Origin of the sequence: Pseudomonas kurunegalensis (assembly GCF_030291635.1) — a bacterium.
Classification (GTDB): domain Bacteria; phylum Pseudomonadota; class Gammaproteobacteria; order Pseudomonadales; family Pseudomonadaceae; genus Aquipseudomonas; species Aquipseudomonas monteilii.
On record NZ_CP127871.1, the window covers coordinates 2,584,382 to 2,639,818 of the forward strand.

General features: G+C 63.4%; 53 protein-coding genes and 1 riboswitch (2 of these 54 only partly in view). Of the genes, 28 read left to right on the forward strand and 25 right to left on the reverse strand.

All coding sequences use genetic code 11. The features are described from left to right. A protein-coding gene (locus tag QQ992_RS11560) for a helix-turn-helix domain-containing protein (RefSeq protein ID WP_286113444.1) crosses the window boundary here: on the reverse strand, window positions 1–558 show its 5' portion. It extends 321 nt beyond the left edge of the window; the window shows 558 of its 879 coding nt (coding positions 1–558); its start codon is at window positions 556–558; its stop codon lies off the left edge, out of view. 172 nt (window positions 559–730) lie between these two features. Here QQ992_RS11560 and pobA point away from each other — a divergent pair, with 172 nt between their 5' ends. From pobA to QQ992_RS11575, 3 genes are all read left to right on the forward strand, one after another. Further along, window positions 731–1,918 carry a 4-hydroxybenzoate 3-monooxygenase gene (gene pobA, locus QQ992_RS11565; protein WP_027614940.1) on the forward strand — a complete coding sequence of 396 codons (1,188 nt, stop codon included), beginning with the start codon at window positions 731–733 and terminating at the stop codon, window positions 1,916–1,918. A gap of 61 nt (window positions 1,919–1,979) precedes the next feature. Then, entirely contained in the window at window positions 1,980–3,770 is a 1,791-nt protein-coding gene (gene ggt, locus QQ992_RS11570) for a gamma-glutamyltransferase (protein WP_286113445.1), read from the forward strand. 44 nt (window positions 3,771–3,814) lie between these two features. Beyond that, window positions 3,815–4,696 (forward strand): LysR substrate-binding domain-containing protein, encoded by an 882-nt coding sequence (locus QQ992_RS11575; protein ID WP_286113446.1) that lies wholly within the window; start codon window positions 3,815–3,817, stop codon window positions 4,694–4,696. Window positions 4,697–4,855: 159 nt separating this feature from the next. Here the strand turns inward: QQ992_RS11575 and ctlX are convergent, their stop codons facing one another. Next, window positions 4,856–5,803, reverse strand: coding sequence for a citrulline utilization hydrolase CtlX (ctlX, locus tag QQ992_RS11580; RefSeq protein ID WP_433963109.1), 948 nt, complete (start codon window positions 5,801–5,803; stop codon window positions 4,856–4,858). 25 nt (window positions 5,804–5,828) lie between these two features. Further along, window positions 5,829–6,881: an ornithine cyclodeaminase gene (gene ocd, locus QQ992_RS11585; protein ID WP_198749842.1), complete on the reverse strand. Its 1,053-nt coding sequence runs from the start codon at window positions 6,879–6,881 to the stop codon at window positions 5,829–5,831. A gap of 184 nt (window positions 6,882–7,065) precedes the next feature. Here ocd and QQ992_RS11590 point away from each other — a divergent pair, with 184 nt between their 5' ends. Further along, the gene (locus QQ992_RS11590; RefSeq protein ID WP_012272037.1) at window positions 7,066–7,488 is read left to right on the forward strand and encodes an Lrp/AsnC family transcriptional regulator; all 423 of its coding nucleotides are present in this window, start codon (window positions 7,066–7,068) and stop codon (window positions 7,486–7,488) included. 342 nt (window positions 7,489–7,830) lie between these two features. Further along, the gene (locus QQ992_RS11595; RefSeq protein WP_286113447.1) at window positions 7,831–9,249 is read left to right on the forward strand and encodes an amino acid permease; all 1,419 of its coding nucleotides are present in this window, start codon (window positions 7,831–7,833) and stop codon (window positions 9,247–9,249) included. A gap of 18 nt (window positions 9,250–9,267) precedes the next feature. On the opposite strand, the gene QQ992_RS11600 is transcribed toward QQ992_RS11595, so the two are convergent. Next, complete coding sequence (locus QQ992_RS11600) at window positions 9,268–10,203, reverse strand: LysR substrate-binding domain-containing protein (protein ID WP_286113448.1); 936 nt, start codon at window positions 10,201–10,203, stop codon at window positions 9,268–9,270. 247 nt (window positions 10,204–10,450) lie between these two features. Between QQ992_RS11600 and QQ992_RS11605 the strand changes: the two genes are divergently transcribed. Further along, window positions 10,451–10,633 (forward strand): hypothetical protein, encoded by a 183-nt coding sequence (locus QQ992_RS11605; protein ID WP_286113449.1) that lies wholly within the window; start codon window positions 10,451–10,453, stop codon window positions 10,631–10,633. A 26-nt stretch (window positions 10,634–10,659) separates the two neighbouring features. Here QQ992_RS11605 and QQ992_RS11610 read toward each other — a convergent pair whose 3' ends face one another. The 4 genes from QQ992_RS11610 to QQ992_RS11625 all read right to left on the reverse strand — a co-directional run bounded on the left by QQ992_RS11610 (window position 10,660) and on the right by QQ992_RS11625 (window position 14,680). Beyond that, window positions 10,660–11,259 carry an START domain-containing protein gene (locus QQ992_RS11610; RefSeq protein ID WP_286113450.1) on the reverse strand — a complete coding sequence of 200 codons (600 nt, stop codon included), beginning with the start codon at window positions 11,257–11,259 and terminating at the stop codon, window positions 10,660–10,662. Window positions 11,260–11,350: 91 nt separating this feature from the next. Further along, a complete protein-coding gene (locus tag QQ992_RS11615) occupies window positions 11,351–12,187 on the reverse strand; it encodes a bifunctional allantoicase/(S)-ureidoglycine aminohydrolase (protein ID WP_286113451.1) in 837 nt (278 codons plus the stop codon). Between the two features lie 106 nt (window positions 12,188–12,293). After that, window positions 12,294–13,685 carry an LLM class flavin-dependent oxidoreductase gene (locus tag QQ992_RS11620; RefSeq protein ID WP_286113457.1) on the reverse strand — a complete coding sequence of 464 codons (1,392 nt, stop codon included), beginning with the start codon at window positions 13,683–13,685 and terminating at the stop codon, window positions 12,294–12,296. Window positions 13,686–13,699: 14 nt separating this feature from the next. Beyond that, a complete protein-coding gene (locus QQ992_RS11625; protein ID WP_286113459.1) occupies window positions 13,700–14,680 on the reverse strand; it encodes an aliphatic sulfonate ABC transporter substrate-binding protein in 981 nt (326 codons plus the stop codon). A 196-nt stretch (window positions 14,681–14,876) separates the two neighbouring features. Between QQ992_RS11625 and QQ992_RS11630 the strand changes: the two genes are divergently transcribed. Together QQ992_RS11630 and QQ992_RS11635 are read left to right on the forward strand one after the other, a co-directional pair. Continuing rightward, window positions 14,877–15,758 carry an NHL repeat-containing protein gene (locus tag QQ992_RS11630; RefSeq protein WP_286113461.1) on the forward strand — a complete coding sequence of 294 codons (882 nt, stop codon included), beginning with the start codon at window positions 14,877–14,879 and terminating at the stop codon, window positions 15,756–15,758. Between the two features lie 137 nt (window positions 15,759–15,895). After that, window positions 15,896–16,567, forward strand: coding sequence for a TetR/AcrR family transcriptional regulator (locus QQ992_RS11635; protein WP_019096306.1), 672 nt, complete (start codon window positions 15,896–15,898; stop codon window positions 16,565–16,567). Between the two features lie 7 nt (window positions 16,568–16,574). Here the strand turns inward: QQ992_RS11635 and QQ992_RS11640 are convergent, their stop codons facing one another. Then, on the reverse strand, window positions 16,575–17,582 hold the full coding sequence (locus QQ992_RS11640; RefSeq protein WP_016713912.1) for a GlxA family transcriptional regulator: 1,008 nt from the start codon (window positions 17,580–17,582) through the stop codon (window positions 16,575–16,577). A gap of 159 nt (window positions 17,583–17,741) precedes the next feature. Between QQ992_RS11640 and QQ992_RS11645 the strand changes: the two genes are divergently transcribed. Then, entirely contained in the window at window positions 17,742–18,209 is a 468-nt protein-coding gene (locus tag QQ992_RS11645) for an FAD/FMN-containing dehydrogenase (RefSeq protein WP_286113462.1), read from the forward strand. Between the two features lie 88 nt (window positions 18,210–18,297). Next, complete coding sequence (locus QQ992_RS11650; RefSeq protein ID WP_105947535.1) at window positions 18,298–18,510, forward strand: PLDc N-terminal domain-containing protein; 213 nt, start codon at window positions 18,298–18,300, stop codon at window positions 18,508–18,510. Window positions 18,511–18,554: 44 nt separating this feature from the next. On the opposite strand, the gene QQ992_RS11655 is transcribed toward QQ992_RS11650, so the two are convergent. Further along, window positions 18,555–18,878 (reverse strand): hypothetical protein, encoded by a 324-nt coding sequence (locus QQ992_RS11655; protein ID WP_286113463.1) that lies wholly within the window; start codon window positions 18,876–18,878, stop codon window positions 18,555–18,557. A 189-nt stretch (window positions 18,879–19,067) separates the two neighbouring features. On the opposite strand from QQ992_RS11655, the gene QQ992_RS11660 reads away from it, so the two are divergent. Next, window positions 19,068–19,481, forward strand: a complete 414-nt coding sequence (locus tag QQ992_RS11660) for a RidA family protein (RefSeq protein WP_286113464.1) — start codon at window positions 19,068–19,070, stop codon at window positions 19,479–19,481. A 127-nt stretch (window positions 19,482–19,608) separates the two neighbouring features. On the opposite strand, the gene QQ992_RS11665 is transcribed toward QQ992_RS11660, so the two are convergent. Continuing rightward, on the reverse strand, window positions 19,609–20,133 hold the full coding sequence (locus QQ992_RS11665) for a hypothetical protein (protein ID WP_286113465.1): 525 nt from the start codon (window positions 20,131–20,133) through the stop codon (window positions 19,609–19,611). Window positions 20,134–20,424: 291 nt separating this feature from the next. Here QQ992_RS11665 and QQ992_RS11670 point away from each other — a divergent pair, with 291 nt between their 5' ends. Beyond that, window positions 20,425–21,297, forward strand: a complete 873-nt coding sequence (locus QQ992_RS11670; protein WP_286113467.1) for a DMT family transporter — start codon at window positions 20,425–20,427, stop codon at window positions 21,295–21,297. A gap of 33 nt (window positions 21,298–21,330) precedes the next feature. Here QQ992_RS11670 and QQ992_RS11675 read toward each other — a convergent pair whose 3' ends face one another. Then, window positions 21,331–21,582, reverse strand: coding sequence for a hypothetical protein (locus QQ992_RS11675; RefSeq protein ID WP_286113469.1), 252 nt, complete (start codon window positions 21,580–21,582; stop codon window positions 21,331–21,333). Window positions 21,583–21,772: 190 nt separating this feature from the next. On the opposite strand from QQ992_RS11675, the gene QQ992_RS11680 reads away from it, so the two are divergent. Continuing rightward, window positions 21,773–23,152: a DUF3300 domain-containing protein gene (locus tag QQ992_RS11680; RefSeq protein WP_286113471.1), complete on the forward strand. Its 1,380-nt coding sequence runs from the start codon at window positions 21,773–21,775 to the stop codon at window positions 23,150–23,152. Continuing rightward, entirely contained in the window at window positions 23,149–24,042 is an 894-nt protein-coding gene (locus QQ992_RS11685; RefSeq protein WP_286113472.1) for a DUF2950 domain-containing protein, read from the forward strand. The genes QQ992_RS11680 and QQ992_RS11685 overlap by 4 nt, the downstream gene beginning before the upstream one ends. A 33-nt stretch (window positions 24,043–24,075) precedes the next feature. Here the strand turns inward: QQ992_RS11685 and QQ992_RS11690 are convergent, their stop codons facing one another. From QQ992_RS11690 to capB, 3 genes are all read right to left on the reverse strand, one after another. Next, on the reverse strand, window positions 24,076–25,032 hold the full coding sequence (locus QQ992_RS11690) for an AraC-like ligand-binding domain-containing protein (RefSeq protein WP_286113473.1): 957 nt from the start codon (window positions 25,030–25,032) through the stop codon (window positions 24,076–24,078). A gap of 148 nt (window positions 25,033–25,180) precedes the next feature. After that, window positions 25,181–27,265, reverse strand: a complete 2,085-nt coding sequence (gene capA / locus QQ992_RS11695; protein WP_286113475.1) for a caprolactamase subunit alpha — start codon at window positions 27,263–27,265, stop codon at window positions 25,181–25,183. Window positions 27,266–27,278: 13 nt separating this feature from the next. Continuing rightward, entirely contained in the window at window positions 27,279–28,958 is a 1,680-nt protein-coding gene (capB, locus tag QQ992_RS11700; RefSeq protein WP_016713925.1) for a caprolactamase subunit beta, read from the reverse strand. 294 nt (window positions 28,959–29,252) lie between these two features. On the opposite strand from capB, the gene QQ992_RS11705 reads away from it, so the two are divergent. Beyond that, window positions 29,253–30,269, forward strand: a complete 1,017-nt coding sequence (locus QQ992_RS11705) for an RHS repeat-associated core domain-containing protein (protein WP_286113477.1) — start codon at window positions 29,253–29,255, stop codon at window positions 30,267–30,269. Window positions 30,270–30,324: 55 nt separating this feature from the next. On the opposite strand, the gene QQ992_RS11710 is transcribed toward QQ992_RS11705, so the two are convergent. Next, window positions 30,325–31,176, reverse strand: a complete 852-nt coding sequence (locus tag QQ992_RS11710; RefSeq protein ID WP_286113478.1) for a LysR family transcriptional regulator — start codon at window positions 31,174–31,176, stop codon at window positions 30,325–30,327. Window positions 31,177–31,268: 92 nt separating this feature from the next. Between QQ992_RS11710 and QQ992_RS11715 the strand changes: the two genes are divergently transcribed. Continuing rightward, window positions 31,269–31,697 carry a multidrug/biocide efflux PACE transporter gene (locus QQ992_RS11715; RefSeq protein ID WP_198749826.1) on the forward strand — a complete coding sequence of 143 codons (429 nt, stop codon included), beginning with the start codon at window positions 31,269–31,271 and terminating at the stop codon, window positions 31,695–31,697. Between the two features lie 80 nt (window positions 31,698–31,777). Here the strand turns inward: QQ992_RS11715 and QQ992_RS11720 are convergent, their stop codons facing one another. The 3 genes from QQ992_RS11720 to QQ992_RS11730 all read right to left on the reverse strand — a co-directional run bounded on the left by QQ992_RS11720 (window position 31,778) and on the right by QQ992_RS11730 (window position 35,165). After that, on the reverse strand, window positions 31,778–32,797 hold the full coding sequence (locus tag QQ992_RS11720) for a branched-chain amino acid aminotransferase (RefSeq protein ID WP_060514178.1): 1,020 nt from the start codon (window positions 32,795–32,797) through the stop codon (window positions 31,778–31,780). A gap of 136 nt (window positions 32,798–32,933) precedes the next feature. Beyond that, window positions 32,934–34,511, reverse strand: coding sequence for an ATP-binding cassette domain-containing protein (locus QQ992_RS11725; RefSeq protein ID WP_286113481.1), 1,578 nt, complete (start codon window positions 34,509–34,511; stop codon window positions 32,934–32,936). Window positions 34,512–34,787: 276 nt separating this feature from the next. After that, window positions 34,788–35,165 carry a glyoxalase superfamily protein gene (locus tag QQ992_RS11730; protein ID WP_286113482.1) on the reverse strand — a complete coding sequence of 126 codons (378 nt, stop codon included), beginning with the start codon at window positions 35,163–35,165 and terminating at the stop codon, window positions 34,788–34,790. A gap of 100 nt (window positions 35,166–35,265) precedes the next feature. After that, window positions 35,266–35,479, forward strand: a riboswitch (cobalamin riboswitch). Window positions 35,480–35,579: 100 nt separating this feature from the next. Between QQ992_RS11730 and cobW the strand changes: the two genes are divergently transcribed. The 4 genes from cobW to QQ992_RS11750 all read left to right on the forward strand — a co-directional run bounded on the left by cobW (window position 35,580) and on the right by QQ992_RS11750 (window position 42,092). Continuing rightward, window positions 35,580–36,647 (forward strand): cobalamin biosynthesis protein CobW, encoded by a 1,068-nt coding sequence (cobW, locus tag QQ992_RS11735; RefSeq protein WP_119369748.1) that lies wholly within the window; start codon window positions 35,580–35,582, stop codon window positions 36,645–36,647. Between the two features lie 3 nt (window positions 36,648–36,650). Continuing rightward, window positions 36,651–40,412, forward strand: a complete 3,762-nt coding sequence (cobN, locus tag QQ992_RS11740; protein WP_286113483.1) for a cobaltochelatase subunit CobN — start codon at window positions 36,651–36,653, stop codon at window positions 40,410–40,412. 1 nt (window position 40,413) lies between these two features. Then, window positions 40,414–41,424 carry a magnesium chelatase ATPase subunit I gene (locus tag QQ992_RS11745; protein WP_286113484.1) on the forward strand — a complete coding sequence of 337 codons (1,011 nt, stop codon included), beginning with the start codon at window positions 40,414–40,416 and terminating at the stop codon, window positions 41,422–41,424. A 101-nt stretch (window positions 41,425–41,525) separates the two neighbouring features. Continuing rightward, window positions 41,526–42,092, forward strand: coding sequence for a vWA domain-containing protein (locus tag QQ992_RS11750; protein ID WP_286113485.1), 567 nt, complete (start codon window positions 41,526–41,528; stop codon window positions 42,090–42,092). A 105-nt stretch (window positions 42,093–42,197) separates the two neighbouring features. Here QQ992_RS11750 and QQ992_RS11755 read toward each other — a convergent pair whose 3' ends face one another. Then, entirely contained in the window at window positions 42,198–42,464 is a 267-nt protein-coding gene (locus QQ992_RS11755) for a hypothetical protein (RefSeq protein ID WP_013972506.1), read from the reverse strand. Between the two features lie 342 nt (window positions 42,465–42,806). Here QQ992_RS11755 and QQ992_RS11760 point away from each other — a divergent pair, with 342 nt between their 5' ends. Next, window positions 42,807–44,132 (forward strand): sigma-54 dependent transcriptional regulator, encoded by a 1,326-nt coding sequence (locus QQ992_RS11760; protein WP_060496949.1) that lies wholly within the window; start codon window positions 42,807–42,809, stop codon window positions 44,130–44,132. Between the two features lie 146 nt (window positions 44,133–44,278). On the opposite strand, the gene QQ992_RS11765 is transcribed toward QQ992_RS11760, so the two are convergent. Beyond that, window positions 44,279–46,279 (reverse strand): peptidase U32 family protein, encoded by a 2,001-nt coding sequence (locus QQ992_RS11765; RefSeq protein ID WP_286113486.1) that lies wholly within the window; start codon window positions 46,277–46,279, stop codon window positions 44,279–44,281. A gap of 121 nt (window positions 46,280–46,400) precedes the next feature. Next, a complete protein-coding gene (locus tag QQ992_RS11770) occupies window positions 46,401–46,781 on the reverse strand; it encodes a RidA family protein (RefSeq protein WP_003247927.1) in 381 nt (126 codons plus the stop codon). A gap of 137 nt (window positions 46,782–46,918) precedes the next feature. On the opposite strand from QQ992_RS11770, the gene QQ992_RS11775 reads away from it, so the two are divergent. Then, window positions 46,919–47,611, forward strand: a complete 693-nt coding sequence (locus tag QQ992_RS11775) for a tRNA (adenine(22)-N(1))-methyltransferase (RefSeq protein ID WP_286113488.1) — start codon at window positions 46,919–46,921, stop codon at window positions 47,609–47,611. A gap of 1 nt (window position 47,612) precedes the next feature. Here QQ992_RS11775 and QQ992_RS11780 read toward each other — a convergent pair whose 3' ends face one another. Next, window positions 47,613–47,873 carry a DUF2790 domain-containing protein gene (locus tag QQ992_RS11780; protein WP_105947556.1) on the reverse strand — a complete coding sequence of 87 codons (261 nt, stop codon included), beginning with the start codon at window positions 47,871–47,873 and terminating at the stop codon, window positions 47,613–47,615. A 126-nt stretch (window positions 47,874–47,999) separates the two neighbouring features. Between QQ992_RS11780 and QQ992_RS11785 the strand changes: the two genes are divergently transcribed. Then, entirely contained in the window at window positions 48,000–48,932 is a 933-nt protein-coding gene (locus QQ992_RS11785; RefSeq protein WP_016713940.1) for a LysR family transcriptional regulator, read from the forward strand. 150 nt (window positions 48,933–49,082) lie between these two features. Here QQ992_RS11785 and QQ992_RS11790 read toward each other — a convergent pair whose 3' ends face one another. Continuing rightward, window positions 49,083–50,234, reverse strand: a complete 1,152-nt coding sequence (locus QQ992_RS11790) for an acyl-CoA dehydrogenase family protein (protein ID WP_286113489.1) — start codon at window positions 50,232–50,234, stop codon at window positions 49,083–49,085. Between the two features lie 16 nt (window positions 50,235–50,250). Next, a complete protein-coding gene (locus tag QQ992_RS11795; RefSeq protein WP_286113490.1) occupies window positions 50,251–51,321 on the reverse strand; it encodes an enoyl-CoA hydratase/isomerase family protein in 1,071 nt (356 codons plus the stop codon). A gap of 254 nt (window positions 51,322–51,575) precedes the next feature. Here QQ992_RS11795 and mdcA point away from each other — a divergent pair, with 254 nt between their 5' ends. The 5 genes in view from mdcA to mdcE are tightly spaced (at most 1 nt apart) and all read left to right on the forward strand, a layout consistent with a single transcriptional unit that may run on beyond the window. Next, entirely contained in the window at window positions 51,576–53,237 is a 1,662-nt protein-coding gene (gene mdcA, locus QQ992_RS11800) for a malonate decarboxylase subunit alpha (RefSeq protein ID WP_286113491.1), read from the forward strand. Beyond that, on the forward strand, window positions 53,237–54,142 hold the full coding sequence (locus tag QQ992_RS11805; RefSeq protein ID WP_433963110.1) for a triphosphoribosyl-dephospho-CoA synthase: 906 nt from the start codon (window positions 53,237–53,239) through the stop codon (window positions 54,140–54,142). Before mdcA ends, QQ992_RS11805 begins: the two co-directional genes overlap by 1 nt. Window position 54,143: 1 nt before the next feature. Further along, the gene (locus QQ992_RS11810; protein ID WP_286113492.1) at window positions 54,144–54,443 is read left to right on the forward strand and encodes a malonate decarboxylase subunit delta; all 300 of its coding nucleotides are present in this window, start codon (window positions 54,144–54,146) and stop codon (window positions 54,441–54,443) included. Beyond that, window positions 54,436–55,284 carry a biotin-independent malonate decarboxylase subunit beta gene (locus QQ992_RS11815; RefSeq protein ID WP_286113494.1) on the forward strand — a complete coding sequence of 283 codons (849 nt, stop codon included), beginning with the start codon at window positions 54,436–54,438 and terminating at the stop codon, window positions 55,282–55,284. The genes QQ992_RS11810 and QQ992_RS11815 overlap by 8 nt, the downstream gene beginning before the upstream one ends. Then, window positions 55,281–55,437 carry the 5' portion of a biotin-independent malonate decarboxylase subunit gamma gene (gene mdcE, locus QQ992_RS11820; RefSeq protein ID WP_286113495.1) on the forward strand. It continues 635 nt past the right edge of the window, so only the first 157 of its 792 coding nucleotides appear in the window; the start codon lies at window positions 55,281–55,283; its stop codon lies beyond the right edge, outside the window. Before QQ992_RS11815 ends, mdcE begins: the two co-directional genes overlap by 4 nt.

A 55,437-nucleotide genomic window follows, 5' to 3' on the forward strand; every position in this document is an offset into this window, starting at 1 on the left:
CCGGTCGCGTTCATCGCGGTTGCGCGGTGCCTGCCCCAGTTGCTGGCGGCGGTTGATCCACACCATCAGCGCGGTCACCAGCGCTTCGAGCATGGCCGCGCGCGCCGGGGCATTGCCCTGGTACTCCTGCTGCAAGGTGTCGATCAGGCTGCGCAGGTGCACACGGTCATGCCCAAGCGGGTAGCACGCAGGTTGCGCCAGCACCGCCAGCGGCATGCCCAGGCGCTGTTCCAGGTTCGCCACCAGCGCGGTGCCGAAGGTGAGCACATAGCCCTGGATATCGGCGCTGAAGCGAAAGCCATGCACGGTCATCGGCGGCACCACCTGGATCGCCGCTTCGCCGATGGCGCTGCGCAACCCTTCGATCTCCACCTGAGCCTGGCCGCGCTGTACATACAGCAACTGGAACAGCTCGGCATGCTGGTGTGGCTTGATCTCCCAGTGGTGCAGGCGGCTGCGCGCTGGGATCGATTCGCAGTGCAGCAGGTCGGTGCCGGGCCAGGCCTGGTTTTCGCCATACAGCTTGAACAACGGGACGCCGGGGAGGGTGGATTTCATCAGGGGTAGCCTGTCCGTTAATCGAACGTTTTTTATAAAAGTGCAGGTTTTATATGGAATAGAACACGTCAGCAGTGCTTTTTGCCATTAAAAATGCAAGGGCAAACCCTAACAGCAGATGCCGCCCCACTGCCAGTCCAGGGCCGGCATCGTCCGAACAGAGACAACAACAATGAAAACTCAGGTTGCAATTATTGGTGCAGGTCCGTCTGGCCTGCTGCTGGGCCAACTGCTGCACAAGGCCGGTATCGATAACGTCATCGTCGAGCGCCAGACGCCTGAATACGTACTTGGCCGCATCCGCGCCGGGGTGCTGGAGCAAGGCACTGTCGACCTGCTGCGCGAAGCCGGTGTGGCCGAGCGCATGGACCGTGAGGGCCTGGTGCACGAAGGGGTCGAGTTGCTGGTCGGCGGGCGCCGCCAACGCCTGGACCTGAAAGCCCTGACCGGCGGCAAGACCGTCATGGTATACGGCCAGACCGAAGTCACCCGTGACCTGATGCAGGCCCGCGAAGCCAGTGGCGCGCCGATCATCTATTCCGCCAGCAATGTCCAGCCGCATGAACTGAAGGGCGAGAAGCCCTACCTTACGTTTGAGAAGGACGGCCAGTTGCACCGGGTGGATTGCGACTACATCGCCGGGTGTGACGGCTTCCACGGTGTGTCGCGCCAGAGCATTCCCGAAGGTGTGTTGAAGCAGTACGAGCGGGTCTATCCGTTTGGCTGGCTGGGCCTGCTTTCGGACACGCCGCCGGTCAATCACGAGTTGATCTATGCCCACCACGAGCGTGGTTTCGCGTTGTGTAGCCAACGTTCGCAAACACGTAGCCGCTACTACCTGCAGGTACCTTTGCAGGACCGGGTCGAAGCGTGGTCTGACGAGCGCTTCTGGAACGAGCTGAAAGCCCGCTTGCCCGCCGACGTAGCGGCTGACCTGGTCACAGGCCCGGCTTTGGAAAAAAGCATCGCCCCGCTGCGCAGCCTGGTGGTCGAACCTATGCAGTATGGCCACCTGTTCCTGGTGGGTGACGCCGCGCACATCGTCCCGCCTACCGGTGCCAAGGGCCTGAACCTGGCAGCGTCGGACGTGAATTACCTGTATCGCATTCTGGTCAAGGTTTACCGCGAAGGGCGCACCGACCTGCTGCAGCAATACTCCCCGCTGGCCCTGCGCCGGGTGTGGAAGGGCGAGCGCTTCAGCTGGTTCATGACCCAGTTGTTGCACGACTTCGGCAGCCACAAGGACGCCTGGGACCAGAAGATGCAAGAGGCCGACCGCGAGTACTTCCTGACGTCGCCAGCCGGGCTGGTGAACATTGCCGAGAACTACGTGGGCTTGCCGTTCGAGGAAGTGGCTTAGTTTTTTTCAGGGGGACGACAGGGTATCTTCGGGGCTTTTGAAGTTCGCAGGAAGCATGCCGATGTATTTCTCCCCACCCCTGATCAGCGCCCTCTGCCTGGTAGCCGCCAGTGGCCTGGCCTGTGCCGATCAGGTGCTGCCCGCACCTCCCGAGCTGGCCTCTGGCTACCGCACAGGCTTGCAGCCCGTGCAGGCCAGCCGCCATATGGTTGCGGCAGCCAACCCGTTGGCCAGCGATGCGGGGCGGGCGATGTTGCGTGCCGGTGGCAGCGCCATCGATGCGGCCATTGCGATGCAGATGGTGCTGACCTTGGTCGAGCCGCAATCCAGCGGTATTGGCGGCGGGGCATTCATCCTTTATTGGGACGGCAAGCGTGTGCAGGCGTTCGATGGCCGCGAGGCCGCGCCGGCGGCTGTGACGGAAACGCTGTTCCTGCAAGCCGATGGTACGCCGATGCCGTTCAGGGCGGCGCAGATTGGAGGGCGCTCGGTTGGCGTGCCGGGTGTCTTGCGTGCTTTGAAACTGGCCCACGATCAGCACGGCAAGCTGCCCTGGCGCGACCTGTTCGCGCCGGCCATCGCGCTGGCACGCAACGGTTTCCCGGTGTCCGAGCGCCTTCACACCTTGGTGTCCGCTGACCCGTTCATTGCCCGGTCACCGGCCATGGCCCGCTACTTCCTGGATGAGCAGGGCAGGCCGCTGGCCGTGGGAACGATCCTGCGCAACCCCGAGCTTGCGCAGGCCTTCGATCAGATTGCCGCGCAAGGCCCTGACGCGTTCTATACCGGCGAGATCGCCGAAGCCATCGTGGCCAAGGTGCGCAGCCATGCCAATGCCGGTTACCTCTCGTTGCAGGACTTGCAGCAGTACCAGGCCAAAGAGCGCGAGCCCGTGTGCGGCCCCTATAAGGCCTGGCGCATCTGCGGCATGCCGCCGCCGTCTTCGGGCGGGGTGACGGTGTTGCAGACCCTGGGCATTCTCGAAGCCGTACAGCGCGCCACGCCGCAGCGCGATCTGGCAGCGTTGCGCCCGCTTGCGAATGCATCCCCGGCTGGCCTGGAGGCACCACCACTGGCCGTGCACCTGATCGCCGAGGCTGAGCGTTTGGCCTATGCCGACCGCGCACAGTACCTGGCCGACAGCGATTACGTGCCGGTCCGGGTCAAGGCCCTGACCGACGCCAACTACCTGGCCAGCCGTGCAGCGCAAATTGGCGAGCACAGCATGAAGCGCGCCCGCCCGGGCCAACCCCTGGGCGCCGACTTGGCCCTGGCCCCGGATCGCTCGCCATTGCGCATTTCCACCTCGCACCTCAGCGCGGTGGATGACAGCGGCCAGGCCCTGGCCATGACCACCTCGGTGGAGGCGGCGTTCGGCTCGCACCTGATGGTCAAGGGCTTCCTGCTCAACAACCACCTCACTGACTTCTCGTTCATTGCGCAGGAGCACGGCAAACCCGTGGCCAACCGGGTACAGCCGGGCAAGCGGCCGCTGTCGGCCATGGCGCCAACGCTGGTGTTCTCGCGAGCCTCGGGCGATCTGGTGGCCAGCCTGGGTTCACCGGGCGGCTCCCAGATCATCGGCTATGTGAACAAGGCGTTGGTTGGCTTGCTGGATTGGCAGCTCGACCCGCAACAGGCCGCAGGCTTGCCCAACTTCGGCAGCCGCAATGCCGGCACCGAGGTGGAAGCGGGGCTGAGCAGCCCGGCGCTGATCCGGCAGTTGGCAGCCTGGGGGCACGAAGTGACGCCCATGACCATGACCAGCGGCATGCAGATTATCCAGCGCAGTGGCGAGGGTTGGTCGGGCGGGGCCGACCCGCGGCGTGAAGGTGTGGCCCTTGGCGACTAGCCGTGATAGAACGCAGTCTTGCCATTCAGTCGTTGAATACCTAGATGTCCATTAGCGTTAAATCGAATAGGGCGCTGTTCGACCTCGACCTGCTACGCGCGATTGTGGTGGTGGCCGATTGCGGCAGCTTCACCACCGCTGCCGCTCGGCTGCACTCGACACAGTCGACCATCAGCCAGAAGGTACGCCGCCTGGAAGACATGGTTGGCCACCGTTTGCTGGTGCGGGGCAACCGCGATGTGCTGCCCACCGATGCCGGGCAAACTTTGCTCGGCTACGCCCGGCACATGCTGGCCTTGAACGACCAGATGCTCGAAGCCCTGGCCGGGGCGATGGTGGGCACTACCGTGCGCCTTGGTGTGCCCGAGGATTTCGTTGGCGGGCGCACCACCAATGCGCTGTCGGCCTTCAGCCGCCTGCACCCGCAGGTGAAGCTGGAAGTGACCAGTGGTCTGTGCCGCGACCTCAGCCAGGCCTACGACAACGGTGAGCTCGACCTGGTGTTGCTCAAGCAGCGGCGCAACACCCGCGAGGGCGTGGCCTGCTGGCCCGAGCGCCTGCAATGGATCGACAGTGCGTGTACCCCCGCCTTCGAGCTGGACCCGATCCCGTTGGTGACCTTCCCGCCGCGGGGGCTGTACCGCGAAGACATGATCAACGCCATCGAAGGCATGGGGCGGCGCTGGCGCATCAGTTTCACCAGCTCCAGTCTCAGTGGTATCCAGGCGGCAGTGGCCGATGGCATGGGCGTCAGCCTGCTACCGCCAAGGGCGGCCACTGGCGAGCATCGGGTGCTGGGGGCGGGGCAGGGGCTGCCGGAGGTCGACAGCTATGAAATCGTCATCGTGCATCGGCCGACGGCGGATGTGATGGTCAAGGCGTTGGCCGAGGTGATGACACAGTTGCTGGCGGGCGGTGGGATATAGCGTGCCTGACGACATGGCGCGGTCTTTGTAGGAGCGGCCTTGTGTCGCGATCGGGCTGCGGAGCAGCCCCAGAATTTCAGCTTCGTCGCCTAGAACGCTGGGGCCGCTTTGCGGCCCGATCGCGACACAAGGCCGCTCCTACACCGACCGCGTCAGTGGTCAGGCCGCAGCCATTCTCGGCGACAGGTGAATACCCGCAATCATGCAGCGCACCGAGCCACCGGCCATCTCGATGGTGGGCACATCCAGCGGCACCAGCCGTGCCGAGCGCTCGATGCGCTGGCGCTGCTCATCGGTCAGGCTGTCGAAGGCCTTGCGTGATAGCGCCAGAATACGCCCGTCACGCCCGGACAGCTCGATGGCGTTACCGGCAAACTGACTGATCTGCTGGTTGCTCAGGTCAATCACGTCGCGACCGGATTCGACCAGCCGCATCCGCACTTCCTCAGCCCGCGCCTTGTTGGTGAAGGTGTCAAAGCCCACCAACGCGAACTCGGTCGCCACGCACATCAGCACGTTGGTGTGGTAAATCGGCGTGCCTTGCTCGTCGGCGGTGTCGAACACCATCGGCTCGAAGTTGAAATGCGTGCTGAAGCGCTCAAGGGCAATCGGATCGGCGCGGTTGGAGCGCGCGGTGTAGGCCACCCGTGACAGGTGGTCGAACACCATGGCGCCAGTCCCTTCAAGGAACAGCTCGTCTTGCTCCAGCCCGGAATAGTCGATGACATCCTGCACCCGGTACTCATGCTTGAGCATCTCGATCACATCCGCGCGCCGTTCGCGGCGGCGGTTGCGTGAGTACATCGAGTAAATCGCGATATGCCCCCCGGGGTGGGTGGAGAACCAGTTGTTGGGGAATACCGAGTCCGGGGTGTTGTGCTCGCCAAAGTCGTCGAACAGGTGCACGCGCACACCTTCGGCCTCCAGCCTGCCAGCGGCCTGGGTGACTTCATCGCGTGCCACATCGGCCAGGGCCTGCGCCGCGATGTCGGGGCTGCTGCGCTGGAACGAGTTGTCGGCTGCGGTTTCCGGGTTGGGGGTGAACGCATGTGGCCTGACCATGACCACTGCTGCCGGGGCTTGAATCGAACGCGTTGGAAATGCCATGTGGAAATACCGGGTAAGAGCTGGGTTAGGCAACGCGTCGGATGCGGTTTTTGGCAGCGCGGCCACGGGTGTGGCTGAACAGGTCTTTCGGGTCGTCTTCCACCCATGGCACCAGGTCGATCTTCGAGCCCATGCCGCGTTTTTCGGCTTGCTGTAGTACGTACCGTAGTACGGTGTAGTCTTCCAGGGCGAAGCCCACCGAATCGAACACGGTGACCTGGCTGTCGCTCTGGCGCCCCTCGGTTTCGCCGCGCAGTACACGCCACAGGTCGACGACAGGGAAGTCCGCCGGCAGTTGCTGGATGTCGCCTTCAATACGGGTTTGTGGTTCGTATTCGACGAACACGCGGGCCTTGCGCAGTACATCAGCGTGCAGCTCGGTCTTGCCCGGGCAGTCGCCGCCCACGGCATTCAGGTGCATGCCGGGTTCGAGCATGTCGGGGGTGATGATGGTGGCGTAGGCCTTGTCGGCGGTCACAGTGGTGATGATATCCGCGCCTTTCACGGCTTCGGCTACCGAGCCGGCCCGGCGGATCGTGAGGCCGCTGTATTCCTTGAGGTTGGCAATCAGCTTGGCGGTGGCCAGCGGGTCGGTGTCGTACGCAACGATTTCTTCGATGCCCAGGTGCTTATGGAAGGCCAGCGCCTGGAATTCGCTTTGTGCGCCGTTGCCGATCAGCGCCATCTTGCGCGCGTTCGGCCGAGCCAGTGCCTGCGCGGCCATCAACGAGGTGGCGGCGGTGCGCAAGGCGGTGGCGATGGTCAGCTCGGACAGCAGCACCGGGTAACCGGTGTCGACATCGGCCAGCACGCCGAAGGCCATTACCGTATGCAGGTCACGGGCAGTATTGGCCGGGTGGCCGTTAACGTATTTGAAGGCATAGCGGCTGTTGTCGGCAACCGGCATCAATTCGATAACACCCACTTCCGAATGGCTGGCAACACGCGCAGACTTGTCAAACTCCTGCCAGCGTTTGAAGTCTTCACGCAGGGCCTCAGCCAGTTCGCCTATGAACGGCGCTACGCCAATGTCATGTACCAAGTCCGACATGGTTGGAACATCAATGAAATACGTCATGCTCTTGCACCTTGTTATTGCGCGGTCGCCCGGTCACGGCAGGCGGCACGCTTAAGATTGTTGAAGTGGCATGAACATTTTGATGAAAGGTTGCGTCAATCGGAAGAATGCAGGTTGCCAGTTTCATCAACTTTCTAGACAATCTGCCACCCCAAAGTAGCAATCTGATTATTTGGCAGGCGTTATGGATACGATCGATCGGGAACTGATTGCGCTGTTGCGGGACAATGCACGTACCCCTGTGTTGACCCTGGCGAAGAAGCTCAAGGTGGCCAGGGCAACCGTGCAAAACCGCATTACCCGGCTCGAAGAGCAGGGCGTGATCATTGGCTACACGGTACGCCTGCGCTCCGACGCGCTGGAGCAGGGCGTGCGGGCAATCACCAGCATCGGCATCAGCGGCCACCACGCCGCAGAGGTCAAGCACGCGCTGCGCGGGCATCCCAACGTGGTGGCCATCCATACCACCAATGGCCGCTGGGACCTGATGGCAGAGCTGCGCGCCGACACCCTCGAAGCCTTCGACCGGGCGCTGAACACCATTCGGTCGATCCCGCACATCGAGAATACCGAGACCAGCATCCTGCTCTCGACCTACAAGATGTGACCGCTGGGTCAGGCCTTTTGACAGGCGCATTGCGCAAACTGTCACCTGGGCTTTTCACACTGCAAAAAAACCCTTGGCCGGTGTGCATTCTGTAGCGTTCCGCTTGACCTGGGCCGCTGGCAGAATGAAACGGCTTTCGCGGGACGGTTTCAGGCGCACGTTCTGACGGTGCGTTTAAACAATAAGAAAGTCCGCTGCGAAGTTGCATCGGGCGTTAGTTTAATTTTTTGTTATTGCCTGCGCTCTCATCATTTAAATGACATGAAACCTGCACCTTGGTACCAACTTGTTGGTGCGCTGCGGGGCGTGGAAGTTTTACAAAAAAAGAATAAGAGGTTGACTATGCATCAAACGTGCAACGCGCAAAGCACCGCGCCGGAAGAAGGCCGAGTGCTCAAGCGACGGCTGGAAAACCGGCACATACAGCTTATTTCTATCAGTGGCGCAATTGGTACCGGGTTGTTCATGGGCTCGGGCAAAATCATTGCGCTGTCCGGCACTTCGATCATTCTGGTGTACGCCATCATCGGCTTTTTCGTCTTCTGCATCATGCGGGCCATGGGCGAAATGCTGCTGGCCAACCTGCAGATGGAGTCGTTCGCCGACCTGGTGCACAACTACCTGGGGCCAAAGGCCGGCTACATCCTCAGCTGGTCGTACTGGCTCAGCTGGGTGGTGGCGGCGGTGGGCGATGTGGTGGTCGTGGCAGGGTTCGTGCAGTACTGGTACCCGGACGTGCCCACTTGGCTACCGGCGTTCGCCACCATGTTCCTGCTGCTGGGGCTGAACATGCTGGCGGTGAAGGCGTTTGGCGAGGTGGAGTTCTGGTTCGGTCTTATCAAGATTGTGGCCATCGTGCTGCTGGTTGTGGCCGGCCTGGTCATGATCGCCACGTCCTACACTTCGCCGACCGGGGTCACCGCCTCGTTCAGCCACCTGGTGGCGCCGGGCGTGGTCATGCCGCATGGCATCCTCGGCTTCCTCGCCGGGTTCCAGATCGCGATCTTCTCCTTTGTCGGCACTGAACTGATCGGCACCGCAGCGGCAGAGGCGAAAGACCCGGAAAAGACCTTGCCCAAGGCCATCAACACCATCCCTGTGCGCATCCTGCTGTTCTATATCTGTTCGCTGGTGTGCATCATCAGTGTCATTTCCTGGGTCAATGTTCCGGCCAACCGCAGCCCGTTCGTCGAGTTGTTCCTGTTGGGCGGGTTGCCCGCTGCCGCTGGCATCATCAACTTCGTGGTGCTGACCTCTGCAGCCTCGTCGGCCAACAGTGGTGTGTACTCCGGCTCGCGCATGCTCTACGGCCTGTCGCACCAGCAGCAGGCGCCCGTGGCGTTCGGGCGCTTGTCCGGCTCGGGCACACCGGTGCGTGCGTTGGTGTTTTCGGGGGTGTGCATGGCGATTGCACTGACGCTGCTGTTCGTCATTCCGGAAGTGATGACGGTGTTTACCCTGGTGTCGACCATTTCTGCGGTGATGATCATCGTGACCTGGTCGCTGATCCTGCTGTCCTACTTCGCCTACCGTCGGCAAAACCCGCAGGCGCATGCACAATCGACGTTCAAACTGCCGGGTGGCAAGGTCACCGCCGCGCTGTCGCAACTGTTCCTGATCTTCGTGTTGTGCCTGCTGGCACTGGAGCCGGACACCCGTACTGCGCTGTACATCATGCCGCTGTGGTACGCGGGCCTGTTGCTGGCTTACCGGCGCAGGACCAAGGCCTGTGCTGCACCACAGACCGTTAGCGCCACTTAGCGTTTCGGGGGCGCTTGTTCAGGTGGCTGGCTGATTGTCACGCAGCCAGTCCACCAGCCCCAGGATGGTCGGGGTCGTGGTGCGCCCATGAGGCACGACCAGGTAATAGGCCTCGCGCGGTCGCACCACCAGGTCGGTCAGGCGCACCAGCTCGCCGGAGGCCAGCAGGTGGTCGAGCATCCGCCCCCAGCCCAATGCCACCCCATGCCCGTGCAAGGCCCCCTGGATGGTGTCGGTGTACAGTTGGCAGCGCAGGTTGTAATGCAGCTTCGGCGGGTTGCCACCCAGCGCGCGGAACCACGTGGGCCAGGTCATCCAGCCTTCGGTGGTGGCATCGGCATCCAGCAGGTCGGCACGGTACAACGCTTCCAGCGACTCCGGTTGCGGGTTGCGCGCCAGCCAGGCCGGGGCGCACACCGGGAAAATCTCTTCATCGAACAGGTGCAGGGCGCTGCCGTCTTCCCAGCGGCCATTGCCAAACCGCACCAGCAGGTCGACATCGTGGTTGCGCAGGTCGCCGGTAAACATCTGCGTGGCCAGGCGCAGGCGTACCTGGGGCAGGGCGCTGCGCAAGCTGCCCAGGCGCGGCATCACGCGTAACTGGGAGAAGGTTGCGGTGGAGCTGAGCACCAGCTCCTGCTCGCTGTCGCCTTCGCTGAGGCGGTCGAACACCGACGCGATCTTTTGCATGGAATCGGAAATCACCGCATACAGCGCCTGGCCTTCACTGGTCAGGCGAATGCCGCGGTGCAGGCGCTGGAACAGTTGGCTGCCGAGGTTTTCTTCCAGTTGCCTGACCTGCTTGCTGACCGCCGCCTGGGTGACCCCCAGTTCCTGGGCGGCCAGGGTGAAACTGTTGTGGCGGGCTACCGCCTCGAATTCGAGCAGCGCAGTCATTGACGGAATGATGCGCCGATAGCCTTTGTGCGTGTTGCCGTTTTCTTGTGTGTTCATGCGACGTCCTGGCAAACGCGACGCGCTGGTCCGCACCGCGCGGGCACAGTGGCAGAAATTGACTCAGGGCGATAGGGCCCGCGCGCGATCAATCAGCGCTCGACGGCACTGCCTGCTGCATTGATGTTTCCCACGCGGCAACAGTGGGTTTCCCAGTGATCTGGAGGCTATTGGCTAAAGCCCTCCGGGTTGGGTGGCGCATAGGATCTTTCGGGCAAGTCCCTTAACGTTGTTACAGGAAACCGATATGAAAAAAATAGCATTCATTACACTGCTGGCCGCCGCAGGCCTGGTTCAGGTCGCCCATGCCAACGATGCCGTTTCCAGCGAGCATGGCATCAACAGTATAGGCGTGCCAGAAATCCCTTGCCCTGAAGGCACCTACTTGACCCCGGTCGGCGATTGCCAGCCGGATTTCGATTTTGACTGATACCCCGGCGGTCTGGTGGATAGCCCTCAAGGCTGACGCTCGGCGACAGCCCTCAGGGTTCTGAGGGTTACCACCGGCGCATCCACCACGAACCGATTGGCGAGCCAGCCCGGCACATCTCCGGCCGGGTCGGCTTGCAACTGGTACGTCACTTCAGTCAACCGTTCACCCAACGGTTTCATTCGCCACTCACCACTCAGGCGCTGCACCCGGATCAACCCGTCAACCTTGGGAATCCTGTCGGGCTCAGCGCTCAGGTGCCGCAGCAGCGTGCCGTCATCCAGGCGTTCGCTGCTCACCTTCAACACAATGTCCCGTGGCATCGTCGGCCAGGGCAGGTTGGTGGTCAGGTACACCCAGGTATCAGCACCGTCCACGTCCAGCAGGCGCATCTGGTCACAGGCATAGAGCCACTTGCAGGCCACCCGCAGGTTCTCCTGCAGGTCGGTGAGCGTGCGCACGCTGGCTTTCATGGTGCTCACGCCGCGAAATTGCTGGTAAGGCGAGTCAGCTACGCCACTGAGGTACACGCGGATGCCCTCGCGGTCGTAGGCGAGGTTCCAGGCATCGGCGGCCAGGGCAGGGGTGCAGAGCAGCAGGAGGGTAAGCAGCAGGCAGCGGGGCATGGCCGGTACCGTGCGGGGGGATGGGTGTTTCAGTATGCGCGGCAAACAGAAAGCCCGCCAGATTGGCGGGCTTAGGGCATTCAGCCTGAGCTTAGCGCTTAGGGTTCAGCGTCAGATGCACATGACGGTTCACGTCCTTGTACAGCAGGTAGCTGAACTTGCCTGGGCCGCCGGCATAGCAGGCTTGCGGGCAGAAGGCGCGCAGCCACATGAAGTCGCCGGCTTCCACTTCGACCCAGTCCTGGTTCAGGCGGTACACCGCCTTGCCTTCCAGCACGTACAGGCCGTGTTCCATCACGTGGGTTTCAGCGAACGGAATCACGCCGCCTGGCTGGAAGGTGACGATGTTCACGTGCATGTCGTGGCGCATGTCGGCCATGTCGACGAAGCGGGTGGTGACCCAGCGGCCTTCGGTGCCCGGCATTTCGATGACGGTGGCGTTGTCGCGGTGGGTAACGAACGACTCGGGTACGTCCAGGCCTTCAACCTTCTGGTAGTGCTTGCGCAGCCAGTGGAAGGTGACGTTGGACTTGCTGTTGTTGCGCAGGCTCCACTCGGCGCCCGGGGCCAGGAAGGCGTAGCCGCCCGGTACCAGGGTGTGGTGCTTGCCTTCGACGGTGATGTCCAGCTCGCCTTCGACGATGAACACCACGGCTTCGGCGTTCGGGTCCAGCTCTGGGCGCTCGCTGCCGCCTTCCGGCGCCAGTTCGACGATGTACTGGGAGAAGGTTTCGGCAAAACCGGTCAGCGGGCGGGCAATGACCCACATGCGCATCTTGTCCCAGAACGGCAGGTGGCTGGTGACGATGTCACGCATCACGCCTTTAGGAATGACGGCATAGGCTTCGGTGAACATGGCACGGTCAGTCAGCAGCTCGGTTTGAGCCGGGTGCCCACCGTGGGGGGCGAAGTACGAATGGTTCGACATGGACGATCTCGACTTGTTGTTCTCTCCCCATGCCGTGAACCGCACCGGCCGGTGCGGCGCAGGGGATGTGGCGACAGAATAGGGTCGAGCGCGTGGCATCCACAAATTAAATGTTGGAATACCCGGTATTTGATCGCTGAATGTCAACCTGACGCCCGATGTGCTGTGCCGGCAGCTGGTCGCCTTGGCCGAACAGCTTGTGGCGCAAGGTGCCCTCGGTGTAGCGCGAAGGGTAGCGGCCACGGCGTTGCAGTTCGGGCACCAGCAAATCGACGACATGGGTCAGGTCGTCCGGCTGCACGGCATAGGTCAGGTTGAAGCCATCGATGCCGGTCTGGTCCAGCCAGTTTTCCAGCTGGTCGGCGACCTCGCTGGCTGAGCCGACCAGCACCGGCCCGCGACCACCCAGGCCAACGAATTCGGCGGCCTCGCGCACGGTCCAGCGGCGGTTGGGGTCGGCGGCGGTGAACGCGGCCAGGGCGGCGCGACCGGCATCGTTTTCGACATATTCGATCGGCGCGTCGGGGTCGAGGCCGGCAAAGTCGATACCGGTCCAGCCCGACAGCAGCGCCAGGGCAGCGTCCAGGTCGACGTAGCGACGGTACTCGGCGAAACGGGCCTCGGCTTCTTCCCGGGTGGGGGCGACGATCAACAGCGCCTGCGCATAGATCAGTACTTCATCACGCCCCCGCCCGGCGGCCCCGCTGGCCTGGCGGATGCCGTCGGCGTAGCGGCGCAATACCGTGGGCGTCGGGCCGCTGATGAACACGCATTCGGCATGCCGCGCGGCAAACTGCTGGCCACGTGCCGAAGCACCGGCCTGGAACAGCACCGGTGTGCGTTGTGGCGAGGGCTGGCACAGGTGCATGCCGGGCACCTGGAAGTGCTCGCCCACATGGTTGATAGGGTGCACCCGCGAAGGTTCGATATAGCGCCCACTGTCACGTTCCAGCAGCACGGCGTCGTCGTCCCAGCTTTTTTCCCATAGCTTGTACAGCACCTGCAGGTACTCTTCGGCAAGGTCGTAGCGCTGGTCGTGGCCCAGCTGGCGCGCCAGGCCGAGGTTGCGTGCGGCGCTGTCGAGGTAGCCGGTGACGATGTTCCAGCCAACCCGGCCATTGCTCAGGTGGTCGAGCGTGGACATGCGCCGGGCGAAGGGGTAGGGGTGTTCATAGGTCAGCGAAAAAGTAACGCCGAAACCGAGGTGCTCGGTAACCCCGGCCATGGCCGGCACCAGCAGCAGTGGATCATTGACCGGCACCTGCACGCCGCCTCGCAGGGCCGCTTCGGGGCCGCCCTGGTAGACGTCGTAGATGCCCAGCACATCGGCGATGAACAGTGCGTCGAACAGGCCGCGCTCCAGCAGGCGGGCGAGGTCGGTCCAGTAGCTCAGGCGATTGAACGCTACGCTGGTGTTGCGCGGGTGGCGCCACAGGCCAGGGGACTGGTGGCTGGCGGCGTTCATGCTGAAGGCGTTGAAGCGGATCGGGCGGGGCATGGAGGGTGCTCCGCTCAAGGCAACACGGAAGCCGGGTAGACCGCGTCGGCCACCTGCAGCTTGCGTGGAATCAGGCCCAGGCCCTGGAAGGTATCGGCCAGCTTCTGTTGTTCGGCAACGATCTGCGGGGTGATGGCCACGGCGTTGTAGTTACGCCGCTCGCTGGCCACCTCCAACACGTTGGCGCTGATGCCCAGTTGCGGGGCCAACAGTGCGGCAACTTCGCCAGGCTTGGCGTTGGCCCACTGGCTGACCTTGCCCAGTTCGGTGAAGAAGGTTTTCAGCAGTGCACGGTGCTGGTCGGCATAGCTGGCGGTGGACAGGTAGAACGTCCGGTTGTTGGACAGGCCGCTGCCGTCACGCAGGTTCTTCAGGCCAGGCTGGCTTTCTGCTGCGGCGAGGAACGGGTCCCACAGGGTGACGGCCTGGACACTGCCGGACTGCAGGGCAGCCACGGCATCGGCGGCGTTGTTGACGTAGGCGGGGGTAATGTCCTTGTAGGTAAGGCCGGCTTGCTCCAGCGCTACGGCCAGCAGGTACTGGGCGTTCCAGCCGCGGCCGGTGGCCACGCGCTTGCCTTTCAGGTCTTGCACGCTGGCCAGGTGGTCCTGCTCGCGCACCACCAGGCCGATGCCGCGTGGGTAGGGTTGTTCGGCGGCCAGGTACACCACCGGTTTGCCGGCGGCCTGGGCAAACACGGACGGCGCATCGGCGGCATGGCCCAGGTCGATGGCACCCGTGCTCAAGGCTTCGAGCAACTGCGGCCCGGCGGCAAATTCGTGCCAGCTTACGGTTACACCTTGTGGTGCCAGCGCCTTTTCCAGGGCTCCGCTGCCTTTGAGGATGTTGATGCTGTTGAATTTCTGGTAGCCGATGCGCAGGGTTTTGGCGTCGTCGGCAACGGCTTGCGACCAGGGCAGCAGGGCACTGGCGACACTGGCCAGCAGGCCGCCGATCAACAGGCGGCGCAGGGGGGAGAAGGCACGGGTTGGCATGAGGTTGCTCCTTGAAACTGGCTTGGAAACGATGTGCCCAGCCTAAGGAGGTGGCGTTCGGCTTTCAATTTTTATATTCCTGTTTGTTAGATTGTTTTGTTATTTTTATATCCATTTGTTTTGTAATGATCTGCAACCTTCGACATTTTTTTCACATCCGCTTGCTAGCATCCGGGCATTCCCGAGGAGCCCCTACATGCCGCACATCCTGCGCAAGCGCAGCACCCGCATCGCCCTGACTGCCACCGCCGGCCTGCTTACCGCCACCTTGGGCTTTTTCGCCTGGCAGAGCTTCTTCCCGGTTCAGGCGGCCTCAGGCTGGGATGTCGAGGTACTACACCGCGATGTGACCAAAGCCGCCTCGCTGCTGCCGCAAGCCGATGGCAGCCTGCTGGTCAGCCGCGAGCTGGATGATGGCCGTGGCAGCATCCTCAAGATCACCGCGACTGGCGACCGGGTCGTGGTCATTGACAACCTGTCCAAGCCCGACGGCATGGTGGCGGCTCAAGGGGGGTGGGTGTTCAGTCAGGAAGGCGGTCGGGCACCTGTCAGCCTGGCCCGCGATGGCCAGGTGACCCCCCTGTTCGACGGCGATAGCGTGCAAGGCCTGTGGAATGACGGCGACCACCTGTATGCCATCGAAGACCGCAAAGGCAATGGTCGCTTGATGCGTTATGACTGGAACAGCCGCCAGCTGGATGTGCTGCGTTCCGGCCTGACCGAAACCGAAGGGCTCACCCGCTGCGAGGGCCGTTTGCTGTACACCGAAAAGGCCAATGGCAAGGTCCGCGCCTTGTCCGACGATGGCAGCGACCCGGTGGTGGTCGAAGGCCTGCGCAACCCGACGTTCCTGTACTGTGACCAGCGCGGCCTGTGGATCAGCGAAGACAACACCCACCGAGCCCGGCTGCTGCGTGTTGACGCCGGTGACGTTCAGCACACCGTGCTGACTTTCCTAAAGGCGCCACAGTCGATCGTGGCGGATGGCAAAGGCGGTTACTTGCTGGCCGAAGGCGGGCGCAACCGCGTGCTGCACCTGACCCCGCCGCTGGAGCGCAATACTGCCCAGCGGGAGTGATGCCAGCGGCTTGCCGTGAATGATTTCGCGGCCAGCCACCCGTGAGGCTTTATGGCTACCCGACCAACAGCGCGCTTCCCTGCATGGCCGCGCTCACGGATAATCCCCTCATTCCAATAAATAGCCTGTGAGTGGGTATGAGTGATTCCGTAGTTGGCCTCGGCCAGCCTGAAACCGAAGGGGGGCGCAGAACGCGCAAGAACAACCCCGAGAAAACGCGCGAGGATATCCTCCAGGCGGCCATCAACGAGTTCGTCCAGCAAGGGCTGGCCGGCGCCCGCGTCGACGCCATCGCCGAACGCACTGCCACCTCCAAGCGCATGATCTACTACTACTTCGGCAGCAAGGAGCAGTTGTACTGCGAGTGCCTGATCAAGCTGTATGGCGACATCCGCAAGACCGAGCAAAGCCTGGACCTGGAGTCGCTGCCGGCCGAGCAGGCGATTCGTCGTCTGGTGGAGTTCACCTTCGATCACCACGACCGCAACGTCGATTTCGTGCGCATCATCTGCACTGAAAACATCCACTATGGCGAGTACGTCAAGCAGTCGCCGGCCATTCGTGAAATGAGCAGCCTGGTGCTCGAAGCGTTGGGTAACACCCTGCGCCGTGGTGTGCAGGAAGGGGTTTTCCGTGGCGGCATCGAAGTGATCGACCTGCACATGCTGATGAGCTCGTTCTGCTTCTACCGGGTGTCGAACCGCCATACCTTTGGCGAGATCTTCCAGATCGACCTGTTAGATGACGAGATCAAGCTGCGCCACAAAGCCATGATCTGCGACGCGGTGCTGCGTTACATACGCGCCTGAACGGCGCTCACTCGCCCAACCGCTGTTCCCGCGAGGGCGGGTAGCCGAAGTAAGCCGCATAGCACTTGCTGAAATGCGACACCGAAACAAACCCGCAGGCCACTGCCACTTCCATCACCGACAGGTCGGAGTACTGCAGCAGGCGGCGGCTTTTGGTGATGCGCAGCTCCATGTAGTAACGCCGCGGCGATGTGCCCAGCTGGGCCTGGAACAGCCGGTCGATCTGGCGCCGCGAGCGCCCGCTGTAGGCGGCCAGCTGGTCGAGGCTGAGGGTTTCCTCCAGGTTGTTTTCCATCAGTTCGACGATGGTGCGCAGGTGCAGGCTCATGGACTTCTTCGCCCCCGGCCCAACCTGACGGTAACGCGCACCGGAGAATGACAGGATTTCCTCCACGCCTTCGGCCAGACCATCGCCATACAGCCGGCGCACCAGGCCCAGCATCAGCTCCATGGCGCCATTGGGGCTGGCGGCGCTGAGGCGGTCGCGGTCGAGGGTAAAGCTGGCCGGGGTGATGCGCGTTTGCGGGCTGCGTTCAGACAGGCTGGCGCGCTGTTCGGGGTGGATGCTGCAACCGTAGTCGTCCAGCACCCCGGCGCGGCCAAGGAACCAGGCGCCGTTCCACAGGCCGCCCAGGGCCATGCCGTGGGCCGCGCAGTCGTCCAGCAGGCGGTCGAGTTCCGGGTACTTCAGGGGCGTGCGCAGGCCGCCGCAGATCACCAGCAAGTCCAGCTCCTTCAGCGCCTCGGCGGACAGCTCGGTGGCCACCAGCTCCAGCCCCAGGTCGCTGAGCACCCGGTCGCCATCCATCGACAGCGGGGTGAACCGGAAGCTGTCCGCGCGCAGCAGGTTGGCGGTGACCAGCACATCCATGGCGACGGTAAAGCTGGCCATCGAGAAATGTTCAAGCAGGACGAAGTCGACCCTGTACGGGGCCTGGGCGTTGGCGCTGGTGGATTTCAGCCGCAGCATGTTGCTGGTACTGGTCTTCTTGCTGAACTGACGTGGCGTGGGCACTCTGGTCTCCGCTTCCTGGCTGGCCCGCAGAGTGTGGCGGCTGGCTGGGGGAAAGACAATCTCCCGGGTGGGTGTGTCGTATTTCAGGTCGTGTTCAGGCAACCTGCCTGGCTTGGCCCTTCGCCGCCATGCCGCCCCCTGTTACCGAGGACACCCTTGATGAAGTACGCCATTGCCCTGTTGTGCAGCCTGTTGCCGTTGCTGGCCAATGCCCTGGAGCCGGGCGACAAGCTGGCACCGTTCACGCTGCTTGACCAGTATGACCAGGCCTACAGCCTTGATGCTGGCACGCAGATCCTGCTGGTGGCGCGCGACATGGACGGCGCAAAGATGGTAAAGGCTGCGCTGGCCGAGCAGCCCAAGGGCTACCTCGAGGCGCGTCATGCCGTGTTTGTTGCCGACATCCAGCGTATGCCGGCGATCATCAGCAAGCTGTTCGCCATTCCCGCCATGCGCGGATACAACTACCGCGTGCTGCTTGACCGTGAGGGGCGCGTAGCCAGTCGCTATTCCGGGCAGGATGGCCAGGTACAGTGGTTGCAGCTGGAGCAGGGGACGCTGGTGGGCCAGCGGGCGTTTACCGATGCGACGGCGCTGAAGTCGGCGCTGGAAAAAGCACCGCACTGAATGGGCTGGCCTGGCGCCAGACAAAACAATCTGAACCCTCGGCGCTTGCTGAAACCCAACCCATTACATGCCAAATGGGAGAGCGCTCATGGAAATCGGAACGATCTGGATCATCATCGCGGCCTTCGTCATCCTGCTGGAGGTCTGGGCGATCTGGCACATCATTGGCAGTGATCGGCGCGCCGAACGCAAGATGCTGTGGGTCGTCTTCGTGGTGTACGCGCCATTCCCCGGGTTGTTGTTCTGGGCATGGCGCGGGCCCAGGGCGGTGAAGGGCAGGGCGGTACTGCAGGAAAAGTGACGGTGGCCGGCATCAGGCGCGGGGGCGCCTGATGCCTGCGAGGCTCATTTGGGCAGGATGTCGAAGCGTATGGCGGGGCCTAGCCCGTCTACCATCAGGGAGCCGTAGAACTTCACGCTAGACAGCACACGCAGTTGCGCGAGCGCTTTGTGAATATACTCGTGAATCAGTTTCTCAGCCTCGCGCTTGCGCTCTGCGAGGGTGGAACCTTTGAGTTCGACCGTCCCAAGCAAGGTGGTTTCAATGTGTTCAACGGTGCCCAGACCGAGATTTTCCCGCAGATGCACCCGTGCCTGGGCGGCATCGGCGTCATCGCGTGCGGTGTGCGGCTTGATGGTATAGGCCAGCTGGAAATCAAAATTACTCATGCGCTTTTCCTTGTTGGATACAGGCCTCCGTGCCGGGTCTGGCAATCTAGCGCGTGACGAGCGCCGCGCAAACAGACGCGTGGTTCACATCAGTTCGACTTCTGTGCGAAACGTCCTACGCTGCGCTTGACCTCGAGTTAACTTAAGGTCCGATACTCCGCCACTCTTCCATCCGATCGAGGGCATGTCGTGACCCATCCAGCCGTATTCCAGCTGAGCAACCCTGAGGGCCTTTACGATCCCAGTGGCAATGCCTATTCCCACGTCGCCGAGGTACGCGCCGACAGCCGGCTGTTGTTCATCGCAGGCCAAGGCGCAGAGGACAGCGATGGCCAGCTGTCGCCCCTCTTTGCCGAACAGGCCCGCCAGGCGCTGGCCAACCTCGAGCTGGCGTTGGCATCCAAAGGCGCCAGCCTGGCCCAGGTGTTCAAGCTGACCTTGCTGATTGTCGAACATTCCGAAGCGCGTCTGCGCCAATGGGTAGCGGAGGCGGACAGGGCATGGGGACCGCATATGAAACCGACCTGCACCCTGATTCCGGTGCCCCGGCTGGCGCTGGACGGCATGCTGGTGGAAATCGAGGCAGTGGCAGCACTGCAATGACGCGCTAGCAGTCGCTGCTGTTGGGGGAAAATGGATCAGCGAATCGAGCATTTGCGCAAACAAATGCTCGAACTTGCGTACCTAGGCCGATGGATAATCTTTTGGCTGGGCTACACTGATCACTCTATTATTTTTCCAGCTCAAAATTGTCAAATGCCGACCCCATACCGCTGCAGCGCAAGTAAATCTTTAAAATCTCTGTGCCCGCGATGCCCGCAGTGTATTTGCCGGTGTAAGAGGTCTCCCGTATTTCTAACGTAAATGTATTTCCATCCCGATCTTTATACCATATCAATCCGGCGTGTATTGATGGATTTTTGTCATCGCTGCTGCAGTAGAAGGTTACTTTGGAATAGGGTTTTTTTGGGATCGCACTAATATAAAAAGGAGTCGTGTCCTGTGTGTCCATTTTTTTGGCAAGAAGATGGCGTCCTGTAATGCCATTTGCGTTTGTGTCATTCGAACTAATGCTGTCTTGGATTGAGAGATGGAAATCCGGCTGCTCAGTGGAAAGGTATTTCTTTTTAATCAATAAGGCCTGATCTTTTTTTTCGAGCTGAACAAAATGCAACTCGCCAGCTAGTATTTTGCTTTGTGGCTTGTTCGTTAGTTCTAGGTCTTCAAAGTCCACCCTTCCGATTTTATCAGTCATGATGCATCCTCATTCGAGATACTTGGTGTTCGGAGTCGTGTTGTATGCCATTCAATGGGCAACCCTGTTCGGGGGTTACTGGTCCAAGTTAGTGGCTCAAGGAATTCACGACAACTGACAAAATTAACAGTTTCAACGAGCGATCACTTGCCTCAAGCTGCTGTATTTATATCGAAGGCGTCGACGGCGGCGCTTTCCACGGGCTACCCGGAGGAAGTATCTTGTCTGTCGGCACTGGTCGTGACTACATTGCCGCTATAACAACAAGCTCCCCTCAGAGGTGACCACACCATGAGCACCGGCAGCACCGCGTTTACCGACCGTAAGGCCAAGGCCTGGGTCTGGCCTGCTCTCTTCAGCCTGGTGGCCTTCGCCGCCAATTCGGTGTTTTGCCGGCTGGCGCTGAAGGATGGGGCTATCGACCCGGCTTCTTTCACCGTGGTGCGCCTGGCCAGTGGTGCATTGTTCCTGCTGCTGTTGATCCGCCTGCGCAAACCCGCGCTGGCCATGGGCGGTAGCTGGCGTGGCGGCCTGGCGCTGTTCCTGTACGCATTCCTGTTCTCTGCCGCCTACCTGCAACTGGGGGCAGGAACCGGTGCGCTGCTGCTGTTCGGTGCCGTGCAAATCACCATGTTCGGCTTTGCCTGGTACAAGGGCGAACACATCACGGCGCGTATGCTGCTGGGCATGCTGATCGCGTTTGCCGGCCTGCTGGTGCTGCTGTTGCCCGGCGCCGCTGCGCCGCCGTTGGCCAGTGCCTTGCTGATGGCGTTGTCCGGCGTGGCCTGGGGTGTTTACACGCTGCTGGGCAAAGGCTCCCCCAGGCCGCTTGCCGACACCGCCGGCAATTTTACCCGCAGCCTGCCTTGCCTGGTGCTGCTAGTGCCCATGCTGGCGCTGGGTACTGGCCCGCACCTCACGCCGCTTGGCTTGTGGTATGCGCTGGGTTCAGGGGTGCTGGCTTCTGGCGCGGGTTACGCTGTGTGGTATGGCGTGGTCAGGCAGGTCAGTGCGCAACAGGCTGCAACCCTGCAACTCAGTGTGCCCGTGATTGCCGCTCTGGGCGGTGTTGCTCTGATTGGTGAGCCGTTGACGCTACGCTTGCTGATTGCGTGCGTGGTGGTGCTGGGTGGCATTGCGCTCGCACTGGCACCGCGACGTTAGCACGCGAGATGAAGAGCGGTGGGTAGGGGCCGCTCAGCTTTTGGTCGAACGGCCTGCGTCGGTGGCTTCCGTTACGACAGGCAGGTTGCCAGCGCGCTGGATGACCCGCCGTTGCTGCTCGTAGTCGTCAAGGGAAAGACCGCGACGCTGCAGTGCTTCCAGCTGCAACTGGCGAGTTTCTTCGGCTGTGTACGGGCGCAGTTCCGGGTGGCTGGCACAGCCGCTCATGATGGCGATGGCAAAAACGGCGGAGGTGGCGAAAAGCAGGCGGGCCAGGGTGTTCATCGGGGTAGCTCCAAGGGCCGGGGTCGTGGGCGGCGAGTCGATGGAGCAAGGTTATTAGGCCAAGGCGTCTGGTAGAAATTGCCCTGCTCGATAGTGACTATCGATGAACCGGGCGGGCGTTCGATGCCTGGCCAAAACCGCCGGCATGGCTACGCTTAACCCACGCGGTTAGACCTCATGGGGAAAAGCGATGCGCATGCCATTGTTTGCTTTCCTGTTGGCGTTCCTGTGCCTGCACGCCGCGCCCGGCCTGGCGTTGGCGCAAGACGTACCGGCGCCTGATCCGGCCCCGCAAAGCGAAACGGTCGCGACCAAGGACCCGGTCTTCACCCAGGAGCAACTGGACCAGATGCTGGCGCCGGTTGCTTTGTACCCCGATGCACTGCTGGCCCAGGTATTGATGGCGGCCACTTACCCGGGGCAGGTGAGTGAAGCCGTGACCTGGTCCAAGGCCAACCCCAAAGCCTCGGGTGACGATGCGGTCAAACAAGTGGCGAAGCAGCCCTGGGACCCGAGTGTGCAAGCGTTGGTGGCTTTCCCGCAGCTGCTGGCGACCCTCGGCCAGGACCCGGTGTGGGTGCAGCGCCTCGGTGATGCCTTCCTGGCGCAGCCCGACGATGTCATGGGCGCCGTGCAGCGCTTGCGCCACCAAGCGCAGGCCGCCGGCAACCTGCAAAGCAACCAGTACCAGAACGTGACCGTGCAGGCCCCCCCGTCGACACAGGCGGCCAGCAGCGCGCCGTCCACCATCGTCATCCAGCCGGCCGACCCGCAGGTGGTGTACGTGCCCAGCTACAACCCGACCACGGTGTATGGCACTTGGGCCTATCCGGCCTCGCCGCCGGTGTACTACCCACCACCGCCGATGTACTACCCCGGTTCCGCGCTGGTGGCCGGCCTGGCTTTCGGGACCGGCGTGGCGATTGTGGCTTCGCTCTGGGGCGACTGTGACTGGGGCAACAATGACATCGATATCGACGTCAACCGTTACAACAACATCAACGCCAACAACCGCATCACCAACAACCAGAACAAATGGCAGCACAACGCGGCCAACCGCGATGGCGTGCCTTACCGGGATGCCCGCAGCCGCCAGCAGTATGGCCGCCAGCTGGACGGTGCCACCCAGCGCACGGCCTTCCGTGGCGACGACGCACAGCGTGCCCAGGCGCGCGACAAGGCCAGGGCCTCGATGGACCGGGCCGGTATCGAACGGCCTGCCACCAGCAATCGCCAGGCGCGTCAGCAAATGCGCGAGGCGCAGACGGGCAACGCAGTGGGTGACCGTATGCAATCGCGTGCCGACAACCCGAGGGTCGCCGAGCGCCGGCAGGAACCCCGCACAGCCCAAGGCCGGCAAGTGGCCCAGAACCGACCCGCCAATACCGCCGGCCGGGCACGTAACAATGCGTTTGACGGCGTACGCTCGCCTTCGCGTACCAACCTGCAGGCTAACCGTGGTCGCACCAGCCAGTCCTTCGCTCAGCGCCCGAACACCTCACGTGCCGCCGGACACCCGATTTCCCGACCCAGTGCGCCCATGCGTCGCGGCGGAGGTGGCCGTCGATGAACCGTCCAGCATTTGCAGGGTTGCTGTTCATTGCGAGCCTGGCCTGGTCCTGCCTGGCGGCTGCTCAAGAAACCTTTCCAACGCCGGAGAAGGCTGTGGCGTCCTTCGTTACGGCACTGGGCGCGGAAAAACCGGATGAAGCCCGCCTGGCCCAATTGCTGGGCGATGACTGGCGTACCTACATACCGCGCGGCGGTGTGCAACGCAGCGACGTGGACACCTTCCTGGCGCAGTATCGGGCGCAGCACACCATCGACATGACGGGCGAGGGCAAGGCCATTCTGGCAGTGGGCAGTGATCACTGGACCTTGCCTATTCCTTTGACCAAAAGCAGCCAGGGTTGGCGGTTCGACCTCAAGGCCGGCAGCGCCGAAATCCGCGCCCGGCGCATCGGCCGCAACGAACTGGGTGTATTGCAGTCGTTGCTGGCTTATCACGATGCGCAAATGGACTACGCCACCGAGGACCACAACGGCAACGGTGCGCTGGAGTACGCGCAGAAAATCTTCAGCGAGCCCGGCAAACATGACGGGCTGTACTGGGACGAGGATGGCGACGGCGAGGTAAGCCCGTTGGGCCCGCTGTTCGGCCAGGATGTGGTCGGTGATGACTGGTACGGCTACCACTTCCGCATCCTCGATGCACAAGGCCCCTCTGCCCCTGGCGGCGCCTACAGCTACCTGATAGGCAACCAGATGAGCCGTGGTTTCGCCATGGTCGCCTGGCCGGCCAGGTACGACGATACCGGGGTGATGAGCTTCATGATCAGCCATGACGGCCAGGTGTTCGAAAAAGACCTTGGGCCACAGGGCGACAGGCTGGCCAAGGTGATGAAGCGCTTCGACCCGGATGACAGTTGGCAGGTGGTGGACGTGGCGGCCGAAGACTGATCCCGGTCGCGCAGTGACCGCCGCTTGCACCGTTCAGTGCGTACGCGCAGCCCTGACCTCCCGTGCCGTGCACCCATATTGCTGGCGAAACGCGCGGGTGAACTGCGCCTGGTCGGCAAAGCCCCAGCGAAAGGCCAGTTCGCCAATGGCCAGGTGGCAATTCGGGTCGCGCAGTTGACGGTGCACAGCCTCCAGGCGTTGCAGGCGCACCCACTCGCCAAGGGTATAGGGCGTGATCGCGAACAGCTTGTGCAGGTAACGCAACGACAGCCCGCAGGCGCTGGCGATGGTTTGTGGCGTGAGTTCGGGGTCGCCCAGATGGTGCAGCACGTATTGCTCCACCCGTGTCAGGTGCAGGGTGCTGAGGTTGCTGCCTTCACTGCCCAGTACACGTTCGTCCTGTTGCAAGGCCAGCAACAGGGTGGCCGAGGCCTGTTCCAGTAGCAGATGCCGGGCAGCCACAGGGCTGGCATCGAAATGGCGGGCGCACAGGTCCAGCTGTTCGACGAAGATGCGCCCCAGGCCCTGGCTGGCATCGAAGCAATGCCGGGTATAGCGTTTGTGCCCCAGCAAGTTGGCCTTGAGTGCCTGCTCAGGCAGTTTGAGCACCCACAGGTCGTTCTGTGTGCCGTAATGGAAGCGGTAGGGGGCGTCGCCGCGCTCGACGATGAAACCACCCGGGCGACAACTGATCGGGTGACCGTCCTGTTCGAAGTGCACCTCGCTGCTGTGCGGCACGGTCACCAGGTAGAACGCTTCATGGTCCTGGCCGATGTGCGCCTTGCTGCGCGAGTAGCCCAACGGGCTGGAGCGCAGGCGCGACAGGCTGAGCGGCGTGCTGGGCGTGCTCCAGCGCTGCAGGTGGCCATTGAACGGCTGTTCGGCGGCAAATTGCAGGCTCAATGGGAAATAGGTGTCATTGATGGCTTCGGCCCAGCGCGCCTGGCGCTCCGGCTGAGCCCAGCCGTGGGTCGAGAGTTCTGTGGGCATGGTGGGTCCTTTTTCAAAGAGGGCAGCATTGAAAAAAGGAACTGCAGGCAAGCTACTCAAGCAGCTCTTGTTATTGTGCAAACCGCCCGGCAGCGCAAGGCTGCCGGGCGGCTTTCAGGCCCATGATCGGCGCACGCCGACCGTTTGATCAAGCCCCGCGTGTCACCCGGTAAGTGGCCGAGGGCTCCAGGCGCGCCTGCCAGCCCGGCGGCAAGACGATGTTGGTGGTGTCTTCCTCGATCACGCAGGGGCCCAGCACGGTCTGCCCCGGTAACAGGCGATTGCCGTTGAACACGGGCGTGGGTTGCCACGCGCCGTCGGCGCTGAACAGCATCGGCCGGACGCTTTCCGGGGTGGCTGCCGGCGGTTCGGCCGGGCCCTGCAACTCAGGTTGCGGTGGGCGCGGCAGGTGGCCGATCACCGAGCACTCCAGGTTCACCAGTTCCACCGGGCTGTCGGGTTCGCTGTACGAGTACAGGGTCTGGTGGCGGCTGTGGAAGCGGCTGATCAGCGCGGCCAGGCCTGCTTCATCCAGGGCATGCTGCGCCAGCTCCACGCTGCATTCATGAATCTGCCCCTGGTAGCGCATTTCCAGGGTGTAGTGGCAACTGCTGGCCTGGTCGCCAAAGCCGTCTTCGCGCAAGTTGGCCAGGCCTTGCTGGCGCAGTTCGGCCAGGGCCTGGTTGAGCTGCTCCAGGTTCACGTGCCCGGCGTCCAGTCGCATCGACAGGCTGGTGAGCTGGTCGTAACGTACATCGGACAGGATCTGGCCGAACGCACACAAGCCCGAGGCCACCTTGGGGATGAGCACGGTCTGCATGCCGATTTCCTCGGCCAGGCGCACCACGTGCATGCCCGCCGCACCGCCTGCGCCAATCAGGGCGAAGTCGCGCGGGTCGTGGCCGCGTTCGATGGACACGCGGCGAATACCGTTGACCATGTTCAGGTTGACCAATGTGGTGATGCCGAACGCCGCGCGCTCCACGCTGATGCCCAGTGGCTCGGCGATCTTGCTGCGGATGGCATCCAGCGCGGCCTGGCGGTTCAGGCGGATGCTGCCGCCCAACAATGCACCATCCGGGAGGTAGCCCAGCGCCAGGTTGGCGTCGGTTACCGTGGGCTCACTGCCGCCTTTGCCGTAGCACACGGGCCCCGGCATGGCACCGGCGCTGCGCGGGCCGACCTGCAGCATGCCGAACTCGTCCAGGTGGGCGATGGAGCCGCCGCCAGCACCCAGCGTCTCTACCTGGATCATCGGCACGCCAATGCGCTGGCGCAGGAAGTCCACATCCTTGCTGAAGTTGGTGCGCCCGGCGTTGGTCAGGGTGATGTCGAACGAGGTGCCCCCCATGTCCACGGTAATGACGTTGTCGATACCGAATGGCCGTGCCACCGCCAGCCCGGCCTGGGGCGCCGAGGCGGGGCCGGAGTTGATGGCATTGACCGCGCGCTCACGCATCAGGTGCCCCGGCGCCAGGCCACCGTTGGACTGGAAGTAACGCACCGGTTGTTGCACGCCAAGCTCGTGGAACAGGCTGTCGATGCGTGCCACATAGCGCGCCATCACCGGGCTGAGGTAGGCGTTGACCACCGTGGTGGAGGTGCGGGTGTACTCGCGAATCTGCGGAAACACCTCGCAGCCCGTGCAGACGAATACCCCGGGCAGGGCTGCCCGCACCAGCTCGGCGGCACGCTGCTCATGGCTGGGGTTGCGCACCGACCACAGGAAGGAAATGGCCACGGCCTCTACGCCTTCGGCGCGGAAGTAGTCGATGGCGGCGTGGATGGCGCGTTCGTCCAGTGGGCTGTGCTCACGGCCATCGCCGAGGATGCGGCCACCAATCGGGCGGCGCAGGTGGCGGGGGGCGAGCATGTGCGCCGGCGGGTAGTGGGCGTCGTAGCGGTGGCCTTCTTCCTTGTGGCCCAGGCGGATTTCCAGGCTGTCTTCGTGGCCCTCGGTGCACAGCAGGCCCACCTTGACCCCGGTACGCTCGATCAGTGCGTTGAGGGCTACGGTGGTGCCGTTGATGCACAGGTCACAGTTGGCGATCAGCTCGGCCGGGCTGCGGCCGGTGGCGTCGGCGATCTGCGCCAGGCCGGCACGAATGGCCAGGGTGCCGTCCTGCGGCGTGGACGGGGCCTTGAACAGCTGCACGCCGCCGTCGCGGTCGGCCAGGATGAAATCGGTGAAGGTGCCGCCGGCGTCGATGCCCAGGCGATATTGGTTGCGCATGATGGGTCTCCGGTCAGTGCGGGGCGCGGGCAAGGCGGGTTGCGGGTTCATCCAGCTGGCCATCGGCATCGACGACCACGCCGTATTCCAGGGCTGCGCCCTGGGGCGAGACCAGGCCATTGCGCAGGTCTTGCAGGACGGCGGCAATCGGCCGGCGCAGCGGGTCGCCGTAGCCACCGCCACCGGGGTTGATGTTGATGATTCGCTCACCGGGCTGCAGGGTGAGCATGGGGTTTTGCGTGTAGTGGTCTTCACTGCCATCGGCGTGGCGGTGGATCAGCCGGCCCAGCTTGGGCTCCAGCAGCGCATTGCGTGCCCCGGCGGCACCGGCGGTGGGCAGTTGCCGGCCTTCGCCGAAGCCGACCACGGTCATGGCGTGGTCCAGCGGCTCGATCTCCAGCCGGGTGCCCGAACCACCGCGAAACTCGCCAGCGCCGCCACTGTCGGCCATCAGGCTGTAGCGGTGGATGAGCACCGGGTAGGCATGTTCCAGCAGCTCGATGTCACCGCTCATCAGCGCGCCAAAGCAGCACAGCGGGCCGCACGCGTGCCAGCCATCCATCACCTTGTTGGCACCGGCACCGGCAATGATCGAGGCCAGCACCATGGTCACGTACTCGCTGTTGCCGTTGCGCGGGTCATGGCCGGCGATGTTGATACCGCTGGTATGCCCCCAGGAGGCCGTCACCCGTTGTGGCGAGGCTTGCTCCAGCGCAGTACGCACGGCATCGGCCAGGGTTTCCATCGGCGTGGTGGTGCAGTTGACGTGGGGCGCCGGTTCTTCGGCGTTGCACAGGGTACCCTTGGGCCCGACATCGACCGTGACGCAGCGGTACAGGCCTTCGTTGTAGGGCGGCGCCACCTGGGCGAACATCATCAGCCCCAGGTACACGCCCGACACCGAGTTGCCCTCGTAGGAGTTGATGAAGTAGGGCACTTGTGGCGGGCTGTCGATGCGCACATGGGCCTGGTCACCGCGAATCTGCACATGGGCGGTGATGGCCAGCTCGCCCAGGCCGTGGCCGGCATCTTCGAGCACGGCGGTGCCGCTGTAATCACCGTCCGGCACGTCGCGCAACAGCGCGCGCATGTGCCGGTCGGCCATGTTCTTCAGCTCGGCAATGCAGGCACGCACCTGGGCCACGCCGTACTTGTCGAGCAGCTCCAGCAAGTGCCGCTCGCCCACTTTGCAGGCGCCGTACTGGGCATTGAGGTCGCCTTCCTGGTAGGGGCGTGCGCGCATGTTGGTGAGCATGAAGTTGATCACGTCTTCGCGGCGTTTGCCTTTTTCCCACAGCTTGACGGGTGGAATGCGCAGGCCCTCGGCGTAGATTTCCTTGGCGTCGGGGTTGTAGCCGGCGGGCACCGGGCCGCCGATGTCGGTCAGGTGGCCCTTGCACACGGTCCAGAACACCAGCTCGCCCTGGTAGTACACCGGTTTGTACATGCAGCAGTCGAGAATATGGCTGCCCTTGTAGGCCGGGTCATTGTGGTAGATCACATCGCCTTCGGCGATGTCGTCGCCAAAGAATTCGGCCACGCACTTCATGGCCGGGATCAGCGAGCCCAGGTGAATGGGGATGTCCTGGCCCTGCAGGATCATTTCCGGCAGGTGGTCGAACAGCGAGTTGGAGTAGTCGTGGGCCAGGTTGAATACACTGGACCGGCCGGTCTTTTCCAGGGTCAGGGTCATTTCGCGTTGCGCTGTTTCCAGCGCACCCCGGACAACCGCAAGGGTGATCGGATCTACTGTCTGCATAGGTCACCAACGTTTGTTCTTGTGCTTTGGGTGCGTGCCGCAGCGGGGCGGCGCGTGGTGACAGGCTACGGGGGAGGGTGGGGGGAAGGCTTGTCGCTGGGTGTACTGGATCTTGCGTTTTGGTGCACAAGGGGCGCGAAAGAGAGCTACTGCCCCCTGGCATTTTTGACAGTTGCTCAAACTGCCCTGGCACGAAAGCATTAGAACCTCACAGACTGGAGCCAGCGCATGAGCAACTCGAAGAACACCACGCGCTTTTTCTTACAGCGGGATAGGGTGCACACAGCGTTGACGGGCAACGCTGCCGTGATTTGCATGAGAGCGCAATCAGGTGTTTTGGCAGAAACCAGGCTAGCGGAAGAAACAACCCGGTCGGCATTACTGGCTGCAGACAGCGGGGATTCGGTGCTGCGGGTCAAATCTCAGGCGTTACCTGAGTCGGTTGCCTACAGTGCATATGGCTTACATAGCCCAAATGATATTCCTGCTCAGCGCCCTGCATTCAATGGGCACTTGTTAGTGAGTGATCTGTATCTGCTGGGGAATGGCTATCGTGGTTATAACCCTGTATTGATGCGCTTCCATAGCCCGGACAGCCTCAGCCCATTTGCTGCGGGTGGTTTGAACTGTTATGCCTATTGTGCGGGTGATCCGATTAATTTTGGCGATCCAAGCGGGCATATGCTTAAGAGAAATATATCACCGATTAATAGTCCCGTAACTCGAAGGCGGGAAGTGAGTCCTATGCGCGTCTCTTCTAAATCTCACAAAGAACTGTGGGATCTTATAGATTCCCAAGGATGGAATATCGAGAGCGCAGCTCCACCGCAAACGCCTCAATACGCAGAGTTAAGCTCTCTGCAGAATATTGCGGAGGCATCTCAGGTAGCTGCGCGCAGCAGTCAAATTATTGCCAATGCCCACTTGTCAAAAACACCATCTTTAGCACCAAGCCAAAATGGGTCGTCAGGTTTACGTGATAGCTACGTCGGCTTTCGGAAGGCTATCAAACCCTCAGAAATTAAACGCCTTCATGAGTGGAATACTGTAGATTACCGGCCGAAAAACGAATGGACCTTGGAGCAAGGTCAGCTTGTGAATAAAACAATAATCAATGCTATGGGCTCTGGTGATAACCCGATGGAGAAAGTCCGAGGCCTGTATATATGTGTTACAAATGCGGAGATTTTAAGTGCGGTTAACTCTGTAAGATTTCAATTGCGAAAGATGCGAAGCGGAAATTAACGGGCATTCGGTGCATGGCCAGTCATTGAATTGGCTGCTGTCAAGCAGGGCTAGGCTACCTCAACATTTGCCTTACCAGCCATTGCCCTGCCGGCCCCAACGCCCGCCGGCTAGACCAGGCCACATCCATATCGACACGGCGTGGGTAACCCGCTATCTGCAACTCCACCAACTCAGTGCCAAACCTTGCCACCAGTGCTCTGGGCAGCTCGGCCCAGCCAAACCCGCGCACGGCGAACTCCAGCAACGTGAGGTAATCCGGTGCCGACCAAGCCTGACCACGGCCGTGATGCAGGCTGGGGGCGTAGGTCTTGATGTACAGCTGCCGCGCGTTTTCGAGGTGTTGCGTTTGCACCTTCCCAAGGCCCGCCAGCGGGTGCCCGCTGGCCACGTACACACCAAACTCCGCCTGTTCGGGCAAGCGGGCAACGGCCACGTCGGCGGGATAGCTGGGTTGCGTGGCAAGAATGCCGACATGGGCCAGACCCTGCTGGATCATTTCGATCACATCAGCGTCTTCCGAAGGGCCGCAGCGCAATTCGGTATGCGGGTAGTGCTCGGCGAAACGGGCCATTACCGCGCCCTGGAAGGTGACGCTGTAGCTGTCCGACATCACCACCGACACCAGCGGCTCCACGTTTTCCGCCAGCCGCACCGCCAAGGCATCGAGCTGGGCGCTGGCATCAAGAATGGCCTCCACATGGCTCAGCACCTGTCGGCCCGCCTCATTCAGCGTGGGGTGGCGGCCACCCCGGTCGAACAGCGGGCAGCCGATATCCGCCTCGAAATTGGCAATGGCAATGCTGACGGTGGACTGGCTTTTGCGCAGCTTGCGCGCTGCCGCGGAAAACGAACCGAGCGATGCGGCTTCGACAAAGGCAACCAGAGCTTCGGGTGAGTAGCGCATGGTATTGATAAAACCGATGGTAGCTATGTCGCGAGTATCAGTTTTGCCAAAGAAAATGGAAAGCACGACTTACGCAATGGATGGATTTTGCAATGAAAAACGTGTCTTTCACCGAACGCCTGGTTCACGCCGTGGGTTACGAAGTGTTCGCGGTGTTGTTGTGCGCGCCGTTGTTGTCCTGGGTAATGGGCAAGTCGCTGGCGACGGCGGGGGCCTTGGCGGTCACCCTGTCGGTGATCGCCATGCTGTGGAACATGGTCTACAACGCGCTGGTCGATCGCTGGGTACAAACCGAGCGTATCCACTGGAAGGCCAGTGCGCGTTTTGTACACGGTTTGGGCTTTGAGGCCGGGCTGGTGGTGTGGTGCCTGCCGGTAGCCGCGTGGATGCTGGATATCTCGCTGCTGCAGGCGTTCATGGTGGAACTGGGCTTCTTCGTGATCATCCTGCCCTACACCGTGCTCTACAACTGGGCCTTCGACAAAGCCCGGCATTTGCTGATGCAGCGGCGCCTTGCATGAGTTACCCGTGCGAGCGTTGGCCAAAAAAAACGGGGCATGCCATTGCTGGCATGCCCCGTTTTTCATACCGTTTAAGCGCCTCAGGCGACTTTGACGATCCAGCCTGCCGGTGCTTCAACGTCACCGCTCTGGATGCCGGTCAGCTCGTTGTAGAGCTTCTGGGTAACCGGGCCAACCTTTTCCAGGTCGTGGAACACGTGCAGCTTGCCGTTGTACTCGATACCGCCGATCGGGGTGATCACCGCTGCGGTGCCGCAAGCGCCGGCTTCAATGAAGCGGTCCAGCTTGTTGATTTCGACATCACCTTCGATCACGGTCAGGCCCAGGCGCGATTGTGCCAGTTCCATCAGCGACAGGCGGGTGATGCCTGGCAGCACCGAGGCCGATTTCGGGGTCACGAACTCGTTGTTGGCGGTGATGCCGAAGAAGTTGGCCGAACCGACTTCTTCGATCTTGGTGTGGGTCAGTGGGTCGAGGTAGATGGCGTCGGCGAAGTTGGCCTTCTTGGCTTCAGCACCTGGCTGCAGGCTGGCGGCGTAGTTGCCACCGACCTTGGCCGCACCGGTGCCTTGTGGGGCGGCACGGTCGAAGCTGGAGATCTGGAAGTTGTGCGGTTTCATGCCGCCCTTGAAGTACGAGCCAACCGGGATGGCGAATACCGAGAAGATGAACTCGGGGGCGGTGCGCACGCCAATGTTGTCACCGGTGCCGATCACGAACGGGCGCAGGTAGAGGGCGCCTTTGCCGTGCGGTGGCACGAACTTTTCGTTGGCCTTGACCACTTGCTTGCACGCTTCGATGAACACATCGGTCGGCACCTGCGGCATCAGCAGGCGGGCGCAGCTACGCTGCATGCGGGCGGCGTTCTGGTCCGGGCGGAACAGGTTGATCGAGCCGTCCTTGCAACGGTAGGCCTTCAGGCCTTCGAAGCACTGCTGGCCGTAGTGCAGGGCAGTGGAGCCCTCACTGATGTGCAGTACGTTGTCTTCGGTCAGGGTGCCTTTGTCCCACTCGCCATTGCGCCATACGGACAGGTAGCGTTTGTCGGTCTTGATGTAGTCGAAACCCAGCTTGTCCCAATTAATGCTTTCGTTGCTCATGACACCCTCATTGTCTTGCAAGTGCCCGATCGCTCGGGCTGCTGTTATATGCGCACCACGCCACCATAATACATCCGTGGCGGATCGGGAACGGCCAGTCACGAATTGATAGCCTGCGATGCATTTTTTTCGGTATCTACAACTGCAGGTACTCATCCAGTGCCAGGTTTTGCAGCAGTACTGCATCATGGGATGCCACCATGAGCGCCCCGCCAAACTGCCCCAGCATACGCTCCAGTGCCGCCAGTGACGGCAGGTCCAGGTGGTTGCCGGGCTCGTCCAGCAGTAACAGGTCGAGCGGGCGTTCGCGGTACAGCACGGCGGCCAGTGCCGCCTTCATCCGTTCTCCGCCGCTGAGCAGGCTGCTGGGCAGTTCGATACGGGCTGCATCCAGCCCGAGCTGCGCCAGGCGGCTGCGTAATTCGCCCTGGGCCATTGCCGGGTTGGCCTTGCCCAGGTGGTCGAGCACACTGCTGTGGCCGCATAGCGTGCTGCAATGCTGGTCGAGCAGGGCCGTCTCGCCCGTGAGGCGCACGTTGTCAGGCGATGCCGGTAATTCCCCGTTCAGCAGCCTGAGCAGGGTGGACTTGCCGCTGCCATTGGCCCCGACCAAACCCACCCGCTGGCCCAGGCACACGCGCAGGTCGAGCGGTTTGCGGGTGCCACGGGGCAGGCGAAGCGCCTGGAGGGCCAGCACTTCGCGGCCTGCATGGCGCTGAGGTGTGGGGGCATGCAAGGTAATGGCGGTGTCCTGCTCGACCTTGCGGGCGGCATCGCGCACTTGGTCATGCAAGGCCTGCCGGGCTTCGCCGTGGTCGCGGCGCTGCTTGCCCGCCGTGACCTGGCTGCGCTCCTGCTGGCGATCGACCAGGATTTTGGCCTGATTGGCGTGCCTGGCCTGGCGCCCGGCCCGGGCCTGATGGCGCTCCAGGTCTTCGCGCTGGCGTTGCAGTTCACGGGCCTGGCGTTGCTGTGCCTGCTTCAACCGGGCGAGTTGCTGCTGGGCCTGGGTTGTCTGGCTGGCCTTTTGTTCTGTATAGAAGCTGTAATTGCCGCCATAGGCCTGCAACCCCAGGCTGGACAGCTCGACGATACGCACCATGTGCCCCAGCAGGCTGCGGTCGTGGCTGATCACCAGCAGGCCCCGGTCCCAGGCTTCGATCATGCCCAGCAGCTGAGCGCGGGCTTCGCTGTCCAGGTGATTGCTGGGTTCGTCGAGAATCAGGTAGTCGGCATTGCTCAGCCACGCGCCAATCAGCGCGACGCGCATGGCCTGGCCACCGCTCAGGCTGTTGGCGGGCTGACGCCAGTCGAGTTGGCCCAGACCGTGGCGCTGCAGGTGCGCCTGCAATTGCTCGCGGATATCCCAGCGCTCGCCTACGGTGTCGAAATCCTGGGGGGTGATGCTGCCTTGCTCGATACGCGCCAGCGCTGCGATCAGCGTGCCGGCCTGGGCCAGGTCGGCAACCGTGGCGCTCTGCTCGATCACCTGCTGGTTCAGCAGGTGAATACGGCCAAGGCGTCGACAATGGCCGCTGCTCGGTTCGCGCTGGCCGGCCAGAATTTGCCCGAGCAAACTCTTGCCCACACCATTGCGCCCGACCAGGCCAGTGCGGCGGTGGTCAAAGGTTTCGTTAAGGTCGGTAAACAGCTGCCTGCCATCCGGCAAGGTCAGAGAGACGCTGTCCAGCGTCAGGATTGACGTGTTCGTCATGCACAACTCCACAAATGCCGCGACATCTCCGGAGCGAACCGGAGGCTGAAGACTGGCCGTCGAAGGGGACGGCGGCATTAGTGGCGCATTGGACGAACACCTCGTGATGGGGTGAATGGGGATCCTAATGGAATGGCGGGGGCGGGTAAACCACTGCGCGTTGTAATTTTATGAGGGTCGAAGGCGTTCTCCACGGCATTTTTGGCGCCTGTGAGATCGAGCGCCGCGCGGGCGGCGCTCGATCTCACAGGCGCAGCAGGACTTCAGTCAATCCCTTCAAGGGTTGGCCTCGTCATCGATCTGCTGGCAAAAGCGCAGGCGGTTGCCAAACGGGTCATACACCTGCATCTGCAGGCCCCAGTCCAGGCGTTCGGCTTCGGGGCGAGCGTAGCCGTACTGTTTAGCCTGCAGTTCACGCTCCAGCGCGCGCAGGTCGTCGATGCGGGCGAACACGGTGGAGCCGGGACAGGCGTCACCGTGGTGCTCGGAAAGGTGCAAAATCAGCCCGTCGCGGTGAATTTGCACATACAGGGGCAGGTCCGGGCTGAAGCGGTGCTCCCAGTCCACGCTGAAACCGAGGAAATCAAGGTAGAACTCCTTGGCCTTGTCGACCGAGAAGATGCGCAGTACCGGTATGGCGGGGGCGAGGTGCATGGGGCGTCCTTGACCGTGGGTGAAGGCGCCACTGTAACGCAGTTGGGTGCCTTGTGGTCAGCCAGCGCTGCGCAACGGTTGACCACCCGCCAGCCACTGCGTAGCCTTGCCACTTCGAGGTTCTTCGGCCAGGCCGAAGCTAAGACGGGAACGCGGTACAAGCCGCGGCTGCCCCCGCAACTGTAAGCACCGATAACGGATCGACACAGCCACTGCGCCCGCGCGCGGGAAGGCGTCATCCCGCCACAGCCTGCTGTTTGCCAGGCCTATGGAACGGTGCGAGCCAGGAGACCTGCCTCGTCACGTTTTCGACTTTAAACCGGGCGGGGTGATCCGGTGGCGAACAAGCCCGGCCGGCCTGGCCCGTGGCTGTCGTCCTGCATGCCCGCGCCACACTGCCAAGGGCACTGCGACATGAAAACACTGGCCAAGCTCCCCGTTACCATCGTCACCGGCTTCCTCGGCTCGGGCAAGACCACCTTGCTGCGCCACATGCTCGACAACGCCCAGGGCCGTCGCATTGCGGTCATCGTCAACGAATTCGGCGAACTGGGCATCGACGGCGAAATCCTCAAGCAGTGCAGCATCGGCTGCACCGAAGAAGAAGCCAGTGGCCGCGTCTACGAGCTGGCCAACGGCTGCCTGTGCTGCACCGTGCAGGAAGAGTTCTTCCCGGTGATGCGCGAGCTGGTGGCACGCCGTGGCGACCTGGACCACATCCTGATCGAAACCAGCGGCCTGGCCCTGCCCAAACCGCTGGTGCAAGCCTTCCAGTGGCCAGAAATCCGCAATGCCTGCACCGTCGATGCGGTCATCACCGTAGTCGACAGCCCGGCCGTGGCGGCCGGTACGTTCGCTGCCTACCCGGACCAGGTCGATGCCCAGCGCAAGCTCGACCCTAACCTGGACCACGAATCGCCCCTGCACGAACTGTTCGCCGACCAGTTGGCCAGCGCCGACCTGGTGGTACTGAACAAGGCTGACCTGATCGATGCCGAAGGCCTGGCCAAGGTCCGTGCCGAAGTGGCCGAAGAGCTGCCGCCAGCCGTCAAGGTGATCGAAGCCAGCAGCGGCAAGCTGCCGCTGGACGTGCTGCTGGGCGTGGGCGCCGAGTCCGAAGTGCACATCGATGGCCGCCGTACCCACCATGACTCGCACCACGACGGTGACGACCATGATGATCATGACCACGATGCCTTCGATTCCATCTCCATCGACCTGCCGGAAGCCGACGAAAGCCTGCTGCTCGACGCCCTGACCCAGCTGGTGGTCGAGTTCGGCATCCTGCGCGCCAAAGGCTTCGCCGCTATCCCGGGCAAACCGATGCGCCTGCTGGTGCAAGGCGTGGGGACCCGTTTCGACAAGCACTTCGACCGCGCCTGGCGTGCCGACGAGCCACGCATCACCCGCCTGGTGCTGATCGGCCAGGACCTCGATGCAGCCCAACTGGAAGCGCGCCTGCGCCAGGCCCTGGGCGCCTGACCCATGCACCTGCTGCGGACCCAGCCCGGCGGCTTCGTGCCGGATGACAGCATTGCCGACCTCGGCCAGACACCCGCCGAGCTGGTGATTCTCTGCAGCGGCGATTCACACCTGGCAATGCTCGCCGATACCGCCGAGCAATTGCCAGACGACTTCCCCAGCCTGCGTCTGGCCAACCCGATGCAGGTGCAAAACCACGCGTCGGTCGACCTGTATGTCGACCAGGTGCTGCGCCATGCCAAAGTCATCCTGGTGTCGCTGCACGGCGGCGTCGGTTACTGGCGCTATGGCGTCGAGCAACTGGTCGAGCTGGCCGCCCGTGGCGTGCAGCTGATTCTGGTGCCGGGCGATGACCGCCCGGACCCGGAGCTGACCTCCCTGGGCACTGTCGGTGGCGAGCAGGCCGAACGCCTCTGGCATTACTTGCGCCAGGGCGGCAAGGCCAACGCCATCAACCTGTTCAACTGCCTGGCCAGCCAGTGGCTGGGCCGTGACTATGCCTGGGAGGAGCCGCAGCCCTTGCCGCGCACGGCGGTGTATCACCCGGCCAAGGGCAGCACCACGCTGGAAGACTGGTACCCGCATTGGCACCCCGAGCACCCGGTAGCGCCGCTGCTGTTTTATCGCTCGCACTTGCAGGCGGCCAACACCGCGTTTATCGACGTGTTCTGCCAGCGCCTGCAGGCTGCCGGGCTGAACCCGTTGCCGATCGCGGTGGCCAGCCTCAAGGAAAGCGCCTGCCTGGAGCAGGTCGAAGCCTGGCTGGACGAGGTCGGCGCCGAAGTGCTGGTCAATACCACAGGCTTTGCCCTGTCCAGCCCCGAGCGCCCCAACCTGCGCCCGTTCCGCCGCGACATCCCGGTATTGCAGGCCATTTGCGCACAGGACAACCAGCCCGGCTGGGAAGCCAGCGAGCAGGGGTTGGGTGCGCGCGACTTGGCCATGCACATTGCCTTGCCTGAGCTGGACGGGCGCATCATCACCCGGCCGGTCAGTTTCAAGGACATGGCCTGGCGCAGCGAGCGCAGCCAGTCCGATGTGGTGTGCTACCGCGCCCACCCCGAACGCATGGACTTCGTGGCCGAGCTGGCCCGCCGCTGGGTTGAGCTGGCGCGCCTGCCCAATGCGCAGAAGCGCGTGGCCCTGGTGCTGGCCAACTACCCAACCCGCGATGGCCGCATTGGCAATGGCGTCGGCCTGGACACACCTGCCGCCGCCTTGAACATTCTCAAGGCACTGCAGGCCGAAGGCTATCCGTTGGCCGAATTGCCGGGCAGCGGCACGCAATTGATCCACCAGCTGCTTGGCGGCGTGACCAATGACCTCGACCACCTCGACCTGCGCCCCTGCGCCCAGAGCCTGAGCCTGGCCGATTACCAGATTGCCTTCGAGCGCTTGCCCGAGGCCAACCGCCAGGCCGTACTTGAGCGTTGGGGACCGCCCGAGCAGGACCCGATGTACCGCAGCGGCCGGCTGATGGTGGCTGGCTTGCGCTATGGCCTGACCTTCGTCGGCATTCAGCCAGCCCGGGGCTACCAGGTAGACCCGAGCGCGGTCTACCACGACCCCGACCTGGTGCCGCCGCATGGCTACCTGGCGTTTCACTTCTGGCTACGCCATGCCTTTGCCGCCGATGCAGTGATCCACGTCGGCAAGCACGGCAACCTCGAATGGCTACCCGGCAAGGGCGTCGGCTTGTCGGCGCAGTGCTGGCCGGACGCCTTGCTCGGCCCGTTGCCGAATATTTACCCGTTCATCGTCAACGACCCCGGCGAGGGCGCCCAGGCCAAGCGCCGTACCCAGGCGGTGATCATCGACCACCTGATGCCGCCGCTGACCCGCGCCGAAACCTATGGCCCGTTGCGCCACCTGGAGCAGCTGGCCGACGAGTTCTATGAAGCGCAGATGCTCGACCCACGGCGTGCCCGCGAGTTGCAGCGCGACATCCTGGAGTTGGTCAAGGCCAACCACATCGACCGCGAGCTGCAGCTGGAAGGGCAGCTGGACGATGCCGCCATATGGCTGCCGCGCCTGGACACCTACCTGTGCGACCTGAAGGAATCGCAGATTCGCGACGGTCTGCACGTGTTCGGCCAGTCGCCCGAAGGCCGCTTGCGGCTGGATACCTTGCTGGCGCTGTTGCGGGTTGAGCGGGGCGACGGGCGCGGCGGCAATGCCAGCCTGTTGCGTGCCCTGGCCAAAGCCCTGGTGCCGGGCTTCGATCCGCTCGATTGCGAGCTTGGGCAGCCGTGGCAGGGCGCACGCCCAGCGCAATTGCAGGCCATGAGCAGCGATCCGTGGCGCACCTGTGGAGATACCCGCGAGCGCCTTGAGCTGTTGGCACTTCAAGTGATCAGCCAGGCCTTGGCCGGCACGGTACCGCTACCCGAGCAGAACGAATGGCAGCTTGTGCACGACGTGGTGCAGGCCTTGCGCGAAGCGGTAGCCCCTAGCCTGGACGCTTGCGGCGCAGCCGAAATGAATGGCCTGCTGGCAGCGCTTGCCGGGCGCTTCGTGCCCGCAGGCCCTAGCGGTGCGCCTAGCCGTGGTCGCCTCGACGTGCTGCCCACCGGCCGCAACTTCTACACCGTGGACGTGCGCAACCTGCCCACCACCACGGCCTGGCGCCTGGGCTTCGCCTCGGCCAACCTGATCCTTGAGCGGCACCTGCAGGACCACGGCGACCACCTGCGCCAGCTTGGCCTGTCGGTGTGGGGGACGGCGACCATGCGTACGGGCGGCGACGACATCGCCCAAGCCATGGCATTGATGGGCGTGCGACCGGTGTGGGCCGCTGGCAGCCAGCGTGTCGACGACTTCGAAATCCTGCCGTTGAGCCTGCTCGACCGCCCTCGGGTGGATGTGACCTTGCGCGTTTCGGGCTTTTTCCGTGATGCCTTCGGCAACCTCATCCGCCTGTTCGATGCGGCGGTGCAGGCCGTCGCTGCGCTGGATGAACCCGACGACCTCAACCCTTTGGCCGCCCGTGTACGCAGCGAGCGTGCCGCGCTGCAGGCGCAAGGCGTGGACGCCGAGCAGGCTTCGCGCCAGGCGGGCTGGCGGGTGTTCGGGGCAAAGCCTGGGGCCTACGGCGCCGGGGTGCAGAACGCCATCGACGGGCGCCTGTGGCACAGCCGCGACGACCTGGCCGAGGTGTACCTCAACCACGGCGGTTACGCTTACGGCGCCCGTGACGACGGCACCCCGGCCCGCGCCCAGTTCGCCCAGCGCCTGGCCAAGGTGCAGGCGGTGCTGCAGAACCAGGACAACCACGAGCACGACCTGCTCGACTCCAACGATTACTACCAGTTCCAGGGCGGCATGCTGGCCGCGTCGGAAACCCTGTCCGGTGCTACCGTGGCCAGCTACCACGGCGACCACAGCCAGGCCGACCGACCGCGCATCCGTACCCTCAAGGAAGAGTTGAACCGGGTTATCCGCGCCCGTGCGCTGAACCCCAAGTGGATCGATGGGGTGAAGCGCCACGGTTACAAAGGCGCCTTCGAAATGGCGGCGACGGTCGACAACCTGTTCGCCTTCGACGCCACCACGCACCTGATCGACGACCATCATTACCAGGGGCTCGCCGATGCCTACGTGCTCGACCCGGCGACCCGCGACTTCATGCGCGAGCACAACCCCGAGGCCCTGCGCGACCTGACCGAGCGCCTGTTGGAGGCCCAGCAGCGGGGCCTGTGGCAAGCGCCGGGTGAGTATCGCGAAGCCCTTGAGGAGCAACTGCTCGACGGCGAGGAACAGGCTTGAAATGAGTGAACCCGTACAATTTCCGCTGGCCGCGGTGGTCGGTGCCGACGACCTGAAGCTGGCGCTGTGCCTGACGGCCATCGACCCGAAAATCGGCGGTGTGCTGATCGAAGGGCCGCGCGGCATGGCCAAGAGTACGCTGGCCCGTGGCCTGGCTGACCTGCTAGGCGAGGGGCCATTCGTCACCTTGCCGCTGGGTGCCAGCGAGGAACGGCTGGTCGGCACCCTGGACTTGGGCGCCGCGCTGGGGCAGGGCAAGGCGCAGTTCTCCCCGGGCGTGCTGGCCCAGGCTGACGGTGGCGTGCTGTATGTCGATGAGGTCAACCTGCTGCCCGACACCCTGGTCGACCTGTTGCTCGACGTGGCGGCCAGTGGCACCAACCGTATCGAGCGTGACGGCATCTCGCACCGGCACAGTGCCCGTTTCGTACTGATCGGCACCATGAACCCTGAAGAGGGCGAGCTGCGCCCGCAACTGCTCGACCGCTTTGGCCTGAATGTGGCCCTGGAAGGTTCGCCCGAGCCTGAGGCGCGTCAGCAGATCATTCGCCGTCGTCTGGCCTTCGACAGCGACCCGCACGCCTTCTGTGCCCACTGGGCTACGGCCCAGGCGCAGTTGCGCGAACGCTGCCAGGCGGCACGCCGGGCCTTGACCGGCATAGCGCTGGACGACCAGGCGCTGTCGTGGATCACCGAGCGCTGCTATGCCGCTGGCGTCGATGGCCTGCGCGCAGACCTGGTGTGGCTGCGCGCTGCGCGCGCCCACTGCGCCTGGCGCGGGGGGGCGGCTATTGATGAAGCGGATGTCGACGCGGTGGCCGAGTTTGCCTTGCGCCATCGTCGCCAAGTGGCGCCCCAGGCCCCTTCGCCGTCGGCGCCGCCGCAGCCCGATCAGCAGGGTGCCAGTAACCTTGGCGAACAGGGCGGGCAGGGTGACTGGGGGGCGTTGCCGGCGCAGCCGGTGGCCAGCGGTGCCCGCCGCGAGGTGCCGAACTGGGCAAAAAAGCCCTGAGCATTCGCCAGCCACCTGCCAAAGGGGCGGATGCCAGACCTGGCGCAGGCAAGCAGTGCGGGGCCAGCCGTGGCCGGGCACGCAATGCGGCGAGCGGTCGGGTGGCCTGGCTGCCGACTTTGCTCAAGGGGCGGCCACGGTTGCCCCAGGACCTGTGCTGGCAGCAGCGCCAGGCCAGGCCCGCAGAGCTATGGCTGGTGATTGTCGATGCCTCGGCCTCCACCCGTCGCCATCAGGCACTGGCGCAAACCAAAGGGCTGCTGGCAGCCCTGTTCGACCAGGCTTACCGCCAGCGCGCCCGGTTGGCCCTGCTCACCGCCAGCGGGCAAACGCCACAATGGCAACGCCACGGCCTGAAGGCCTCGGCGGCCTTGCAGCCCTGGCTGCAGGCCTTGGGTGCCGGTGGCGGTACGCCGCTGATCGCCGCGTTGGAACAGGCTCGGCACTGGCTTCTGGCGCGCCAGCGCGCCCATCCGACTGAAGCCATACGCTGCCTGGTCTTTACCGACGGTCGCCTGCAACATTGGAATGCCGTGCAGCCCATGCCCTGTGCAACGTTATTGGTGGATATGGAACTTGCCCCCGTTCGTCTCGGGCGCGCACAGCGTCTGGCTGAGCAATTGCAGGCCGATTACCAGCACTTGCAGCACTTCAAAGTCTTGGACTGAACCGTATTGGCGCGACACTATGTCGCAATGGGAAAGTTGCCAGAACAGCAACTTTGCATGCAAACAAGTGCGTGACGTTGCACGCACTTGAATTGCCGGGCGTTATTACTTCGGCATCGACCACGGTTGCAGGTCGTACCCTTTTTCGCACAGTTCGGCGCGCACTTCCTCGATCAGGCTGGCCCACTGGGCCGGGTCTGAATAGATACGCGAGGACACTTGTTTGCTGCCGATGCGGGTGCTGGTCCGGTCGATCACTGCCAGGCTCAGTTCACCAGTACCGTTGGGTGCATCCCAGGCTACGCACTGGAAAGGTTCGAAGGCGTGGTCGGCAATCAGCAGTGCTTCGTTGACACGGAGCGGGGCATTCATGGTTCGGTCTCTCTATGGTCCCAAACAGCGAAGTTAAGTCCGCGTTGCTTCAAAGTCGCCTCAATCATCGCGAAGTGCAGCGCGGGGTTATGTGTACTGATGCTCGTTGTCCGGGGGCAAGTCACACAATGGATGTAAAATTTTTTGTCAGGGTCGAATCCGTTCTTGCCTGCGCCGCCATGTGATGTCGATAAAACGCGAAAATTCCCGTGACGCTTTGTAAAAAAATGCGTCGGCAGACAGACGGTACTGGGAACCGTCAACTTCGTTGCTACTGTTAAACGGGCGCCACAACTTGCTGTTTTACTTCATAAAACCAAAAACTGGCGCCAAGGATCGGTCATGCAACAGCTTGCCGCCCAACGCCGTTTGCTTATCGTCGACCCCTGCGACGACTGCCACCGATTGTTACCTGGCCTGCGCAGCGCTGGCTGGGATGTGGACAGCTGCGTGCTCGGAGGGGCGCTGGACCATCCTTGTGATGTAGGCCTGTTGCGCTTGCAGGCTTCGCACCTCAGGCACCCGGATGCGGTCAAGGACATGATCAAACGCAGCAATACCGAATGGATTGCCGTGCTCAGTGCCGAACAACTGCGCATGCCGGCCGTCGGCGATTTTGTCTGCGAATGGTTCTTCGACTTCCACACCCTGCCATTCGACGTCTCCCGCGTGCAGGTCACCCTTGGCCGGGCGTTCGGCATGGCGCGCTTGCGGGGTAAAGGGGCGGTGAAGGTGGATGAAGCCACCCACGAACTGCTCGGCGAAAGCCGGCCGATCCGTGAGTTGCGCAAGTTGCTGGGCAAACTGGCGCCCACCGAGTCGCCAGTGCTGATCCGAGGCGAAAGCGGTACCGGCAAGGAGCTGGTGGCGCGCACCCTGCACCGCCAGTCGCAACGCAGCGAGCAGCCCTTCGTTGCCATCAACTGCGGGGCTATTCCCGAGCACCTGATCCAGTCCGAACTGTTCGGTCATGAGAAGGGTGCCTTCACCGGTGCGCACCAGCGCAAGGCCGGGCGCATCGAAGCGGCCCATGGGGGCACGTTGTTTCTCGATGAAATCGGTGACTTGCCGCTGGAGTTGCAGGCCAACCTGCTGCGCTTTCTGCAGGAAAAGCACATCGAGCGGGTGGGCGGTAGCCAGCCGATCCCGGTGGATGTACGCGTGCTGGCGGCCACCCATGTGGACCTGGAACGGGCCATCGAGCAAGGGCGCTTTCGCGAAGACCTGTATTACCGCCTGAACGTGTTGCAGGTGGTGACCGCGCCGTTGCGCGACCGGCATGGTGACCTCTCGATGCTGGCCAGCCACTTTGCTCATTTTTACAGCCTGGAAACCGGGCGCCGGCCCCGCTCGTTCAGCGACCACGCCCTGGCGGCGATGGGCCGGCATGACTGGCCGGGCAATGTGCGCGAGCTGGCCAACCGCGTACGCCGTGGTCTGGTGCTGGCCGAAGGGCGGCAGATCGAGGCGCAGGACCTGGGGCTGCAGCTGCTCGACCAGGAGCAACAGCCGCTGGGTACGTTGGAAGAGTACAAGCACCGGGCCGAACGCCAGGCACTGTGCGATGTGCTGAACCGGCACAGTGACAACCTGAGTGTGGCGGCCAAGGTGCTGGGGATTTCACGGCCGACGTTTTACCGGCTGCTGCACAAGCATCAGATTCGCTGATTGAAGCCAAGGCATTTGTTGGATGGCACCGGCTGCGCCGGTGTTCGCGGGTGAACCCGCTCCTACAGGGATTTTCACCGCTTCGAATGCTGTGATTTCCCTGTGGGAGCGGCTTTAGCCGCGAAGAGGCCCGTGCAGGCTACCGATCAATGCGGCCCGCGCGGGATGGTTTTCAGCAGGTCTTCCGGGCTGATGTGCCCCACCACCTGGGCCACCGCGCTGCCTGGGGTAGGCAGGTCGATGATGTGGCTCTTCATCTTGCCGATCACATGCATTTCGCACGGTTTGCAGTCGAACTTCAGGGTCAGCACTTCGTCACCCTGGATCAGCTGCATCGGTGCCACCTTGGTGCGCACGCCGGTCACGCCCTTGGCCTGCTTGGGGCACAGGTTGAAGGAGAAGCGCAGGCAATGCTTGGTGATCATCACCGGCACTTCGCCGTGCTCTTCATGGGCCTCGTAGGCCGCGTCGATCAGTTGCACGCCGTGGCGGTGGTAGAAGTCGCGGGCCTTCTGGTTGTACACATTGGCCAGGAACGACAGGTGCGACTCGGGGTAAACCGGTGGCGGCGTGGTCTCGGCCTTGCGCCCGCCACGCGGGTGCGCCTTGATACGCGCTTCGGTCAGTGCCTCGATGGCTTCACGGCGCAGGGCCTTGAGCTGCGAATTGGGGATGAAGTACGCCTGCGGGGCGTCCAGCTGGATGCTGTCGGCGTGGTACATCGTGGTACCCAGCTGGCCCAGCAGGTCATGCAACTGGTCCAGCGCCTGCTGCGGTTTGTTGGCCGCACCGAACGGGCCATCCAGGGCCACCTGCACGCTCACGCCTTCCTCGCTGCTCAGGGTCAGCATCAGGCGCTGCTCGCGCAGTACTGCGTGCCACTCCACGCCGATCCGGCGCTCGGACGAGGTGCGTTGCAAGGCCTGCTGCCAGTTGTGGTCGAGGTTGCGCGACAGCGGGTGGTTGGGCCGCAGCTTGTAGAGGCCCTCGGGCATTTCGTTGGGCTCGACACGGTAGCGGTAGCGCGTGTGGCCGTCCTCCACGAACTCGCCGCGAGGCTCGGCGATGTTGGCACGGAAGCCCACCACTTCGCGCTTGACCAGCACGTTGAGGCCGTCGCCGTTGGTCAGCGGTACGTCGGTAACCACTTGCATGTCACGCTTGCCCACCTTTTCCACCACGCCCACCGGCAGGCCAGTAAAGGTTGGTGAGTCGAAGGCGCCGATATCGACTTTGCGGTCGGTGACGAAGTAGTCGGTACTGCCACGGTGGAAGGTCTTGTCCGGGTCGGGCAGGAAGAAGTGCTCGGTGCGGCCGCTGGATGCACGGGCATAGGCCGGGCGGCCTTCGAGGATGGCGTCGAGCTCTTTGCGGTAGTGGGCCGTGATGTTCTTCACGTAGCCCATGTCCTTGTAGCGGCCCTCGATCTTGAACGAGCGCACGCCGGCATCGACCAGGTCGGCCAGGTTGGCAGTCTGGTTGTTGTCCTTCATCGACAGCAGGTGTTTTTCGAACGCCACCACGCGGCCTTGGTCATCTTTCAGGGTGTACGGCAGGCGGCAGGCCTGCGAGCAATCGCCCCGGTTGGCGCTGCGGCCGGTTTGCGCGTGGGAAATGTTGCACTGGCCGGAGAAGGCCACGCACAGCGCGCCGTGGATGAAGAACTCGATGGCGGCGTCGGTTTCGGCGGCAATGGCGCGGATTTGCTGCAGGTTCAGCTCACGGGCCAGTACCAGTTGCGAGAAACCGGCCTGGTCGAGGAACTTGGCCCGCTCCAGGGTACGGATGTCGGTCTGCGTACTGGCGTGCAGCTCGATCGGCGGAATGTCCAGCTCCATCACCCCCAGGTCCTGCACGATCAGTGCGTCGACACCGGCGTCGTACAGCTGGTGGATCAGCTTGCGCGCCGGTTCCAGCTCGTTGTCGTGGAGGATGGTGTTGATGGTGGTGAACACGCGTGCGTGGTAGCGACGGGCGAACTCGACCAGTTCGGCGATATCGCTGACTTCGTTGCAGGCGTTATGGCGCGCGCCAAAGCTCGGGCCGCCGATATAGATGGCATCAGCGCCGTGCAGGATCGCTTCACGGGCGATGGCCACGTCACGGGCAGGGCTGAGCAGTTCCAGGTGATTCTTTGGAAGGGACATGTCGTTATATTTTCGGGCTGTCACGGTAGGCGGGCATTGTAGCGGCGAAACGGGCTGGCGGCATCATCGGGGTGCCGGGAGGTGCAAGGTGGGAGCGCAGGCGGCTCCCACAAAGAGCAGGTCAGCGCTTGGCGGCCATTGCGGTCACTTCAACGCGCATACCTTCGAACGCCAGGGAGGCGACACCCACGGCGGCGCGCACCGGCCAGGGCTTGCTGAAGAAACGCTGATACACCTCGTTGAACGCGGCACGGTCGGCCATGTCGGTCAGGTAGATGGTCAGGTGCAGCACGCGGTCCATGCCGCTGCCGGCTTTCTCCAGCGCCACTTTCAGCGCCTGCAGGGTGCATTCGCTTTGTTCGACGATGCCGCCCAGTTCCAGGCTGCCATCGGCGTGGGTCGGGATCTGGGTGGTGACCAGCACGCCGTTGTATTCGGCGACGTCGGACGAAATCGACTCGGCGTCCGGGTCCGGGGTGTAGATGATGTCTGCGTTTGCCATGGTGTGTCTTGCCTTGCAACGGAAGGAAAGCGGCAAGCCTACGCGAGCGGGGCGGGCGGGTCGAGGGTGCCCCGGTGTTTGAAATGCGCGGCGTTCACCGTCAGAATCGCGCCCCATTGCAAAACCGGGGGTTTACGGTGAACGAACAGACTTTGTCCAGGCGCCTGGAGCGCGTGGCAGCCCATGTACCACAGGGCGCGCGCCTGGCCGACATTGGCTCGGACCACGGCTACCTGCCGGTGGCCTTGATGCTGCGGGGTGTGATCGAGGCCGGGGTAGCGGGGGAAGTGGCGCAGACGCCGTTCGCCTCGGCCCAGCGCAATGTTCGCAGGAACGGCCTGGAAGACTGCATCACCGTGCGCCTGGCCGATGGCCTGGCCGCAGTGGAGGCAAACGACCGTATTTCGGTGATCAGCATCTGCGGCATGGGGGGCGACACCATGTGCGACATTCTGCAGGCCGGCAAGCAGCGCCTTGCTGGCGTCATGCGCCTGGTGTTGCAGCCCAATGGCGCTGAGCGCGAGCTGCGCGAGTGGCTGGCGGGTAACGGTTACCGCATCGTCAACGAAGAACTGCTGCGGGAAAACCGCTTCGACTACGAAATCATCGTTGCCGAGCCCGGCGAGGCTGCGTACACCGCTGAACAGCTGTACTTCGGCCCGGTGCTGTTGCAGGAGAAAGGCGAGGCGTTTCGGGTGAAGTGGCGGCGCATGCTGAAACAGAAGCAGCAAACCCTGGCCAACTTCGAACGTGCCCGCGATGCGGTGCCTCAGGAAAAGATCGACGACTTCAATCGGCAGGTGGGCTGGATCACCCAGGTGCTGGCCTGACTCACTGCTGCGAGCAGTTGCCCATTTCGCGGTAGTCCACTTCGCGTTTCTGGCCTTGATGGTCGACGTACACCATGTGCGCCGTGCCAACCTGGCAGTCGGCGGCATTACTGGCCGGGGTGATGGAGATCACTTTGGCCACATCCAGCGGCATGCCGTACTCGTAATTGCTGCTCACAGGCTGGTTTTTGGCGGTATCGGCGAAGGCACCGAACGTGCTGAGGGCAGCGGCAACGGCAATTACAGCGATCGAACGTTTCATGGCAGGCTCCTTGTGTTCAATGTATGGCTAATGATGTATTCATTGGTGATCCACAATAAATGGGCTAAGCCGTGATAGATTCCTGCCTGTAACGCAAGAATAAGACTGAACAAGGAGCACACTGTCATGGACATGCTGCATGCCATGCGTACCTTCGCCCGTGTGGTGGAATGCGGCAGCTTCGCTGCAGCCGCCAATGCCCTGGACATCTCTGCGGCGCAGGTTTCGCGCATTGTTGCCGAGCTGGAAAACCAGCTGCAGACCCGCCTGCTGCACCGCACCACCCGGCGCCTGCGCATGAGCGAGGCCGGTGAGCGGTTTCTGGAGCGGGCGCGGCAGATCATGCTGCTGACCGAAGAAGCGGTGGGTGAGGCGCGTGGCGCGCACCTCACGCCTCGCGGCCACCTGCGTTTGCATTGCCCGCACGGCCTGGGGCTGTTGCTGATGCCGCTGGTGGCCGGCTACAACGCGTTGTGCCCGGAAGTGGTGATCGAGCTGACGCTGTCCCAGCGCAACCCAGACCCGTTGGCCGAAGGCCATGACGTGGTGATCACCGTGGACGGTGCGCTGCCGGACTCACAGCTGATTGCTGTGCCGCTTGGCGATATCTTCAGTATCCCCTGCGCAGCACCCAGCTATCTGGAGCGGCATGGCGTCCCTGAACGCCCCGAGGACCTGCATGCGCATCGCTGCCTGCGGATGGCTTATCCCATGTATGAAGGCGACTGGGTATTCCCCCAGGGTGTGGATCAGTGCGTGATCGCACCGCGTGACAATTTTTCCACCAACGTGGCCGATGCCATGCTGGTGGCCAGTGAGCTGGGCATGGGGATCGGCCTGCTGCCGTTCTATACCGCCAGCCAGGCCATCGAGCAAGGGCGTTTGTGCCGGCTGCTGGCGCCGTACCGCCTGCGCGAAAGTGCGCTGTACGCGATGTACCCGTCACGGCATTACCTGGATGCCAAGGTGCGGACCTGGATCGACTACCTCAAAGAGCAACTCCCGGCGCTGTTCGAGGGGCATGCGAAGGTGGTGGATGATGCGCGGTATTGGCGCTAGGCGTTAAAGCTGCCCCCTGTAGGAGCGGCCTTGTGTCGCGAAAGGGCTGCACAGCAGCCCCAGGATTTCAGCATCAATGCACAAATTGCCGGGGCTGCTACGCAGCCCTTTCGCGACACAAGGCCGCTCCTACAGGTATCGCGCAAGTCTTTAAAGGGGATAGTGCTTCAACTCCCGCGCAATCAGCATGCGCTGGATCTCGCTCGACCCTTCATAAATCTGCGTAATCCGCGCATCCCGGTAGTACCGCTCCACCGGGTAGTCCTCCAGGTAGCCATACCCGCCATGCACCTGGATCGCCATCGAGCAGACCCGCTCGGCCATTTCCGAAGCGAACAGCTTGGCCTGTGACGCCTCCGACAGGCACGGCTTGCCGGCGCTGCGCAGGCGGGCGGCATGCAGGATCAGCAACCGTGCGGCATTCACCTGCACCTGCATGTCGGCCAGCAGGTTGGCGATGCTCTGGTGTTCGTTGATCGGCTTGCCGAACTGCACGCGGTCACGTGAGTACACCACTGCCGCCTCGAACGCGGCGCGGGCGATGCCCAAGGCCTGGGCGGCGATACCGATACGGCCGCCTTCCAGGTTGGACAGGGCGATGGCCAGGCCCTTGCCACGCTCGCCGAGGATATTGGCGGCAGGAATGCGGCAGTTGTCGAAGGTAACTGCGCAGGTATCCGAGGCACGGATGCCCATCTTGTGCTCGCTGCGGTCAACCTTGAACCCCGGGTTGTCGGTGGGCACCAGGAACGCCGACAAACCTTTCTTGCCCAGCTCCGGGTCGGTGACTGCGAAGACGATGGCCAGGCCGGCGCGGCGGGCATTACTGACGAACTGTTTGGCGCCATTGATGACCCACTCGCCATCGACCAACTCGGCGCGGGTGCGCAGGTTGTGTGCCTCGGAACCTGCTTGCGGTTCGGTCAGGCAGAAGCAGCCGATCACTTCGCCACTGGCCAGGCGCGGCAGCCATTGCTGTTGCTGGTCGGCAGTACCGTAAGCCAGCAGCGGGCCGCAGCCTACCGAGTTGTGAATGCTCATCATCGCCCCGGTGGCGCCGCAGCCCGCGGCAATTTCTTCCACGGCCAGGGCGTAGGCCACGTAGTCGGTGTAACTGCCGCCGAAGTCCTCTGGCACCACCATGCCCAGCAGGCCCAGTTCGCCCATTTTGCGCACCACGCCATCATCGATCCAGCCGGCCTTTTCCCAGGCCTGGGCATGCGGGGCGATCTCGCCACGGGCAAAGTCCCGGGCCATGTCGCGGATCATGATTTGTTCTTCGCTCAGTTCCAGGTCTTGCATCTGTGTACTCCCGGGCTCACAGGCCTTCGAAGAATTGGTCGACCCGCTGTTGCTGCAGCGCGGCCAGGGTCGGCGGGTTCCAGCGGGGCTGCTTGTCTTTGTCGATGATCAGCGCGCGCACGCCTTCGATGATGTCGCCGTGCCGGAACCACTGGCGGTCCAGGTGCAGCTCCATGGCGAAGCAGTCGTCCAGGCCCAGGTGGCGGCCACGGCGCAACATCTCCAGCGTAACCGCCATGGCCAGCGGCGAGCGGCTTTCCAGCTGGTCGGCAGTGGCGAGGGCCCAGGCATGGCTGCCGCCGATGCTGACGGCACGCAACTGTTCGACGATGGCCTGCACGGTAGGCAGGGCGAAGAAGTGGTCGATGGCCGGGCGCAGTGTTTCCAGTGGAGCATCGTCCAGCACCTGCGTGCCCAGCTTGGCCAGCAGGTTCTGCAGGTCTTTGAGCGGGTTGTCGCCAAAGCTCAACTGGTCCAGGCCTTGGTCAAGGGCGGCGAGTTGGTCGCTGGCCAGGTACCAGTCGGCCAGGCCGCAGTACAACGCGTCGGCCGCCTGGATTTGTGCGCCGCTGACGCCCAGGTAGATGCCCAGCTCGCCAGGGATACGCGACAGGAAGTAGCTGCCACCCACATCCGGGAAATAGCCGATGCCCACTTCGGGCATGCCCAGGCGGCTTCGCTCGGTAACCACGCGCAGGTCGCAGCCTTGGGCCAGGCCCATGCCGCCACCCAGGGTAAAGCCGTCCATCAGCACCAGCACCGGCTTGCGGTAGCGGTGGATGAGCAGGTCAAGGGCGTATTCTTCGACGAAGAAGGTTTCATGCAGCGTGTCGCCAGCTTTGAAGCTGTCGTGCAGCGAGCGGATGTCACCGCCGGCACAGAAGCCCTTTGGGCCTTCGCCGCGCAGCACCACCGCTCGCACGTGCGGGTCTTCGGCCCACTGGTCCAGGTGCTGGCGCAGGCTGCGGACCATATCCAGGGTCAGGGCATTGAGGCCGGCGGGGCGGTTCAGGGTCAGGTGGCCGATCTGGTTGCGGACCTCGGCCAGTACATGCTCGGTTACCGAGGCTTGAGCGTGCGCAGTCATTGCGTTCTCCCTGCTTTGTTATTGATTTTCCAAGTGAAGTCTGGAGTTCGCTGGAGGATCGCAGGATCCTGTCATGCGAATTTGCCTCGCACAATCGACAATTATGCAGGGGCATCGTGCATTTTTGCTGTTAGCCAGTCGCCCAGCCTGGTAGATCATTAATCTGAGCGTAACGAACCCACTGGTAGCTTGATTGATCCGTCAAGCAGCACAGCCCTAAGGTGACCCCACGACAGCGAACCCGTGGAGTCACCATGACAATAACGCAGAATCCACCGCCGCAATGGTCGCGGCGGCGCGCCGAAAAGCAGCGCCGCCTTGATCGGGTACGCCACCTCGCCGACGGCGTGGTGCTGCCCACCGAACGTATGGTCGAAGCTCTGGAACTGTTGCTGGCCCCTGGCGACCGGGTGGTGCTGGAAGGCAACAACCAGAAGCAGGCAGACTTCCTCTCACGCTCGCTGGCCAAGGTCGACCCCGGGCGCCTGCACGACCTGCACATGATCATGCCCAGCGTCAGCCGCGCCGAGCACCTGGACCTGTTCGAACGCGGTATCGCCCGCAAGCTCGACTTTTCCTTTGCCGGCCCGCAGAGCCTGCGCATCGGCCAATTGCTGGAAGATGGCCTGCTCGAAGTCGGCGCCATCCACACCTACATCGAGCTTTACTCGCGGCTGCTGGTCGACCTGATCCCCAACGTCACCCTGGTGGCCGGCTTCATGGCCGACCGTGACGGTAACCTGTACACCGGCCCCAGCACCGAAGACACGCCGGCACTGGTAGAGCCGGCCGCCTTCAGCGACGGCATCGTCATTGCCCAGGTCAACCAGCTGGTGGACCGCGTGGACGACCTGCCACGGGTGGATATCCCGGCCTCCTGGGTCGATTTCGTGGTGGTCGCCGACCAGCCCTTCTACATAGAACCGCTGTTCACCCGCGACCCGCGCCATATCAAGCCGGTGCATGTGCTGATGGCGATGATGGCCATTCGTGGCATCTACGAAAAACACCAGGTGCAGTCGCTGAACCATGGCATTGGCTTCAACACCGCCGCCATCGAACTGATCCTGCCCACCTACGGCGAGTCGCTGGGCCTGAAGGGCAAGATTTGCCGCAACTGGACGCTCAACCCGCACCCAACCTTGATTCCGGCTATCGAGACCGGCTGGGTGCAAAGCGTGCATTGCTTCGGCACCGAGCTGGGCATGGAGCACTACATCGCCCAGCGCCCGGACGTGTTCTTCACCGGCCGCGATGGCTCGATGCGTTCCAACCGCATGATGTGCCAGCTGGCGGGGCAATACGCTGTCGACCTGTTCATCGGCGCCACCTTGCAGGTGGATGGCGATGGCCATTCCTCCACCGTCACCCGCGGCCGCCTGGCCGGTTTTGGTGGTGCACCGAACATGGGCCACGACCCGCGCGGCCGACGCCACGCTACCCCGGCCTGGCTCGACATGACGGTGCCGGACACAATGCTCGAACGCGGCCGCAAGCTGGTGGTGCAAATGGTCGAGACCTATCAGGAAGGCGGCAAGCCCACCTTCGTGGAAACCCTCGATGCCGTGGAAGTGGCCAAGAGGGCCGGCATGCCGTTGGCACCGGTAATGATCTATGGCGACGACGTCACTCACCTGCTGACCGAAGAGGGCATTGCCTACCTGTACAAGGCCCGCAGCCTGGAAGAACGCCAGCAGATGATCGCCGCCGTGGCCGGGGTCACCGCCATCGGCCTGCGGCATGACCCGAAAGATACCTTGCGCATGCGCCAACAGGGCCTGATCGCCTTGCCCGAAGACCTCGGCATCCGCCGCACCGACGCCAACCGCGAACTGCTGGCCGCGCGCAGCATCGCCGACCTGGTCGAGTGGTCCGGCGGCCTCTACAACCCGCCTGCACGGTTCAGGAGCTGGTGATGAACGCACACAACCTGAGCCCCGAACCTGGCGCGTTCTCTGTAGGAGCGAGCTTGCTCGCGATGAGGCCCGCCCAAGCAACCGAAATCCCCTTGGCCGACCACCTGGCCGACCTGGCCGTAGAAGCCCTGATCGACGAAGCCGACCTGTCCCCCAAACCCGGCCTGGTCGACCGCCGCAGCAACGGCGCCCACTCCGACATGTCGCTGCCCCTGATGCACGCTTCGGCGCTGTCACTGTGGCCCTGCCTGCGGCAAATGGCCGAAGCTGCGCAATCCTTCGGCGAAATCAGCCAACCCCTGCGCGCCTCGCTCGGCCAGTTCGGCCGTGAAGGCGAGGCTGCCATGCTCGCCACCACCGGGGGGGTAAACACCCATCGCGGCGCAATCTGGGCCCTCGGCCTGCTGGTAGCGGCCACGGCCCTCGATCCCCTTGCAGACGCCAACACCCTGGCCGCCCGCGCCGGGCGCCTCGCCTTGCTGGACGACCCGGCCATGGTCCCGCAAGACAGCCACGGCCAGCAGGTCCGCCGCCGCTACGGCACCGGCGGCGCCCGCGAGCAGGCGCAACAAGGCTTCCCCGCCGTCATCGGCCATGGCCTGCCGCAACTGCAACGCAGCCGCGCCGCCGGTGCCAGCGAGCAACACGCCCGGCTCGACGCGCTGCTGGCGATCATGGCCGTGCTCAGCGACACCTGCGTGCTCTGGCGCAGCGGGCCAGCCGGCCTGGCCACCGTGCAGCAAGGCGCGCTGGCCGTACTGGCCGAAGGCGGCAGCGCCACCCTGGCCGGGCGCCGCAAACTGCGCCAGCTAGACCAGCACCTGCTGCACCTGAACGCCTCACCGGGCGGCGCCGCCGACTTGCTGGCCGCCTGCCTGTTCCTCGACAAAGCCGGGAGCCTGTGACATGGAAACCCTGAATTTTCAATTTCCCGCCGCCGAACCGGGGCGTGGTCGCACGCTGGTGGGCTGCGTCAGCTCCGGCGACCTGGAAGTACTGATCGAGCCTGGCACTGCCGACAGCCTGAACATCCAGGTGGTCACCTCGGTCAACGGCAGCGCTGCCCGCTGGGCGCAACTGTTCCAGCGCCTGTTCGAGGGCCGCGCCTGGCCGGCCGTGAACATCGATATCCATGACTTCGGCGCCACCCCTGGCGTGGTACGCCTGCGCCTTGAGCAAGGCTTCGAGGAGATTGCCCATGACTGACACTGAACGCTTGCTGCAAAGCCGTAGCTTTGTCGAACTGGGCGCCCGCCAACGGGCGCGAGCCATGCTTGACCCAGGCAGCTTCCGCGAATTGCTGGGGCCGTTCGATCGGCTGATGTCACCCTGGTTACCGCGCCAGGGCATCGTGCCCCAGGCCGATGATGGCGTGGTGATCGCCAAGGGGCGGCTGAACGGGCGCCAAGCGGTGGTAGCCGCCATCGAAGGCGGCTTCCAGGGCGGCAGCATGGGTGAGGTGGGCGGTGCCAAAATCGCCGGTGCGCTGGAGCTGGCCATCGAAGACAACCGCAACGGCATCCCCACGTGTGCCGTGTTGCTGCTGGAAACGGGCGGGGTGCGCCTGCAAGAGGCCAACCTGGGCCTGGCAGCCATTGCCGAGATTCAGGCCGCCATTGTCGAACTGCGGGCCTGGCAACCGGTGATCGGTTTGATCGCAGGTTCGGTCGGCTGCTTTGGCGGCATGTCCATCGCCGCAGGCCTGTGCAGCCACTTGCTGGTCACCCGCGAAGCCCGCCTGGGCCTCAACGGCCCGCAAGTGATCGAGCAGGAAGCCGGCATCGGCGAATACGACGCCAAGGACCGCCCCTTCATCTGGAGCCTGAGCGGTGGCGAACAGCGCCATGCCAGCGGATTGGTGGACGGCTATGTGGCCGACGACATCGATGCACTGCGCGAACGCTTGCTGCAACTGCTGGACGCACCTTCCAGAGATCGCGCCAGCCAGCATGCCTGGTTCCTCGACAGGCTGGCCCGGCTGGGCGATGACTGCCCGCAACTGGATGCCGCCGCCGTACGCGCCCTTTATCAAGGAGAAGCCCAATGAACCGTGCCCTGAACTGGCTGCCGGGCCTGGCCGGCGGGCAAGCTTTGCCCGGTTACCCCGCATCGTTGCGGGTGATCGATGGCGAACTGGACAACCGCCTGGCGCGCTTCATCGCCGTGGTGCCTGATGCTGAAAACCCGTTCCCCCGCGCAC

Bases quoted from the DNA above. Each gene is read 5' to 3' on its own strand.
- pobA (WP_027614940.1), top strand. From the start codon at position 731: ATGAAAACTCAGGTTGCAATTATTGGTGCAGGTCCGTCTGGCCTGCTG.
- ggt (WP_286113445.1), top strand. From the start codon at position 1,980: ATGTATTTCTCCCCACCCCTGATCAGCGCCCTCTGCCTGGTAGCCGCC.
- QQ992_RS11575 (WP_286113446.1), top strand. From the start codon at position 3,815: ATGTCCATTAGCGTTAAATCGAATAGGGCGCTGTTCGACCTCGACCTG.
- ctlX (WP_433963109.1), bottom strand. From the start codon at position 5,803: ATGGCATTTCCAACGCGTTCGATTCAAGCCCCGGCAGCAGTGGTCATG.
- ocd (WP_198749842.1), bottom strand. From the start codon at position 6,881: ATGACGTATTTCATTGATGTTCCAACCATGTCGGACTTGGTACATGAC.
- QQ992_RS11590 (WP_012272037.1), top strand. From the start codon at position 7,066: ATGGATACGATCGATCGGGAACTGATTGCGCTGTTGCGGGACAATGCA.
- QQ992_RS11595 (WP_286113447.1), top strand. From the start codon at position 7,831: ATGCATCAAACGTGCAACGCGCAAAGCACCGCGCCGGAAGAAGGCCGA.
- QQ992_RS11600 (WP_286113448.1), bottom strand. From the start codon at position 10,203: ATGAACACACAAGAAAACGGCAACACGCACAAAGGCTATCGGCGCATC.
- QQ992_RS11605 (WP_286113449.1), top strand. From the start codon at position 10,451: ATGAAAAAAATAGCATTCATTACACTGCTGGCCGCCGCAGGCCTGGTT.
- QQ992_RS11610 (WP_286113450.1), bottom strand. From the start codon at position 11,259: ATGCCCCGCTGCCTGCTGCTTACCCTCCTGCTGCTCTGCACCCCTGCC.
- QQ992_RS11615 (WP_286113451.1), bottom strand. From the start codon at position 12,187: ATGTCGAACCATTCGTACTTCGCCCCCCACGGTGGGCACCCGGCTCAA.
- QQ992_RS11620 (WP_286113457.1), bottom strand. From the start codon at position 13,685: ATGCCCCGCCCGATCCGCTTCAACGCCTTCAGCATGAACGCCGCCAGC.
- QQ992_RS11625 (WP_286113459.1), bottom strand. From the start codon at position 14,680: ATGCCAACCCGTGCCTTCTCCCCCCTGCGCCGCCTGTTGATCGGCGGC.
- QQ992_RS11630 (WP_286113461.1), top strand. From the start codon at position 14,877: ATGCCGCACATCCTGCGCAAGCGCAGCACCCGCATCGCCCTGACTGCC.
- QQ992_RS11635 (WP_019096306.1), top strand. From the start codon at position 15,896: ATGAGTGATTCCGTAGTTGGCCTCGGCCAGCCTGAAACCGAAGGGGGG.
- QQ992_RS11645 (WP_286113462.1), top strand. From the start codon at position 17,742: ATGAAGTACGCCATTGCCCTGTTGTGCAGCCTGTTGCCGTTGCTGGCC.
- QQ992_RS11650 (WP_105947535.1), top strand. From the start codon at position 18,298: ATGGAAATCGGAACGATCTGGATCATCATCGCGGCCTTCGTCATCCTG.
- QQ992_RS11655 (WP_286113463.1), bottom strand. From the start codon at position 18,878: ATGAGTAATTTTGATTTCCAGCTGGCCTATACCATCAAGCCGCACACC.
- QQ992_RS11665 (WP_286113465.1), bottom strand. From the start codon at position 20,133: ATGACTGATAAAATCGGAAGGGTGGACTTTGAAGACCTAGAACTAACG.
- QQ992_RS11670 (WP_286113467.1), top strand. From the start codon at position 20,425: ATGAGCACCGGCAGCACCGCGTTTACCGACCGTAAGGCCAAGGCCTGG.
- QQ992_RS11675 (WP_286113469.1), bottom strand. From the start codon at position 21,582: ATGAACACCCTGGCCCGCCTGCTTTTCGCCACCTCCGCCGTTTTTGCC.
- QQ992_RS11680 (WP_286113471.1), top strand. From the start codon at position 21,773: ATGCGCATGCCATTGTTTGCTTTCCTGTTGGCGTTCCTGTGCCTGCAC.
- QQ992_RS11685 (WP_286113472.1), top strand. From the start codon at position 23,149: ATGAACCGTCCAGCATTTGCAGGGTTGCTGTTCATTGCGAGCCTGGCC.
- QQ992_RS11690 (WP_286113473.1), bottom strand. From the start codon at position 25,032: ATGCCCACAGAACTCTCGACCCACGGCTGGGCTCAGCCGGAGCGCCAG.
- capA (WP_286113475.1), bottom strand. From the start codon at position 27,265: ATGCGCAACCAATATCGCCTGGGCATCGACGCCGGCGGCACCTTCACC.
- capB (WP_016713925.1), bottom strand. From the start codon at position 28,958: ATGACCCTGACCCTGGAAAAGACCGGCCGGTCCAGTGTATTCAACCTG.
- QQ992_RS11705 (WP_286113477.1), top strand. From the start codon at position 29,253: ATGAGCAACTCGAAGAACACCACGCGCTTTTTCTTACAGCGGGATAGG.
- QQ992_RS11710 (WP_286113478.1), bottom strand. From the start codon at position 31,176: ATGCGCTACTCACCCGAAGCTCTGGTTGCCTTTGTCGAAGCCGCATCG.
- QQ992_RS11715 (WP_198749826.1), top strand. From the start codon at position 31,269: ATGAAAAACGTGTCTTTCACCGAACGCCTGGTTCACGCCGTGGGTTAC.
- QQ992_RS11720 (WP_060514178.1), bottom strand. From the start codon at position 32,797: ATGAGCAACGAAAGCATTAATTGGGACAAGCTGGGTTTCGACTACATC.
- QQ992_RS11725 (WP_286113481.1), bottom strand. From the start codon at position 34,511: ATGACGAACACGTCAATCCTGACGCTGGACAGCGTCTCTCTGACCTTG.
- QQ992_RS11730 (WP_286113482.1), bottom strand. From the start codon at position 35,165: ATGCACCTCGCCCCCGCCATACCGGTACTGCGCATCTTCTCGGTCGAC.
- cobW (WP_119369748.1), top strand. From the start codon at position 35,580: ATGAAAACACTGGCCAAGCTCCCCGTTACCATCGTCACCGGCTTCCTC.
- cobN (WP_286113483.1), top strand. From the start codon at position 36,651: ATGCACCTGCTGCGGACCCAGCCCGGCGGCTTCGTGCCGGATGACAGC.
- QQ992_RS11745 (WP_286113484.1), top strand. From the start codon at position 40,414: ATGAGTGAACCCGTACAATTTCCGCTGGCCGCGGTGGTCGGTGCCGAC.
- QQ992_RS11755 (WP_013972506.1), bottom strand. From the start codon at position 42,464: ATGAATGCCCCGCTCCGTGTCAACGAAGCACTGCTGATTGCCGACCAC.
- QQ992_RS11760 (WP_060496949.1), top strand. From the start codon at position 42,807: ATGCAACAGCTTGCCGCCCAACGCCGTTTGCTTATCGTCGACCCCTGC.
- QQ992_RS11765 (WP_286113486.1), bottom strand. From the start codon at position 46,279: ATGTCCCTTCCAAAGAATCACCTGGAACTGCTCAGCCCTGCCCGTGAC.
- QQ992_RS11770 (WP_003247927.1), bottom strand. From the start codon at position 46,781: ATGGCAAACGCAGACATCATCTACACCCCGGACCCGGACGCCGAGTCG.
- QQ992_RS11780 (WP_105947556.1), bottom strand. From the start codon at position 47,873: ATGAAACGTTCGATCGCTGTAATTGCCGTTGCCGCTGCCCTCAGCACG.
- QQ992_RS11785 (WP_016713940.1), top strand. From the start codon at position 48,000: ATGGACATGCTGCATGCCATGCGTACCTTCGCCCGTGTGGTGGAATGC.
- QQ992_RS11790 (WP_286113489.1), bottom strand. From the start codon at position 50,234: ATGCAAGACCTGGAACTGAGCGAAGAACAAATCATGATCCGCGACATG.
- QQ992_RS11795 (WP_286113490.1), bottom strand. From the start codon at position 51,321: ATGACTGCGCACGCTCAAGCCTCGGTAACCGAGCATGTACTGGCCGAG.
- mdcA (WP_286113491.1), top strand. From the start codon at position 51,576: ATGACAATAACGCAGAATCCACCGCCGCAATGGTCGCGGCGGCGCGCC.
- QQ992_RS11805 (WP_433963110.1), top strand. From the start codon at position 53,237: ATGAACGCACACAACCTGAGCCCCGAACCTGGCGCGTTCTCTGTAGGA.
- QQ992_RS11810 (WP_286113492.1), top strand. From the start codon at position 54,144: ATGGAAACCCTGAATTTTCAATTTCCCGCCGCCGAACCGGGGCGTGGT.
- QQ992_RS11815 (WP_286113494.1), top strand. From the start codon at position 54,436: ATGACTGACACTGAACGCTTGCTGCAAAGCCGTAGCTTTGTCGAACTG.